Annotated in this window: 54 protein-coding genes (2 of these 54 cut by a window edge); 26 read left to right on the top strand and 28 right to left on the bottom strand. The window is 57.5% G+C overall.

Going from position 1 to position 57,671, the window contains the following annotated elements; all coding sequences use genetic code 11:
* Positions 1-15, bottom strand: partial view of a cytochrome c oxidase subunit II gene (gene coxB, locus ACR0JE_RS09275; protein ID WP_353013711.1) — the 5' portion only. Its footprint begins 897 nt before the window's first position; only the first 15 of its 912 coding nucleotides appear in the window; the start codon lies at positions 13-15; its stop codon lies beyond the left edge, outside the window.
* A 176-nt stretch (positions 16-191) separates the two neighbouring features.
* On the opposite strand from coxB, the gene tldD reads away from it, so the two are divergent.
* The 5 genes from tldD (at position 192) to ACR0JE_RS09250 (ending at position 7,176) form a co-directional block, all read left to right on the top strand.
* Complete coding sequence (gene tldD / locus ACR0JE_RS09270) at positions 192-1,613, top strand: metalloprotease TldD (protein ID WP_480863965.1); 1,422 nt, start codon at positions 192-194, stop codon at positions 1,611-1,613.
* Between the two features lie 236 nt (positions 1,614-1,849).
* The gene (gene dprA, locus ACR0JE_RS09265) at positions 1,850-2,983 is read left to right on the top strand and encodes a DNA-processing protein DprA (protein WP_480863964.1); all 1,134 of its coding nucleotides are present in this window, start codon (positions 1,850-1,852) and stop codon (positions 2,981-2,983) included.
* A 152-nt stretch (positions 2,984-3,135) separates the two neighbouring features.
* Positions 3,136-5,754, top strand: coding sequence for a type I DNA topoisomerase (gene topA, locus ACR0JE_RS09260; protein WP_480863963.1), 2,619 nt, complete (start codon positions 3,136-3,138; stop codon positions 5,752-5,754).
* A 91-nt stretch (positions 5,755-5,845) separates the two neighbouring features.
* Positions 5,846-6,550, top strand: coding sequence for a CoA transferase subunit A (locus ACR0JE_RS09255; protein ID WP_353013719.1), 705 nt, complete (start codon positions 5,846-5,848; stop codon positions 6,548-6,550).
* Positions 6,550-7,176 carry a 3-oxoacid CoA-transferase subunit B gene (locus ACR0JE_RS09250; protein WP_480542051.1) on the top strand — a complete coding sequence of 209 codons (627 nt, stop codon included), beginning with the start codon at positions 6,550-6,552 and terminating at the stop codon, positions 7,174-7,176. The genes ACR0JE_RS09255 and ACR0JE_RS09250 overlap by 1 nt, the downstream gene beginning before the upstream one ends.
* 44 nt (positions 7,177-7,220) lie before the next feature.
* On the opposite strand, the gene ACR0JE_RS09245 is transcribed toward ACR0JE_RS09250, so the two are convergent.
* Complete coding sequence (locus ACR0JE_RS09245; RefSeq protein WP_480863962.1) at positions 7,221-8,087, bottom strand: lytic transglycosylase domain-containing protein; 867 nt, start codon at positions 8,085-8,087, stop codon at positions 7,221-7,223.
* A gap of 353 nt (positions 8,088-8,440) precedes the next feature.
* Here ACR0JE_RS09245 and ACR0JE_RS09240 point away from each other — a divergent pair, with 353 nt between their 5' ends.
* The 15 genes from ACR0JE_RS09240 (at position 8,441) to pdeM (ending at position 24,153) form a co-directional block, all read left to right on the top strand.
* A complete protein-coding gene (locus tag ACR0JE_RS09240) occupies positions 8,441-8,674 on the top strand; it encodes a hypothetical protein (RefSeq protein ID WP_170530996.1) in 234 nt (77 codons plus the stop codon).
* 319 nt (positions 8,675-8,993) lie between these two features.
* On the top strand, positions 8,994-9,341 hold the full coding sequence (locus ACR0JE_RS09235; protein WP_480863961.1) for a Flp family type IVb pilin: 348 nt from the start codon (positions 8,994-8,996) through the stop codon (positions 9,339-9,341).
* Between the two features lie 250 nt (positions 9,342-9,591).
* On the top strand, positions 9,592-10,470 hold the full coding sequence (gene cpaB, locus ACR0JE_RS09230; protein WP_170530998.1) for a Flp pilus assembly protein CpaB: 879 nt from the start codon (positions 9,592-9,594) through the stop codon (positions 10,468-10,470).
* 193 nt (positions 10,471-10,663) lie between these two features.
* Positions 10,664-12,043, top strand: coding sequence for a type II and III secretion system protein family protein (locus tag ACR0JE_RS09225; RefSeq protein ID WP_480863960.1), 1,380 nt, complete (start codon positions 10,664-10,666; stop codon positions 12,041-12,043).
* A 16-nt stretch (positions 12,044-12,059) separates the two neighbouring features.
* Complete coding sequence (locus ACR0JE_RS09220; protein WP_480863959.1) at positions 12,060-12,683, top strand: OmpA family protein; 624 nt, start codon at positions 12,060-12,062, stop codon at positions 12,681-12,683.
* Between the two features lie 202 nt (positions 12,684-12,885).
* Positions 12,886-14,121 carry an AAA family ATPase gene (locus tag ACR0JE_RS09215; RefSeq protein ID WP_170531003.1) on the top strand — a complete coding sequence of 412 codons (1,236 nt, stop codon included), beginning with the start codon at positions 12,886-12,888 and terminating at the stop codon, positions 14,119-14,121.
* Between the two features lie 24 nt (positions 14,122-14,145).
* Entirely contained in the window at positions 14,146-15,582 is a 1,437-nt protein-coding gene (locus tag ACR0JE_RS09210; protein ID WP_480542037.1) for a TadA family conjugal transfer-associated ATPase, read from the top strand.
* An 11-nt stretch (positions 15,583-15,593) separates the two neighbouring features.
* Positions 15,594-16,562: a type II secretion system F family protein gene (locus tag ACR0JE_RS09205; RefSeq protein ID WP_170531007.1), complete on the top strand. Its 969-nt coding sequence runs from the start codon at positions 15,594-15,596 to the stop codon at positions 16,560-16,562.
* A gap of 10 nt (positions 16,563-16,572) precedes the next feature.
* Positions 16,573-17,550: a type II secretion system F family protein gene (locus tag ACR0JE_RS09200; protein WP_480546445.1), complete on the top strand. Its 978-nt coding sequence runs from the start codon at positions 16,573-16,575 to the stop codon at positions 17,548-17,550.
* Between the two features lie 7 nt (positions 17,551-17,557).
* The gene (locus ACR0JE_RS09195) at positions 17,558-18,139 is read left to right on the top strand and encodes a tetratricopeptide repeat protein (protein WP_480864022.1); all 582 of its coding nucleotides are present in this window, start codon (positions 17,558-17,560) and stop codon (positions 18,137-18,139) included.
* A 29-nt stretch (positions 18,140-18,168) separates the two neighbouring features.
* Positions 18,169-19,023 (top strand): tetratricopeptide repeat protein, encoded by an 855-nt coding sequence (locus ACR0JE_RS09190; RefSeq protein ID WP_170531013.1) that lies wholly within the window; start codon positions 18,169-18,171, stop codon positions 19,021-19,023.
* A complete protein-coding gene (locus tag ACR0JE_RS09185; RefSeq protein ID WP_480542033.1) occupies positions 19,024-19,569 on the top strand; it encodes a prepilin peptidase in 546 nt (181 codons plus the stop codon).
* 116 nt (positions 19,570-19,685) lie between these two features.
* Positions 19,686-20,993 (top strand): ATPase, encoded by a 1,308-nt coding sequence (locus tag ACR0JE_RS09180; RefSeq protein WP_170531017.1) that lies wholly within the window; start codon positions 19,686-19,688, stop codon positions 20,991-20,993.
* A 40-nt stretch (positions 20,994-21,033) separates the two neighbouring features.
* A complete protein-coding gene (locus tag ACR0JE_RS09175; protein WP_480863958.1) occupies positions 21,034-23,445 on the top strand; it encodes a ligase-associated DNA damage response DEXH box helicase in 2,412 nt (803 codons plus the stop codon).
* 39 nt (positions 23,446-23,484) lie between these two features.
* The gene (gene pdeM, locus ACR0JE_RS09170) at positions 23,485-24,153 is read left to right on the top strand and encodes a ligase-associated DNA damage response endonuclease PdeM (RefSeq protein WP_480863957.1); all 669 of its coding nucleotides are present in this window, start codon (positions 23,485-23,487) and stop codon (positions 24,151-24,153) included.
* Here the strand turns inward: pdeM and ACR0JE_RS09165 are convergent.
* The 18 genes from ACR0JE_RS09165 to ruvC form a co-directional block, all read right to left on the bottom strand.
* Positions 24,150-24,896, bottom strand: a complete 747-nt coding sequence (locus tag ACR0JE_RS09165; RefSeq protein ID WP_480863956.1) for a LytTR family DNA-binding domain-containing protein — start codon at positions 24,894-24,896, stop codon at positions 24,150-24,152. The genes pdeM and ACR0JE_RS09165 overlap by 4 nt on opposite strands.
* A gap of 206 nt (positions 24,897-25,102) precedes the next feature.
* A complete protein-coding gene (gene folD, locus ACR0JE_RS09160; RefSeq protein ID WP_480863955.1) occupies positions 25,103-25,993 on the bottom strand; it encodes a bifunctional methylenetetrahydrofolate dehydrogenase/methenyltetrahydrofolate cyclohydrolase FolD in 891 nt (296 codons plus the stop codon).
* 51 nt (positions 25,994-26,044) lie between these two features.
* Positions 26,045-26,350, bottom strand: a complete 306-nt coding sequence (locus tag ACR0JE_RS09155; RefSeq protein ID WP_480863954.1) for a chorismate mutase — start codon at positions 26,348-26,350, stop codon at positions 26,045-26,047.
* Between the two features lie 58 nt (positions 26,351-26,408).
* Positions 26,409-28,085, bottom strand: coding sequence for a formate--tetrahydrofolate ligase (locus ACR0JE_RS09150; RefSeq protein WP_170531029.1), 1,677 nt, complete (start codon positions 28,083-28,085; stop codon positions 26,409-26,411).
* A 165-nt stretch (positions 28,086-28,250) separates the two neighbouring features.
* Positions 28,251-28,826, bottom strand: coding sequence for an MOSC domain-containing protein (locus ACR0JE_RS09145; protein ID WP_480863953.1), 576 nt, complete (start codon positions 28,824-28,826; stop codon positions 28,251-28,253).
* Positions 28,827-28,918: 92 nt separating this feature from the next.
* Positions 28,919-30,835 carry an ATP-dependent zinc metalloprotease FtsH gene (gene ftsH, locus ACR0JE_RS09140; protein WP_353012480.1) on the bottom strand — a complete coding sequence of 639 codons (1,917 nt, stop codon included), beginning with the start codon at positions 30,833-30,835 and terminating at the stop codon, positions 28,919-28,921.
* Positions 30,836-30,911: 76 nt separating this feature from the next.
* Entirely contained in the window at positions 30,912-32,165 is a 1,254-nt protein-coding gene (tilS, locus tag ACR0JE_RS09135) for a tRNA lysidine(34) synthetase TilS (RefSeq protein WP_480863952.1), read from the bottom strand.
* Positions 32,162-32,986 (bottom strand): tol-pal system protein YbgF, encoded by an 825-nt coding sequence (ybgF, locus tag ACR0JE_RS09130; protein ID WP_480863951.1) that lies wholly within the window; start codon positions 32,984-32,986, stop codon positions 32,162-32,164. The genes tilS and ybgF overlap by 4 nt, the downstream gene beginning before the upstream one ends.
* 4 nt (positions 32,987-32,990) lie before the next feature.
* Entirely contained in the window at positions 32,991-33,497 is a 507-nt protein-coding gene (pal, locus tag ACR0JE_RS09125) for a peptidoglycan-associated lipoprotein Pal (RefSeq protein ID WP_170531039.1), read from the bottom strand.
* Positions 33,498-33,581: 84 nt separating this feature from the next.
* Positions 33,582-34,901: a Tol-Pal system beta propeller repeat protein TolB gene (gene tolB, locus ACR0JE_RS09120; RefSeq protein WP_480863950.1), complete on the bottom strand. Its 1,320-nt coding sequence runs from the start codon at positions 34,899-34,901 to the stop codon at positions 33,582-33,584.
* Positions 34,898-35,995, bottom strand: coding sequence for an energy transducer TonB (locus tag ACR0JE_RS09115; RefSeq protein ID WP_480863949.1), 1,098 nt, complete (start codon positions 35,993-35,995; stop codon positions 34,898-34,900). The genes tolB and ACR0JE_RS09115 overlap by 4 nt, the downstream gene beginning before the upstream one ends.
* Before the next feature lie 15 nt (positions 35,996-36,010).
* Positions 36,011-36,481, bottom strand: a complete 471-nt coding sequence (gene tolR / locus ACR0JE_RS09110) for a protein TolR (RefSeq protein ID WP_170531045.1) — start codon at positions 36,479-36,481, stop codon at positions 36,011-36,013.
* A 3-nt stretch (positions 36,482-36,484) separates the two neighbouring features.
* The gene (gene tolQ / locus ACR0JE_RS09105) at positions 36,485-37,180 is read right to left on the bottom strand and encodes a protein TolQ (RefSeq protein WP_353012465.1); all 696 of its coding nucleotides are present in this window, start codon (positions 37,178-37,180) and stop codon (positions 36,485-36,487) included.
* Between the two features lie 111 nt (positions 37,181-37,291).
* Positions 37,292-37,675: a tol-pal system-associated acyl-CoA thioesterase gene (gene ybgC / locus ACR0JE_RS09100; protein ID WP_170531048.1), complete on the bottom strand. Its 384-nt coding sequence runs from the start codon at positions 37,673-37,675 to the stop codon at positions 37,292-37,294.
* Positions 37,672-38,295: a hypothetical protein gene (locus ACR0JE_RS09095; RefSeq protein ID WP_480542010.1), complete on the bottom strand. Its 624-nt coding sequence runs from the start codon at positions 38,293-38,295 to the stop codon at positions 37,672-37,674. Before ACR0JE_RS09095 ends, ybgC begins: the two co-directional genes overlap by 4 nt.
* Before the next feature lie 65 nt (positions 38,296-38,360).
* Positions 38,361-39,380 carry a Holliday junction branch migration DNA helicase RuvB gene (ruvB, locus tag ACR0JE_RS09090; RefSeq protein ID WP_480542008.1) on the bottom strand — a complete coding sequence of 340 codons (1,020 nt, stop codon included), beginning with the start codon at positions 39,378-39,380 and terminating at the stop codon, positions 38,361-38,363.
* Positions 39,381-39,384: 4 nt separating this feature from the next.
* Positions 39,385-40,062, bottom strand: coding sequence for a Holliday junction branch migration protein RuvA (gene ruvA / locus ACR0JE_RS09085; RefSeq protein ID WP_480863948.1), 678 nt, complete (start codon positions 40,060-40,062; stop codon positions 39,385-39,387).
* Positions 40,059-40,556, bottom strand: a complete 498-nt coding sequence (gene ruvC / locus ACR0JE_RS09080) for a crossover junction endodeoxyribonuclease RuvC (protein ID WP_353012451.1) — start codon at positions 40,554-40,556, stop codon at positions 40,059-40,061. Before ruvC ends, ruvA begins: the two co-directional genes overlap by 4 nt.
* A gap of 343 nt (positions 40,557-40,899) precedes the next feature.
* On the opposite strand from ruvC, the gene ACR0JE_RS09075 reads away from it, so the two are divergent.
* A complete protein-coding gene (locus ACR0JE_RS09075) occupies positions 40,900-41,115 on the top strand; it encodes a DUF1127 domain-containing protein (RefSeq protein ID WP_480542002.1) in 216 nt (71 codons plus the stop codon).
* 111 nt (positions 41,116-41,226) lie between these two features.
* Here ACR0JE_RS09075 and ACR0JE_RS09070 read toward each other — a convergent pair whose 3' ends face one another.
* The 4 genes from ACR0JE_RS09070 to ACR0JE_RS09055 all read right to left on the bottom strand — a co-directional run bounded on the left by ACR0JE_RS09070 (position 41,227) and on the right by ACR0JE_RS09055 (position 46,127).
* Entirely contained in the window at positions 41,227-41,571 is a 345-nt protein-coding gene (locus ACR0JE_RS09070) for a hypothetical protein (protein ID WP_170531059.1), read from the bottom strand.
* Between the two features lie 102 nt (positions 41,572-41,673).
* Positions 41,674-42,552 (bottom strand): 50S ribosomal protein L11 methyltransferase, encoded by an 879-nt coding sequence (locus tag ACR0JE_RS09065; RefSeq protein ID WP_480863947.1) that lies wholly within the window; start codon positions 42,550-42,552, stop codon positions 41,674-41,676.
* A 66-nt stretch (positions 42,553-42,618) separates the two neighbouring features.
* Positions 42,619-43,851 carry an MFS transporter gene (locus tag ACR0JE_RS09060; RefSeq protein WP_480863946.1) on the bottom strand — a complete coding sequence of 411 codons (1,233 nt, stop codon included), beginning with the start codon at positions 43,849-43,851 and terminating at the stop codon, positions 42,619-42,621.
* Positions 43,852-43,931: 80 nt separating this feature from the next.
* Positions 43,932-46,127: a primosomal protein N' gene (locus ACR0JE_RS09055; RefSeq protein WP_480863945.1), complete on the bottom strand. Its 2,196-nt coding sequence runs from the start codon at positions 46,125-46,127 to the stop codon at positions 43,932-43,934.
* 88 nt (positions 46,128-46,215) lie between these two features.
* Between ACR0JE_RS09055 and fsa the strand changes: the two genes are divergently transcribed.
* From fsa to ACR0JE_RS09035, 4 genes are all read left to right on the top strand, one after another.
* A complete protein-coding gene (gene fsa, locus ACR0JE_RS09050; protein ID WP_353012436.1) occupies positions 46,216-46,869 on the top strand; it encodes a fructose-6-phosphate aldolase in 654 nt (217 codons plus the stop codon).
* A gap of 199 nt (positions 46,870-47,068) precedes the next feature.
* Entirely contained in the window at positions 47,069-47,776 is a 708-nt protein-coding gene (locus tag ACR0JE_RS09045; RefSeq protein WP_480546408.1) for a DUF484 family protein, read from the top strand.
* Complete coding sequence (locus ACR0JE_RS09040) at positions 47,773-48,693, top strand: tyrosine recombinase XerC (protein WP_480863944.1); 921 nt, start codon at positions 47,773-47,775, stop codon at positions 48,691-48,693. Before ACR0JE_RS09045 ends, ACR0JE_RS09040 begins: the two co-directional genes overlap by 4 nt.
* A gap of 87 nt (positions 48,694-48,780) precedes the next feature.
* The gene (locus tag ACR0JE_RS09035; RefSeq protein WP_170531073.1) at positions 48,781-49,479 is read left to right on the top strand and encodes a CDP-alcohol phosphatidyltransferase family protein; all 699 of its coding nucleotides are present in this window, start codon (positions 48,781-48,783) and stop codon (positions 49,477-49,479) included.
* Here ACR0JE_RS09035 and ACR0JE_RS09030 read toward each other — a convergent pair.
* Together ACR0JE_RS09030 and ACR0JE_RS09025 are read right to left on the bottom strand one after the other, a co-directional pair.
* Positions 49,472-49,936, bottom strand: a complete 465-nt coding sequence (locus ACR0JE_RS09030; RefSeq protein WP_480863943.1) for a hypothetical protein — start codon at positions 49,934-49,936, stop codon at positions 49,472-49,474. The two genes, ACR0JE_RS09035 and ACR0JE_RS09030, sit on opposite strands and share 8 nt — an antisense overlap.
* Positions 49,937-50,011: 75 nt before the next feature.
* Positions 50,012-50,467 carry a methylated-DNA--[protein]-cysteine S-methyltransferase gene (locus ACR0JE_RS09025; protein ID WP_480546400.1) on the bottom strand — a complete coding sequence of 152 codons (456 nt, stop codon included), beginning with the start codon at positions 50,465-50,467 and terminating at the stop codon, positions 50,012-50,014.
* Between the two features lie 118 nt (positions 50,468-50,585).
* Between ACR0JE_RS09025 and ACR0JE_RS09020 the strand changes: the two genes are divergently transcribed.
* A complete protein-coding gene (locus tag ACR0JE_RS09020; RefSeq protein ID WP_480863942.1) occupies positions 50,586-52,580 on the top strand; it encodes an alpha/beta hydrolase family protein in 1,995 nt (664 codons plus the stop codon).
* 40 nt (positions 52,581-52,620) lie between these two features.
* Here the strand turns inward: ACR0JE_RS09020 and ileS are convergent, their stop codons facing one another.
* Complete coding sequence (gene ileS, locus ACR0JE_RS09015) at positions 52,621-55,581, bottom strand: isoleucine--tRNA ligase (protein WP_480863941.1); 2,961 nt, start codon at positions 55,579-55,581, stop codon at positions 52,621-52,623.
* 164 nt (positions 55,582-55,745) lie between these two features.
* On the bottom strand, positions 55,746-57,671 hold the 3' portion of the coding sequence (locus ACR0JE_RS09010; protein WP_480863940.1) for a DUF2339 domain-containing protein. The gene runs 765 nt beyond the window's last position; only the last 1,926 of its 2,691 coding nucleotides appear in the window; the start codon falls outside the window, past its right edge; its stop codon occupies positions 55,746-55,748.

Raw genomic sequence — 57,671 nt, 5'->3', positions numbered from 1 at the left:
CAAAGCATTCTTCATGTTCTGTCCTGATCGTTTGATCTTTGCGTCTCTCGCGAAAAGGTGTGAATCGGTCGCACCTCTCCCGTTGTCTTTGGCCGCGTTAAAAACCATATTCCGTCGGGTAGATAAAGCAAAATGCTTGCGTCAAACAGACGCTATTTTTGATCTGGATCAAACCCGAAAGGTTCCAACCCATGACTCAGGCCCCGTTTCGCCCCTTTGAAAGCGCACTTCCGCAGGACGAAGCGCTGGCAGTTTTGCAATCGGCAACCGCTGGGGCCGAGGACGGAGAGCTGTTTGTTGAACGCAGAAAATCGGAATCGCTTGTTTTTGATGACGGGCGGTTGCGCACCGCATCTTATGATGCATCCGAGGGGTTTGGTTTGCGCGCGGTCCAAGGCGAAGTGGCCGGCTACGCGCATTCCACGGATGTTTCGATCCCTGCTCTGAAGCGTGCAGCCGAAACCGCGCGCCTTGCGGTGGGCGATGGTGGCGGGGCGCTGGCCGAGGCCCCGCGCGCCACAAATACTCGGCTTTACACAGACGAGGATCCGATCGAATCCGCCTCCTTTCCCGTGAAGATCGACACGTTGCGCGAGATTGATGCCTTTGCCCGGGGGTTGGACCCGCGCGTTGTGCAAGTTAGCGCCACAATCGCGGCAACCGTGCAAGAGGTCGAAATTCTGCGCCCCGACGGCATACAGGTGCGCGATGTGCGTCCGATGACTCGGGTGAACATCTCGGTCATCGTCGAGCAAAACGGTCGCCGCGAAAGCGGCTCAGCTGGCGGCGGCGGACGCGTTGGCCTAAGCGGGCTGATCGATCCCGCCGACTGGCAGAACAAAGCCCGCGAGGCTTTGCGCATTGCGCTGGTCAACCTTGAGGCTATCCACGCCCCCGCTGGTGTCATGGAGGTCGCTCTCGGACCCGGCTGGCCGGGTATCTTGCTGCACGAAGCCATTGGTCATGGGCTCGAAGGTGATTTTAATCGCAAGGGCAGCTCGGCTTTTGCGGGGCTGATGGGACAGCAGATTGCGTCAAAGGGTGTGACTGTTGTGGACGATGGCACTATCGCAGATCGACGCGGCTCAATCAGCGTGGATGATGAAGGCACACCAAGTTCACGCACGTTGCTGATCGAAGACGGTATCCTTACGGGTTACATGCAGGATCGCCAGAACGCACGCCTGATGGGGGTCGCGCCAACCGGCAATGGACGTCGCCAAAGCTATGCCCATAAACCGATGCCACGAATGACAAACACCATCATGCTCGGGGGCCAGGACGATCCGGCTGCTTTGGTCGCGGATATCAAAGATGGTATATGGGCCGTCGGCTTTGGCGGTGGTCAGGTGGACATAACCAATGGCAAATTCGTTTTTTCGTGCACCGAGGCCTACCGCGTCGAAAACGGCAAAATCGGCGCTCCGGTAAAAGGCGCCACCCTGATCGGAGACGGCCCCTCGGCCCTGAAACGTATCCGAGGATTGGGCAATGACATGGCGCTGGATCCGGGCATGGGCACCTGTGGCAAAGATGGTCAATGGGTTCCTGTGGGGGTCGGACAGCCGACCGTTTTGATGGATGGGCTGACCATTGGCGGCTCTGCCACCTGAGTCGGAATCGTCATTTCCGGCTATTCGAGGTTAATGCAGCCTTCCCGCGTGGCTGCGTATTTTGGGTGGTCAGCTAAATGCGCACTGAATACTCGCATGAATTTGTGGTTTATTATCAAATGAGTAGCGGCGAATTGCGCTAGTAGTTGCGATCGAAACGCAGCAAATTTTCATCGATTTACAGGCTGTTAACCCGTCCTGACGTAAACCAGTTTTGCAATCAGGCGGAGCATCGGATGACCGAAGAGCAGCTTTCTTCCAATCACCCCCCACTCCCACCCACCACGGAAGAGGACCGGTTTTCCTGGCTTCGTCTGTTGCGCTCACGCAAGGTTGGCCCCGCAACATTTCGTCGGCTGCTGCGTGAACATGGCTCGGCGCAGAATGCGCTGGCCGCGCTGCCGGAAATGGCACGCGCTGCCGGAATAGACGGGTATGAAATCTGCCCCCCCGGCGTGATTGAGGCGGAGCTCAAGGCCGCAAAGGCCGCCAAAGCGCGGCTTTTGTGCCTTGGGGCCGCTGATTTTCCAGAGGCATTGAACGATCTGAACGATGCCCCGCCGGTGCTATGGGCAATTGGCGATGTTTCACTTTTGCATAAACCCGCAATTGCGATGGTTGGGGCCCGCAACTGTTCATCACTTGGCGCGCGGATGGCGCGCGGATTGGCGAAAGAGCTTGGGCAAAAAGACCATATTATCGTGTCGGGCTTGGCGCGCGGCATCGATACCGCAGCGCATATGGCATCGCTTGAAACAGGGACAATCGCCGTCACGGCGGGTGGTGTCGATGTCATCTACCCGGCCGAGAATACAGAACTTGCCCACAGTATTGCGACCAAGGGCTTAAGGCTGTCTGAGCAACCCGTCGGCGTCACACCACAGGCGCGGCATTTCCCGCGCCGCAACCGGATCATATCAGGGCTGGCTCAGGCTGTTGTTGTTGTCGAAGCTGCTGCAAAATCCGGCAGCCTGATCACGGCCCGGGACGCATTGGACCAAGGGCGGGAGGTTCTTGCAGTGCCCGGGCACCCGTTCGATGCACGTGCCGCCGGATGCAATCTGCTGATCCGAGACGGGGCGACGCTGGTCAGATCCGCCGAAGATGTGATCGACGCGCTGCCGCCACAGCAGCCCAAACTGTTCCCCCAAGACGAAGCATGGGGCGAAACGGTCCCCACATCCCCCGCCAACTCAGCGGCTCTGCATGATGAGGTGTTGCTGCGCTTGGGCCCGTCTCCCATAGCCGAGGACCAGCTGATCCGCGACATCGCCGCAAGCGCGGGCGAGATTGGCCCGGTCCTTGTTGATCTGGAGCTGGAAGGGCGGATTCAACGCCAGCCGGGCGGGCTGTTGTCATTGGCCAGTTAACAGACAAACCTGCTGGCTCAGACCGTGTGGGGCGATGAGAATCCGCGCATCAGCCTAGACGCCAAAGGAACGCATTGACAATTCGATATTGTCGCACACATCTTGCACGGCCATAAAACGCGCAAAGTCTGTCGAGCAAGGATTCATCTTAAATGCCCGTAGTTGTTGTAGAATCTCCGGCCAAAGCCAAAACGATCAATAAGTATCTTGGTCCGGACTACACGGTTTTGGCCTCGTACGGGCACGTTCGCGACCTGCCACCAAAGGATGGATCGGTCGATCCGGACCATGAATTTTCTATGACATGGGAAGTCGGCAATGACAGCCGCAAACATGTCAAAGCCATCGCCGACGCCTTGAAAGAAGATAATGCGCTGATCCTTGCCACTGACCCGGATCGTGAGGGCGAGGCGATCAGCTGGCACCTGCAAGAAGCACTGACCAAGCGCCGCTCGATCAAGAAAGACACGCCTGTCAGCCGGGTAACCTTCAACGCCATCACCAAAGAGGCCGTGACCGAGGCAATGCAGAACCCACGCCAGGTCGACATGCCGCTGGTCGAGGCCTATCTGGCGCGCCGCGCGCTGGACTATCTTGTGGGGTTCAACCTATCTCCGGTTCTGTGGCGCAAACTGCCGGGTGCCCGGTCGGCAGGCCGCGTGCAATCTGTCTGTCTGCGCCTGATCGTCGAACGCGAGATGGAGATCGAAGCGTTCAAGCCAGTCGAATACTGGTCGGTCCGGGCGCTGTTCGAAACCCCACGGGGCCAGACCTACGAGGCGCGTCTGGTCACCTTAGCGGGTAAAAAGCTCGACAAACACGATCTGGCCAATGCCACGCAGGCGGAACTGGCGGTTCAGGCGATCACCAGCCGTGCACTCAGTGTGACCTCGGTCGAGGCGAAACCGGCAGCCCGCAACCCCAGCGCGCCCTTCATGACCTCAACCCTGCAACAAGAGGCCAGCCGCAAATTCGGCATGGGTGCGCGTCACGCGATGCAAGTGGCGCAGCGGCTGTATGAGGCGGGCTACATTACCTATATGCGGACCGACGGCATCGATATGGCCCCCGAAGCCGTGGCTGCCACGCGCGACACCATAGCCGAAAGGTATGGCAGCGAATACGTGCCGGACAGCCCACGTATGTATAAAAACAAGGCCAAAAACGCACAGGAAGCGCATGAATGTATCCGACCAACGGATATGACGCGCGATGCCAAGGCTCTGAAAGTCACCGACGAGGATCAGCGCAAACTGTATGATCTGATCTGGAAACGCACGATCGCCTGCCAAATGGCGGCGGCACGCCTTGAACGAACCACGGTTGAGATCGGCAGCGACGATGGACAGGTGGGCCTGCGCGCCACCGGTCAGGTTGTTCTGTTTGACGGCTTCATGCGCGTTTATGAGGAAGGTCGCGACGACGTTGCCGATGATGACGAAAAGCGCCTGCCACAGATCATGCAGGGCGATCCGGCGCCATTTGCCAAAACCTCGCTGAAAGGTCAGGCTTCAAAGGCAGAAGACAAGGCTGCCATCCTGTCCGATAACGAATCCGTTCTGGCGCTGCAGCACCACACCCAACCTCCGCCACGTTATACCGAGGCCACATTGGTCAAGCGCATGGAAGAGTTGGGGATCGGGCGACCCTCGACTTATGCCTCGATCGTGACCACGATTCAGGACCGCGAATATGTGCGCAAAGACAAGAACCGGCTGATCCCCGAAGAAAAGGGCCGGATCGTCACAATCTTCCTGCTGAACTTCTTCCGCCAATATGTGGGTTATGAGTTCACGGCCAATCTGGAAGAGGAACTGGACGACGTCAGCGCAGGAGACCGCGACTACAAGGACCTTCTGGGCAAGTTCTGGCGTGATTTCTCGGCTGCGATTGGCGAGACGTCAGAGTTGCGGATTTCCGAAGTGCTGGACAAGCTGGACGAAGCGCTTGCGCCTCAGCTGTATCCACCGCGCGAAGACGGGTCAGATCCGCGTATCTGCCCAAAATGCGGGACTGGGCAATTGCATCTGAAAACCTCACGAACTGGTGGGTTCGTTGGATGTGGAAACTATCCCGAATGCACCTATACCCGCCCCATCGCTGGTGAAGGCGCAGAAGGTGATGAACGTTTACTGGGTGAAGACGCAGGTGATGAGATCTGGCTGAAATCCGGACGGTTCGGCCCTTATGTTCAACGCGGCGAACCGACGCCTGAGAATAAGAAGCCCCCGCGCGCCTCTCTGCCGCGTGGATGGAGCAAGGATGACATGGACCTTGAGAAGGCCCTGACCCTGTTGTCCCTTCCCCGCCAGATTGGTGAGCACCCCGAGGGTGGCGTGATCAGTTCAAACTTCGGTCGCTTCGGACCATATCTGATGCATCAGTTGGCGGATGAGGCCAAACCTGTCTATGCCAACCTCAAAGATCCCAATGATGTGTTCGAAATAGGCATGAACCGCGCCGTCGAACTGCTGGCCGAAAAGCGCGCCAATCCGGGTCGCGGGCGCCGCGCCGCTGCAAAACCGCTGAAAGAGCTGGGCGAGCACCCCGATGGCGGTGTGATGCAGGTGCTGGACGGGCGCTATGGTCCATATGTGAAGTGGGAAAAGGTCAATGCGACAATCCCCAAAGACATCAAGCCCGAAGATGTGACGCAAGAAATGGCCGTTGAACTGGTCAACGAGCGCGCAGCCAAGAAAGGCACCAAGAAAAAGGCGGCACCCAAAAAGAAGGCCGCCACCAAGAAGACCACCAAAAAGGCGGCCGGGTAGGTAGAAATACCACCACCCCCTTGGTTTCATTGACTTCCCAATGACGTGGCGGCACAACCTGCCCATCACCATGTCATTGGGGGAGTTTTCCATGAAGAAAGTCTATGCCAATGCCTCTGAGGCGCTCGACGGAGTGCTGTCGGATGGCATGCTGATTGCGGCGGGCGGATTCGGCCTGTGCGGCATTCCAGAGTTGTTGCTTGAGGCGATCAAAGATTCGGGTGTCAAAGACCTGAGCTTTGCTTCGAATAATGCCGGTGTGGATGATTTCGGAATCGGCATCCTGCTGCAGACCAAGCAGGTCAAAAAAATGATCAGCTCGTATGTCGGCGAGAACGCCGAATTCATGCGCCAATATCTAAGCGGAGAGCTGGAGTTGGAGTTCAACCCCCAAGGCACGCTAGCCGAAAGAATGCGCGCGGGTGGTGCTGGCATCCCCGGTTTCTACACTAAAACCGGCGTGGGCACCGTGATCGCCGACGGGAAAGAGCACAAGGACTTCAACGGTGAGACATATATCCTTGAAGAAGGCATCTTTGCCGATCTGGCCATTGTGAAGGCCTGGAAGGCGGATGACACTGGCAATCTGGTGTTCCGCAAGACCGCTCGCAACTTTAATGTTCCCGCCGCAACCTGCGGCAAGATTTGTGTGGCTGAGGTCGAAGAGATCGTTCCACGCGGTTCGTTGGACCCCGACAGCATCCATCTGCCCGGCATCTATGTGCATCGCATCATTCAGGGCAGCCACGAAAAGCGCATTGAACAGCGCACCACCCGCAAGAAGGAGGACGCATAATGCCCTGGGACCGCAATCAGATGGCCGCGCGCGCAGCGGAAGAGCTGGAAGACGGCATGTATGTGAACCTCGGCATCGGCATTCCGACGCTGGTGGCGAACTATGTGGGGGATAAGGACATCACCCTGCAATCCGAAAACGGCATGCTGGGCATGGGGCCCTTCCCATTTGAGGGTGAAGAAGACCCAGACCTGATCAACGCAGGCAAGCAGACGATCACCGAACTGTCCCGCACATCCTACTTCGACAGCGCCACATCCTTTGCCATGATCCGAGGCGGAAAAATTGCCGCGGCGATCCTGGGCGCGATGGAGGTGGACGAGAAAGGCGATCTGGCCAACTGGATGATCCCTGGCAAGCTGGTCAAGGGCATGGGCGGCGCGATGGACCTCGTGGCCGGTGTTGGACGTGTCATCGTTGTGATGGATCACACCAACAAACACGGTGACTCGAAAGTTCTGAAAGAATGCACCCTTCCGCTGACCGGGAAAGGCGTGGTTGATCTCATCATCACCAACCTGGGCGTTCTGGACGTTGTCGAGGATGGTTTGAAGATCGTCGAACTCGCGGATGGTGTGAGCGAAGACGACATGCGCGCTGCGACTCAGGCTAAGATCGTCGATTAAACAATCGTGTTTAGCCAAGGGCCCGCTCGGAGTGGCGGGCCTTTTTAGTTGGTGGTCTGAAACACGCAACCGTCAGAGATCAGATCAGGTGGTGTCGAACAAAGCGCACGCGCGATCTGAAACGCTGCCAGAACTTTAGGCACATAGTCCCGTGTTTCAGCATAGGGCGGCACACCGCTGTGTTTTCTAACGGCACCCTCGCCCGCATTGTATCCAGCAAGAACCAGAATCGGATCATTGCCGAACTCTTCCATCAGCCAATTCAGATACTTCACACCACCAGAGATGTTTTGATCCGGCTGGAAACTGTCATTCACGCCGAAACGCGCTGCAGTTGCGGGCATCAGCTGCATCAATCCCTGCGCCCCAGCGGAACTGACAGCATCCGCACGACCCGCTGATTCAACTGCAATCACAGCTAGCACCAAGGCTGGCGAGACATTTGTGCCAACTGTCGAGCGCAGGATATCCACGCCCTGTTGTTGTGCAATGTTCTGCAAAGTCTGAAGCCTGGGGGATTTGATACTCGTTGCTGACAGGGCCTGGATAGCGTCCTCCAATCGGCCAGCCCGAGCCTGCGCCAATTCCGGCGATATCCGATCCCAGAATGCTTTGTATGAACCTTTGGGGTTACTTTTGACACCTGCATCCGGCGTGATCGCTGGCGGAACTTTGGCTTTCTTGATGATTTCGGGCACGATCAGTTCGGCCCCTGTACTTGGCGCGGATGGTCTGGCGGCATGCTCTTGTGGAGATATCTGAACGGTCACGCGCGGGCGTTCACCGGGTTTCGGCGCTTTGATCCGTTTATATACACCGCGTGGTTCGCGTTCAGTTGCCCCTAAAGGCGCAACACTAACGGTTAGGAACACCAACACACCGGCGCATTTAAGTGCGTCCCGGAGATTCATTTGCCTGCCTCATGCTCTCTTTTTTCTGAAGTTGAACCGCAAAACGTCTCGCAAGGCCAGAAAAACAAAGCGAATTGGGGCAATTTCGCCTCATTTGGCGCTTTTTTGCACCGCCCGGCACGGTGAAAAGGGTGCCAACAAATATTTTTTCTTTTTGTTATCTGATAGTTAAGCAATTCGTATCAAAAAAGTTAAATCAAACAGAAAAAAATATCGGTTTGGCCCAATTCCTGCCATGCGTACCCGTCAAACATAAGCCCATACCGAGACGGACTGGAGCGGACTGAGAGAGAAAGCTCTGAAAGACGCCAAGGTTCAACAGACTTTATTAGATCCTTTAGGAGGGACGTAACATGATCAAGTTCATCAAGAACTTCCGCAAAGACGAAGACGGCGCAGTAACAGTTGACTGGGTTGTTCTGACCGCAGCAGTCATCGGCCTGGCAGCCGTTGCATACCAGCAGATTTCGGCTGGCGCGACCGGCCTGGCGACCGACGTCAACACCGCTCTGAACGGTGCGACCATCTCGACCGGCAGCAACACAGCTGCAGGTGGTGTAACCGGCGCAGGTACCGCGACCAACTAAGCAATCGCTTAGAGTATGATTTGAAACCGCGCCAAACTCGGCGCGGTTTTTCTGTTTATGGAGCCCTCTCATTGGCTAGCCTGCGCCATGAGTAACAGATTTCCGGCTGTTGGCCGATTGCCCAGCAACGAGGATGGATCGCATCTTCTTATCGCCAAAGCTGTACAATTTAAGGCAATTATTCGCAAACTGTGGCGCCAAACACAATATTTGGCCCTATTTCCGCCATGCATGTCACGCAAAAATAATCTTCGAACTACGGAACAGACGGCCCGTTTTATTGCCTGGGTCGAAACGGACTATGGCTCGGAGGGGCAAGATGTATAAGTTCATCAAACGGTTTTCGCATGACGAAGACGGCGCTGTCACGGTTGATTGGGTAGTGTTGACGGCCTTGATTATTGGCATCGGGTCAGCCCTGTATCTGGCAATCGCCTCTGCAACCAACAGCTACGGCGGGAACGTAAACACCGCGCTTACATCCGCAACCGTCAGTACGGGCGACAACGACAATGCTGGCGGCTTCACAGTTGCGGGTACGGCGGGTGGCTCTTCTTCGGGCGGCGGGTCATCCTCCGGCGGAAGTTCAAGCGGCGGTTCGTCTTCGGGCGGCAGTTCAGGTGGTGGAGACGGCGGATCCAGCGGTGGAAGCTCGGGCGGCGGTTAAAACTGATAAACGACACTCAGTTACAAAAAAGCAAACGCCGCAACAGTCTGTGCGCGGCGTTTTTGTTGCGAAACCGGTGTGAGACGCGCCGTTAGATACCCGCAAACAGATTCCGCAACAATATTAAGAATCCCGGGCGATTGACCAATTTGTCCCAGATTTCGACACAATTGCTCTGTAGGAATTATGCTGTTCAAAATTGTTGATACTGTCGCTAACCAGTCGACCGGCGAAAAAGTGAGGTACAAATATGCGAGCGGTATTCGGACTTGTTCTGATTGTCGGGGTGGCTCTGGCGGGGGGCGCTGTCTATATGGCGCGCAACTATATATCTGAGTACCAGAACGAACTGGCCCGTCAGAAGCAGGCGGCAGCCGAGGCGCTGGCCAATGCTCAGGTGGATGTCATCCCTACTGTAACTGTTTACGTGTCGAATCGGCCGCTGAAGTACGGCGAAGCTCTGACACCAGAAGACGTTCGCGCCGTCGATTGGCCCGAAAACGCGATTCCCGAAGGCACCTTCACCGAGATGGCAGTCCTGTTTCCGGAAATTGGGCCGCAGGAGCGTTTTGTTCTTCGCACCATGGAAAAAGACGAAGCGATTTTGGCGGTCAAGGTCACAGAGCCAGGTGAAAAGGCTGGCCTGACCTCACGTTTGGAAAAAGGCATGCGCGCCTTTGCGATCAGTGTTGACGTGGCATCCGGCGTGTCAGGTTTTCTGCGTCCAGGCGACAATGTAGATATCTATTGGACGGGTTCAAGCGGCACCGCCGAAGGATCAGCGGGTGGCATCACACGTTTGATTCAGTCAAACATCCAACTGATTGCTGTCGACCAGACCGCGGGCTCAGACGTGTCACAAACGACAATCGCACGAACTGTGACGGTTGCTGCAACACCCGAGCAAGTTGCAGCGCTCGCCCAGGCCCAGAACACTGGTCGTTTGTCTTTGGCACTTGTTGGTGTGCAGGATGAATCGGTCGCATCTGCAATCGAAGTTGACCAAAGAAAGCTATTGGGCATCGAAGAAATCGCGCCTGCGCCTGAAAAGGCGAAAGAACAGGTCTGCACCACACGCATCCGAAAAGGCGGCGACACGTTCGAAACCCAAATACCCTGCACAAATTAACGTCAATTCAGAACGTTATCGGTTCAGGCCGCGCAGAACGCGCGGCCTATTTTTTTGCCATTGTTGCCTATTGTCCACATAAACAAAATTCCGGAAACCATTGATTATTGCAATAAATTCGGTTTTCGCGCACTGTCTTTCCTATAGGGCATCAGACCCAAAAAAACGAGGCGTGATCGGAGAGGCAGGTCACATGACAATACGTTCCTGGATCAGCGCAACCCTGCTGGGGTTGTCGCTTGTTATGGGCCCGGTCGGCGATGCCGCCTGGGCTGAAACCCTTCGCGTGGTAAAAAAGGGCACAGTGGAAACACTGGATGTTCCTATGAATCGCGCAATCGTTGTGGAAAGCGAACAACCGTTCGCCGAACTCAGCATTGCCAATGCGGGCATAGCGGATATCTCGTCGCTTTCAGACCGGACTATCTATGTTCTGGGTAAGACACCCGGCATGACCACCCTGACGCTGTTTGACGGCGCCGGCATGCTGTTGGCGAATGTGCGCGTTCGCGTTGCGCCCGATGTGACGGAATTTAAAGAGCGTCTGCGTCAGATTCTGCCATCCGAGCCAATTGAGGTCCGCACCGCCAATGACGGCATTGTATTGTCGGGCACAGTTTCAAGCTCAGCCAAACTGGCACGCGCGCTTGAATTGGCAGAACGCTATGCACCTGAACGCGTATCGAACCTAATGTCGGTCGGTGGAGTTCAGCAGGTCATGCTGAAAGTCCGTTTTGCCGAGATGAACCGTTCGGTCGCCAAGCAGCTTTCTTCTTCGCTTTCCTTTGCAAGCGGGAGTGGCAACGTCGTCGGTGGTTTTAACCCTCAAAACCTTGTCCCACCAGTCACAGTACAAGATGGTACATTGTTGTTTGGCTTTGGTGTCGGTTCAGCGCAGGTCAATGTGTTGCTCCAGGCACTGGAAACCAAAGGTTTGGTACGAAATCTAGCCGAGCCAAACCTTTCTGCCCTTTCTGGTCAGGAAGCAACCTTCCTAGCGGGTGGTGAGGTGCCGATCCCCGTTCCCCAGGATGATGGCGTTGTCGCGATTGAATTCAAACAATTCGGCGTCGAAATGAGTTTCACCCCACGCGTTGTGGATGGTGATCTGATCAACCTGGAAATGGGCACAGCCGTTTCGGCCATCGATACCAGCTCGAACTTCACGATCAACGGTGACATCGTACCAAGCTTTATCACCCGTCAGGCGAAGACAACGATTGAGCTGCGGGATGGGGAAAGCTTTGCAATCGCGGGCCTGCTTCAGGACAACTTTACCGATCAAAACAACCAGATTCCGTGGTTGGGTGATGTACCGATCCTGGGTGCTCTTTTCCGCAGTGCCGACTATCAGCGCGAACAGAGCGAGCTTGTCATCATCGTAACAGCGCATTTGGTTAGCCCAACACGAGGCGAAGCCCTTGCCCTGCCAACTGATCGTGTCAAACCGCCCAGCGATTTTGACCTGTTCCTCACGGGCCGCGTCGCCCGTACAGAGCGTCAAGGTGCTGGTGCTGCATCAGAGGTTGCAAAGCAGGACTTTGGCAGCTCGTACGGCTACGTCCTGGATTGATGAGGAGGATAGACCAATGAACAAGTGGATCATCACCCTGGGTCTTACGGTCGCGATCTCGGCCTGTACACGTGAGGCGGGATATGAGCTCGACCAGGGCGCATATGGGAACGCGACGCTCAACAATATTCAGGTCATGAATGGCGAGTTGACCTTTGCACAGATCCTGAGCCGCCGATTCGCCTCGGACGTTCCGGTTCAGATCAACTTTGCCTTCAATAGTGCACAACTGGACGCTTCGGCACAGAGTGTTCTGCGGCGTCAGGCTGATTGGATCAAACAGTTCCCTGAGGCGCGTTTCCGCGTTTATGGCCACACCGACGCCGTGGGATCGACCAGCTATAACCAAAGCCTTGGCCTGCGCCGCGCGCAAGCTGCTGTTAACTATCTGGTGCAACAGGGAATTTCACGCTCACGGCTCGAAGCTGTGGTATCGTTTGGTAAAACGCGCCCCCTGATTGACACGCCCAATCGTGATCGGCGAAACCGCCGGACGGTAACCGAGGTATCTGGCTTTGCAGATGGCAGATCGCAACTTCTAGACGGCAAGTACGCCGACGTAATCTATCGTGAGTATATCGATAGCGCGACACGGCCAAGCTACATTGAAACAACGACCGGCACCTCAGCCGACGGTTGATAATACACCCGAAATAGGCGACATCGTCGCCTATTTCCCTACAATTGGTTCTTTTGCGCCAAATTCTTGCCCAACTTCACAGCGACATTGTCAACAATTGGGTGACCTGCGGCCTGTATTGACCGCTTAGGGGCGACAGCAAATCATTCGGCGTGATCTCGTCCGCAAGAGATGCTGGCCTCTCTCAACGAGGGTAGTTTGTATGACCAGCGCGACGCCGCAAGACGACAACACCGGTATCCTGGCCTGCACGATCAGCCGGGACGTCCAAAACTTCGATCTGCTGATCGAAGATATGGAAGCCGCTTTGGGTGAGCGTTGGGGCGATCTTGGTTTTGCCGAAGCTTTGGCGTTTTTTGGTCAGCCCGAAGCAGATTCCATGCAATTCGTGGCGCTGGCCATCGACGGCGAAGACGAAGATAACCTTTCGCTGATGGGTGAAATCATCACCCAGGCGAAGGAGAAGAAGATCAAAGTGGTGCTGATTGCCGAGGATGTGACACCCGCATCGCTCCATCAGCTTTTGCGCAAGGGCGCGGATGAGTTTGTGCCCTACCCTCTGCCCGAGGGTGAATTGCAAGAAGCAATTGAGCGTATGAACCAGCCAGATCCGGTTGCTGCTGCGCAAGCAGCGGCAGTTCCATTGGCGGGGGGTGACGCCAAAGAAGGCGCGATGTTCGTTGTCCATGGTCTGGCCGGGGGTGTCGGCTCAACAACCATGGCCGTGAATCTCGCCTGGGAGCTTGCCAACGTATCTGACAAGGACGCACCGACGGTTTGCCTGATCGATCTGGATCTGCAATTCGGCACAGTTTCAACTTATCTCGACCTGCCGCGCCGTGAAACTGTGTTCGAGATGCTGTCCGATACAGCCGCTATGGATGATGAAGTCTTCTCGCAAGCACTTCAAACATATGAAGAAAAACTGCAGGTTCTGACAGCACCAGCAGACATGGTTCCACTGGATTTGATCACACCGGAAGACATTCAGCGCGTCATCGACATGGCGCGCAAGCATTTCGACTATGTCATCGTGGACATGCCGAAAACCTTGGTTCACTGGTCGGAAACTGTATTGCAGGCGTCCCATGTCTATTTTGCCATGATCGAGTTGGACATGCGGTCCGCTCAGAACGCGCTGCGCCTGAAACGGGCCTTGCAAGCCGAAGAACTGCCATTCAACAAGCTGCGATTTGCATTGAACCGGGCCCCGAAATTCACCGATCTGAATGGTAAAGGTCGCGTAAAACGCATGGGCGAAAGCCTTGGAATTTCCATCGATTTGCAACTGCCGGATGGCGGGAAACCCGTGATGCAAAGTGGCGACCACGGTCTGCCACTTGCCAACGCTGCGGCCAAGAACCCGTTGCGCCGCGAAATCGCGAAGCTGGCAAAATCACTCCACAGCCTGGGCAGCAGCGACGCTGAGGCCGCATAAATCATCCCAAAGGGGGGATCAGCCGTGTTTTCAAGATACAAGAAATCGTCCGAAGCGCAGCCGGTGCAGACACCGGCTAAGGCGCCCGCACCGGCAGCACCTGTAGATACCCCCGCACAAAATGCCATCGCAAGAAAACCGGTTCAGAAAAAAGCGGCAGAGGCGAACGGTGTTGATCGCGATCGCAAGCGCAAGGAACGCCTGGGCGAAATCAAGATCGAGCTGCACCGTGAATTGCTTGAGAACCTGAACCTTGCTGCACTGGAAAACGCTGATGAATCTGAACTGCGCTCAGAGATCAGCGCGATTGCCAGCGAAGTTCTTGAAGCGCGTAGTATTGTTCTGAACCGCGAAGACCGGACCCAACTGAACAAAGAACTTTATGACGAAGTCACAGGCCTTGGCCCATTAGAAACGCTGCTTCAGGACGACACTGTCAACGATATTCTGGTGAACGGCCCGCAACAGATATTTGTGGAACGCGCCGGCAAGCTGGAAATCAGCGACATTACCTTCAAGGACGAAAAGCACCTGATGCGGATCATCGACAAGATCGTATCCGCCGTGGGTCGTCGAGTTGATGAATCCAACCCCTATGTTGACGCCCGTCTGGCCGATGGATCGCGCTTCAATGCTATGGTGCCACCAATTGCGGTGGACGGTTCTCTGGTTTCCATCCGTAAGTTCAAAAAGGACAAGCTGGGCATTGACGATCTGGTCAATTTCGGCGCGTTTACCGAAGAGATGGCCGCCTATTTGCAGGCCGCAGTGTCGACCCGACTGAATGTGATCGTATCGGGCGGTACGGGTTCTGGTAAAACGACCACTCTGAACGCGCTATCCAGCTTTATCGACGATGCCGAACGCATCCTTACCATCGAGGATACGGCGGAACTTCAGCTGCAGCAGACCCATGTGGGCCGGATGGAAAGCCGCCCACCCAACGTGGAAGGTAAGGGTGAGGTCAGCCCGCGCGACTGTCTAAAAAACGCCCTGCGTATGCGCCCTGACCGCATCATCGTTGGCGAGACGCGTGGCGCCGAGGTGATCGACATGCTGCAGGCCATGAACACCGGTCACGATGGGTCAATGACGACGATCCACGCCAACTCAGCTCGGGACGGCATCTCGCGTCTAGAAAACATGATTGCGATGGCTGGCATCGAGATGCCGATCAAAGCGGTCCGCAGCCAGATCTCATCCGCTGTGAATCTGATTGTTCAGGCCAGCCGTCTACAGGACGGCTCGCGCCGTATGACATCAATCACTGAGATCACCGGTATGGAAGGTGATGTTATTTCGATGCAGGAAATCTTTAGATTTCAACGCGTTGGATTGACACCTGACAACAAGATTATCGGTCACTTCACTGCAACGGGTGTACGCAGCCACTATTCGGAACGGTTCCGTTTGTGGGGCTTTGACCTGCCTGCGTCCATCTACGACCCAACCACAGTGTAGGAGAGCTTAGTATGAATGTGCCTATGGAGGCGATCATCTATGTCGCCATATTTGTGGGGGTCCTTGCCCTAGTTGAAGGCATCTATCTTGTCGCGTTCGGCAAATCCATCAGCCTGAACAGCCGGGTAAATCGCCGTCTGGATATGCTGGAAAAAGGCGCCGGGCGCGAACAGGTACTTGAACAGCTGCGCAAGGAAATGCAGCAGCATATGAAATCGCAGAGCATCCCTCTGTATTCATTGCTTGCAGACAAAGCGCAAAAGGCGGCGATTGCGTTCTCGCCACGGCAGTTGATCATGATCATGTGCTTGGTCTCTGTTGTCGCGTTTATGGGGCTGAGCATTGGTACCGCTACAGAGATCACCCTGCGCATCGCGATTTCAATCGCGATCGGTATTGGCGGTGTCTACGCTTGGGTGAACCACAAAGCCAAGAAGCGGATGAGCCTGATCGAAGAGCAATTGCCCGATGCAGTGGAACTGATGGTCCGGTCCCTGCGTGTGGGCAACCCGTTTGTTTCGACAATTCAGGTGGTTTCTAACGAAGTACAGGACCCGCTGGGAACTGAATTCGGTGTAATCGCCGATGAATGCGCCTATGGCCGCGATGTTGGCGAGGCGCTGAAAGACATGGCAGAACGATTGGATATGCAGGATTTGCGCTTCCTTGCTGTTGCTGTCGGCATTCAGCAGCAATCCGGTGGTAACCTCGCAGAAATTCTGGCCGGTCTCGCACAGGTTATCCGCGCGCGTTTCCGTCTGTTCCGCCGGGTCAAAGCCATCACGGCCGAGGCGCAATGGTCTGGTAAGTTCCTGTCTGGTTTCCCAATCGCCTGTCTGGTGTTTATCCTGGTGAAAGACCCCGGCTATTACGACGAGGTTCTGGATCACCCCTGGTTCATTCCGGCCTGTTTCGTCGTTGGCATCCTGCTGACGCTGAATCTGATCGTCATGAAGATCATCACCAACATTAAGGTCTGAGGGCGGTATCATGGAATTTCTGACCAGTATCAACGATATGCTCACCGCGAACCTTGGTGAGTTTGGCCCACTGATCGTTGTGGGCATTCTGGGCCTTGTGCTGATCGGCGTCGCCGTTTCGCTGATGATGAGCCAGCCCGAAGACCCGTTGAAAAAGCTTCAGCGCTCGACCGCTGCCCCCAAGGCAGCGAAGAAGGGTAAAAAAGACAAGCTGCGGCATGGCAGCCAGAACGAACAACTTGAAAAGTTTGCCACCTTTCTGGAACCCAAGGACCAGGAAGAATACTCCGCGGTCCAGCTGAAACTGCGGCAAGCGGGCTATCAATCAAAAGATGCTGTTCGCTTCTTTCACTTTGCGCAGTTCGCACTTGGAATCACTGGTATCGTTCTGGGCGTCCTGCTGATCACGGTGTTGGCAGGGGATCAGGAATACACCAGCCAACAACAGATCATCCGCGTACTTTTGCCTGGTGGCATTGGCTACATGATCCCAAAGTACTGGATCACGCGACGGGTCGCCGAACGGCAAGAGGCGATAACATCGGGTTTCCCGGACACGCTTGACCTCATGCTGGTCTGCGTCGAGGCAGGGCAATCACTGGATCAGGCGATTGTGCGTGTCGCAGCTGAGATGAAATCCTCTTACCCGGACATTGCGCAAGAATTCGAAGTTGTTGCGTATGAGATGAAAGCCGGTAAGGACAAGGATACGGTCCTGCGCGATTTTGGTACGCGCTGCGGAGTTCAGGATGTCAGCTCTTTTGTTACGGTAATGATCCAATCGGCAACATTCGGTACTTCAATCGCCGAAGCCCTGCGGGTTTATGCCGGTGAGATGCGCGACAAACGGGTCATGCGCGCTGAAGAGGCCGCAAACAAGTTGCCTACGAAAATGACTCTGGTCACAATGATGTTGACGGTGCCACCACTGCTGATCATTCTGGTTGGCCCCTCTGCAAATGTCATTTCGAGCTTTGGCCGCGGATAAAGCGCTAATGAATACAAAACTCAGGTGCGTCCGATCTGGACTTCGCCGACTGCTTCAAGCCACGGTGGTGATAGCCACCGTGGCTTCTTGTGATCAACTTGGTCAGCCCAACGGGTTGGACGCGCCGGGCATCGACCCCGATGGTCAAACAAGCGACAACATCGCGACGGGCAACAGGTTGATGGCCGCAGGGGAATATGAACTTGCCCTGCAAAGTTTCAGCCGCGCCGCGCTTGAACAGGGGATGACGCCACAAGTCCTGACATCGATGGGAACCGCCAATCTTGGATTGCGGCGTTTGGGTCAGGCAGAACCTTTGCTACGACGCGCGGTTGAAGATGATACTGAGTGGCCCGTGGCCTGGAATAATCTGGGCGTATTGTTGATGGAGCAGCAGAAATACCCCGAAGCCGCTCAGGTCTTCCAACGTGCCTTCGCCCTGGACAATGGCGAAAGTGACGCAATTCGGGACAATCTGCGCTTAGCACTCGCAAAAATGGAAAATCCTGTTAATACTACTCCTCAAGAACAAGAATATACGCTGGAACAGCGCGGCGACGGGCAATTTACGCTGCGCAAAATCCAGTAAACGAGGCAAGAGCAGTAAAGGACGCAAAAATGCGCCAACAATTCTTGATTCCGTCACTCATTCTGAGCGGGCTTATTCTATCCGCATGCGAAAAAGAATCTGCCGAAGAGCGGGTTGAACGCACGTTTCAGGAAGTGAACGTCATTGACGAAACCAACCTGAACGACGTTCTTCTGAACGCCTCAGATCCCAACGAAGCGGTGACCTATTTTCAGGGTGCCGCCGCCAAGAACCCCAACCGGATCGATCTGCAGCGTGGACTGGCCGTTTCACTGGGTCGGGCAAAACGTACCACCGAAGCAAGCGCTGCCTGGAAACGGGTAACGACCATGAAGGGAACCAACAGCTCAGACAAAGTCGAATATGCGGACGCTTTGGTTCGAAATGGCGATTGGGCGCAGGCCAAATCTGTGTTGGATTCAGTTCCCCCGACCTATGAAACCTTCAAGCGCTATCGTCTTGAGGCTGTTGTGGCCGATTCCAGAAAAGAATGGAAACGCGCTGATCATTTCTATGAAACAGCCATGGGTCTGACGACTCGTCCTGGCAGCGTCATGAACAACTGGGGCTATTCTAAACTGACCCGCGGCCAGTATGCGGAAGCAGAGCGCCTGTTTTCCGATGCCGTTCGGCAGGATAGTTCGTTGTTTACAGCAAAGAATAATCTGGTTCTTGCCCGCTCGGCACAGGGGAACTACAGCCTGCCTGTTGTGCCCATGTCGCAGATCGAACGCGCACAATTGTTGAACACGATGGGCATTTCAGCTGTCAAACAGGGCGACATCAATACCGCGAAGAACCTGTTCCGCGAGGCGATCTCGACTCATCCACAGCATTTTGACGAAGCGGTCAGATCTCTGCGCGCGCTTGAGAGTTCCACCTAAATGGAAATTCCTGTTCGCGCGGCGATCTGGTTCTTGCCGTTCATCCTACCGATCTGCCTGTATGTCGCCTTTACCGACATGCGCGATATGAAAATCAAGAACCATGCGGTTGTGGCTCTGGCTTTTGTCTATGTGGTTGTTGGGTTGATTGCCCTGCCCCCTTGGTCTACCGGCACAATCAGTGGCTCGCTAGGCCCCTTCCCGGTCGCCCTCTCTCCATATATCTGGCAGTTGCTGCATCTGCCCATTGTGCTGGTTGCGGGCATTCTTTTGAATGCCATCGGTGCCTTCGGCGCGGGTGATGCTAAGTTTCTGGCCGCGGCAGCACCCTTCGTCTGGATACAAGACCTGGGCGTTCTGATCGCGATTTTGCTGGCAACAGTGCTGGGCGCCGTTGCCACTCACCGGTTGGCCCGCCACACCAGACTGCGCACCATCGCCCCTCATTGGGAAAGCTGGGATCGCGGTAAGAAGTTCCCGATGGGCCTCGCTCTGGCAGGGGCTTTGGTCATGTATCTGATTTTGGGCACTGTTTACGGTTCGTAAACTATCATCTGTGCGCCATGTCGCTGCCTTGGTCCCGCCACAAAGCTGAGCCAGATTTCCCACAAGTGGCCCCTTTGGGGGCATGTGTGTGATTTCAGGATAGACGAGCGCCGCGCATGAATATGCAAACCTCCGCCGTGATGGCCCCTCCTGCGCCTAAGGGATTGGGCGAAATGCAGCTTCCGCTGGTGATGATGCGGGACATCCTGCTGAAAACAGTCTTTCGCAAGAATGCCAGCACCGTGTCGGAAGTAGCCGAGGCAATCTGCCTGCCCGGCGCTGTCACACAGGAACTAATCGACATCGCGCGCGAGCAGAAACTGCTGGAAGCCACGGGCACCCTGAACGCGAACAGCGGCAACGAGATGGGGTACCAGCTGACCGACGCAGGAAAGGCCCGTGCGCTGGATGCGCTGAGTCAGTCGGAGTATTTCGGCGCGATGCCCGTGCCGCTTGATGTGTACCGCGAGCAGGTCAAACGCCAGTCGATCCGCAACATTCAGGTCACGCGTGAGCAATTGGTCGGTGCAATGGGCCATCTGGTCCTGCCTGACAGCCTGTTGGACCATCTTGGCCCTGCGGTCAGCGCAGGCCGCTCGATCCTGATGTATGGCCCTCCGGGCAATGGTAAATCCTCGATCTCGAACGGTATCCGCGATGCATTGGGCGACAATGTCTATGTGCCCTATGCCATCGAATATGCTGGTCAGGTAATCACCGTCTATGACCCGATCGTGCACACCGCGATCGAGCAGGAAGCCGACGACCCCAACAGTCTGCGCCGCCGCAAGCGGTTCGACTCGCGCTATGTGCAATGCGAACGCCCTACTGTTGTAACGGGTGGTGAATTATCGCTCAGCATGCTGGATTTGGTCTACAACCCCACAGCGCGGACCTATCAGGCCCCGCTGCAGTTGAAATCGACCGGTGGCATCTTCATCGTGGACGACCTTGGCCGTCAGGCAGAACCGCCACAGGCGCTGGTCAACCGCTGGATTGTTCCGCTGGAAGAAAACAAGGATATCCTTGGCCTGCAATCGGGTGAGAAATTCGAGGTTCCGTTTGACACGCTGGTCATCTTCTCGACCAACTTCCACCCGAACGAGATTTTCGACCAAGCGGCCCTGCGCCGGATCTTCTTCAAGATCAAAATTGATGGCCCGAACCAAGAGAACTTCCTGAAAATCTTCGCCATGGTGGCCCGCAAACGCGGCATGCCACTGGATGAGGCCGCTCTGGTTCACCTGTTGAAGGTCAAATACCCGACCATCGACAATATCTATGCGAACTATCAGCCGATCTTCCTGATCGATCAGATGATTTCGATCTGCGAATTCGAGGGCATCCCCTATCAGATGAGCCCCGACCTGATTGACCGCGCCTGGGCCAACATGTTCGTCAAGGACGAGAAAATCGTCAAATAACGCCGTGCCATTCCGGCACGAGGGCGGTTAATCTGCACCTATGACGCAGATTCCCGCCCGGATCACCGATTGGTTTTCGGCCAAAGGCTGGTCCATCCACCCCCATCAGCAAGACATGTTCGACCGGGCACGTGATCCGGCAACGCTGCTGATCGCCCCTACCGGGGGCGGCAAGACAATGGCCGGGTTTTTGCCGTCTCTGGCTGAGCTGGCCGTAGGCGCACATAGCGGGTTGCACACGATCTATGTCTCACCGCTGAAAGCCTTGGCGGCGGACATAAAACGCAACCTGCGTTCCCCGGTCGACGAGATCGGCCTGCCTATCCGTATCGAAGATCGCACCGGCGACACCTCGGCCACGCAGAAGAAACGCCAGCGTGCGGACCCACCGCATATTCTGCTAACGACGCCGGAAAGCCTAGCCTTGCTAACCTCATATGAGGATGCGCCGCGCATGTTTGATGGGGTGCAACGTGTGATCGTCGATGAAATCCACGCCCTCGCCGAAAGCAAGCGCGGAGATCAGTTGATGCTGGCACTGGCGCGGTTGCAGAGCCTTTGCCCGGAACTACGTCGCGTCGGCCTGTCGGCGACGGTCGAAGACCCGGAAGGGATCGCCCGCTTTCTGGCGCGACACCCGGACCCGTGCCGGATCATTCAAGCCGATCCCGGCCCTGACCCCGACATCGCGATGCTGGAAATAGACGAAATGCCCCCCTGGTCCGGCGGTGGGGCGGCCTATGCGATCCCGGCTGTTCTGGATCAAATCCGCCAACACAAAACAACACTGATCTTTCACAATACCCGCGCGCAGGCGGAAATTTTCTTTCACAATCTCTGGCTTGCCAACGCAGACAGCCTGCCCATCGGCATCCATCACGGTAGTCTGGACCGCCAACAGCGCGAACGTGTTGAGGCCGCCATGGTCCGGGGCGACCTGCGCGCCATTGTCTGCACCGGCTCTCTGGATTTGGGAATCGATTGGGGCGATGTTGATCTGGTGATCCAGATCGGTGCGCCCAAAAACGTCAAGCGGCTGGTGCAGCGGATCGGGCGGGCAAACCATCGCTACAACGCGCCGTCCAAGGCGCTTCTGGTACCCGCAAACCGGTTCGAAGTGGTGGAATGCGTCGCCGCGCTGGAAGCTGCGAAAGCGCATGAACTGGACGGCGACCCGCGCGGCGCAGGGCCCCGCGATGTGCTGTGCCAACACATCCTGATTGCGGCCGCCGCAGGGCCATTCGATGCGGATACGCTGTTCACGGAAATGACGTCCGCCGGGCCGTTTTCCGATCTGAGCCGCCCGGAATTCGACGCCTGTCTGGATTTCTGTGCAACTGGAGGCTACGCCCTACGCGCCTATGACCGCTGGCAGAGACTACAACAGCGCTCTGATGGGCGGTGGCAGTTGCGCGACCCCCGCGCCGCTGCACGTATCCGCATGAACCTTGGCACCATTCAGGATACCGATACGCTCAAGGTTCGGCTGAGGCGTAACAGGGGCGGCAAACCTCTGGGCGAGGTTGAAGAGGCGTTCGCAGCTTCTCTCACCCCCGGCGATACTTTTCTGATTGGCGGTCAGATCGTGCGTTATGAGGGGCTGCGTGAGATGGTGGTCGAGGTCAGCCGTCGTGCTGACAAGAAACCCAAAATCGCCACCTTCGCAGGGACGAAATTTGCCACCTCCACCCAGCTAAGCGACCGTATCCTACACATGTTCGCACAACCCGATTGGCCTCAGTTGCCTCGTCACACTGCGGACTGGTTGGCCTTGCAGAGGGACATATCCCGGCTGCCCCAACGTGATCGCCTTCTGATTGAGAGCTTTCCAAGCGACGGACGAGAGCACCTATGCGTGTACGGCTTCGCCGGACGCAATGCTCAGCAAACTTTGGGCTTGCTGATCACCAAGCGCATGGAAGAAACCGGGTTCGCGCCCTTGGGTTTTGTTGCAACGGATTACGCGACTTTGATCTGGGGCTTGGATGCGGTGACCGATCCCAGCCCTCTTTTCCAACTCGACGCTTTGCGACAGGGATTGGACACATGGTTGGCTGGCAATGCCGTTATGAAACGCAACTTTCGTGCCTCGGCCACAATCGCCGGCCTGATCGAACGCAACACCGGCGGGCAACGCAAAAGCGGACGGCAGGCCACGTTTTCGTCAGATATCCTCTACAACACGCTATTGAAATACGACCCCGACCATTTGCTGATGCAGATCACCCGAGAGGAGGCTATGCGCGGGCTGGTTGATTTTGGACGTATCGAGGCAATGGTCGCACGGATCGGAGATCGGATTGATCTGCTGCGGCTTGACCGTATCACACCGTTGGCTGCGCCCCTGTTTCTAGAGGTTGGAAAGATCCCGGTCAAAGGCGCGGCCGAGGAACGGTTGCTTGCAGAAGAAAGCGCACGGCTGCTGGAAGCTGCCGGGCTGAACCAGCTGTAAGCCCTTGCGCATGGAACAGAAACAGGCAAAGAACGTATCATGAACGGCTTGGATTTTCTGTTTTGCGGTCAGACGCTGCGTGCCCTTCCCTCTGGGGCACTTTGGTGGGCTAATCGGCGGATGCTGTGTGTCTCGGACCTGCATCTGGGCAAGTCCGAACGGTTGGCACGGCGCAGCGGATTGACGCTGCCACCCTATGACGGCCGCGAAACGCTGGATCGGCTGTCGGCAGATCTGGATGCGTCAGGTGCTGAAACCGTTTTGTGCCTGGGCGACAGTTTCGACGATCTGGATGCCTCAACCGCCCTGGCCGCATCCGAGAAACTGCAGATCACCAGGCTGCAGGCCGGTCGGGAATGGATCTGGATCGAAGGCAACCACGATCCCGGCCCTATCGAACTGGGCGGCACACATCTGGCGGAGTGGGCCAAAGGTCCTCTGATTTTTCGCCATATCGCCGAGGCAAATGCCAAGGGCGAAGTCTCGGGTCATTTCCACCCAAAGGCACGCCTGTCGATCCGAGGTAGATCAATCTCTCGCCCGGCGTTCTTGGTGGATCAAGATCGGCTTGTCCTGCCAGCCTATGGTACCTACACAGGCGGATTACGCAGTTCCGAGCACGTTCTGTCAGACCTGATGCAGAGCGACGCTATGGCCATATTGACCGGGCCAAACCCGCAGATGATCCCGATGCCGCGCACGGCCTAGATCAGCCCGTCTTCTTCCAGCATCGGCTTATATTTGCGGCTGACCGGTACCAGATCACCATTGACCAAGCGTAGGAAGGTTTTGCTGCCGGTCTTTTCAACGCCCGCAATGGATGCATCTGTGACCCAATGTGAGCGGTGAGAGCAGTGGCCCGGAACAGGCTCCATCTCGGCAATAGCGTCCGTAAAACGTGATCTGATCGAAAACATGCCTTCTGAGGTAACAACATCCACGTTGTGATCCCGGACTGTCAGCCGGTAGATCTGACCCTCAAACCCTTCAGGCAAGCGTTTTGACAAGCGCGGCAATTCCGGCGGCTTAGGCCCCACGCTATCAGCATGAAGATCACCGCGACGCACAAGCACAAGGCCTGTGGCAAACAGCACGCCATACGCTGCTACCGATTTAACCTCGGGCACCATCTTTCCGGTATACGTAAACAGACCCCAAGCCAGCAGCCACAACAGCGGTGTTAGAAACACCAGGATCACCGCCGCGAAAGCCAAATCGCGCAGCGGCAGTTTCAGTAGTATCAGCTTGTCTCGCAAAAGCATCCGGGTTGCCCAGATCGCGCCCAACGCGATCGTCATAACTCCGACCCAAAACAACAGGCGCAATCCATAGGGAACATCAGCATCCATGAAGGGGGGGAAGGCATATGACAGCAACGGAAGAAAAATGAACGCGGCGCACATGCGCTGAGGGGTAAGGGCCGTTTTGAGTTCACTTACTTCGGTATTCATACTTATCTTCAGATGCACCGCGCCAAATCAACATCAGACATATTGGCAAAGATGCAGACTAACTTAGTAACCATCTGGAAAATAATATTTATCACGATTTACTTCACAAGGAAAGCTTTTCAAAAAAATACCGCGCCCGTGGTCATGCGGGCGCGGTAAATCGTATCTTAAGCTAGCTGATTCTGGTTCAGTTCCAGAACGCAGAATTATGCGGTCAGACCTTCTGGTTCTGCCAATTTGTTCGCGCGGCATGCGGCTGTGAGGGTGTTTGCCAGCAGGCAAGCGATGGTCATGGGGCCGACCCCACCGGGAACCGGGGTGATCGCACCGGCACGCTCGGCTGCGCTGTCATAATCCACGTCGCCCACAAGCTTGTTCTTGCCATCGCGTTCGATCCTGTTGATGCCCACGTCGATCACGGTGGCACCTTCCTTGATCCAGTCGCCCGGCACCATTTCAGGGCGGCCAACGGCGGCCACAACGATGTCGGCGCGTCGCACGACATCGGGTAGATCCTTGGTGCGGCTGTGCGCGATGGTCACGGTACAGCTGTCGCCCAGCAGCAGCTGTGCCATCGGCTTGCCAACGATGTTCGACCGCCCGATCACAACCGCATCCATACCGGACAGCGAGCCATGGTGGTCGCGCAGCATCATCAGGCATCCCAGCGGGGTGCACGGCACCATCGACTTCTGGCCGGTGCCCAGCAGACCCACATTCGAGATATGGAACCCATCCACATCCTTGGCCGGATCAATCGAATTGATCACGAGGTCTTCGTTCAGATGCTTGGGCAGCGGCAACTGCACCAGAATGCCATGCACAGCCGGATCGTTGTTCAGCTTGTCGATCAGCGCCAGCAGGTCGTCTTCGGATGTGTCGGCGTCCAGCTTGTGCTCGTACGAGTTCATGCCGACCTCGACGGTCATTTTGCCTTTCGAACGCACATAGACCTGGCTCGCCGGGTCTTCGCCCACCAACACCACGGCCAGACCGGGTGTGATGCCATTTTCTTCCTTCAGCTTGGCAACTTGATCAGCCACCTGCGCGCGCACTTTTGCGGCAAAGGCTTTACCGTCGATAACCTGGGCTACCATTGTTCAATCCCCTCTTCCAAAACGGGTCAGGCGCACGAGGCGCCTGTTTGGTCAGTCAGCGCCGAGCACACGCTCTTCGCGCGCAATCGACCAATCAATCAAAATGCGCCAGAGCTTTTCAGCAAGATCAGGGTCCATGCCCAATTCATCCGAGCTCTTGCGCACACGCTGCACCACCTCTTCGACCCGATCCGGGATACGGGCGGGCAGCCCCTCGCCGGGTTTCAGCTGAGACGCACGGTCAATATAGCCTGCGCGCGTTACCAACAATTCGATCAATTGGCGGTCCAGCTTGTCGATCTGAGGCCGCAATTCCTGCATCGAGCGACAGTCTTGCGGCGGTATCAGAGTGGGCATGTTTCTCTCCTCATGGCCCGGGGGTATCCCCAGACCACGAGATGTATCATTCAGGCGCTTAGAACAAGCCCTCGATCTCACCTGCGTCGTTAAGGCAGATGGTCTCGGCCGCAGGTTTGCGCGGCAGGCCAGGCATGGTCATGATCTCGCCGCAGACTACCACAATGAAACCTGCACCAGCCGACAGACGAACCTCGCGCACCGGAACCGAATGGCCGGTGGGCGCGCCGCGCAGGGTTGGGTCGGTCGAGAAGGAATACTGAGTCTTGGCCATGCAGACCGGCAGGTTGCCATAACCTGCGGCTTCCCATTCCTTCAGCTGGTTGCGGATCTTGTTGTCAGCCAGCACCTCGTCTGCGCGATAGATGCGCTTGGCGATGGTTTCGACTTTCTCGAACAGAGGCATATCGTCGGGGTAGATCGGCGCGAAATTCGCGCTGCCACCTTCAACGATTTCGACAACTTTCTCAGCCAGAGGCGCCGAGCCTTCCGAGCCCAGTTCCCAGTGACGCGACAGAACCGCCTCAACGCCATGCTCGGCGCAGTAGCTCTTGACCGCTTCAACTTCGGCGTCGGTGTCGGTGACAAAATGGTTGATGGCGACAACAACCGGTACGCCAAAGGACTTCACGTTCTCGATGTGACGGCCGAGGTTGGCACAGCCAGACTGAACCGCATCCACGTTCTCGGCGCCCAGATCGGCTTTGGCAACGCCGCCGTTCATCTTCATCGCGCGCACGGTGGCAACCAGAACCACAGCCGACGGAGCGATGCCCGCCTTGCGGCACTTGATGTTCATGAACTTTTCGGCACCCAGATCGGCACCAAAGCCCGCTTCGGTCACGACATAGTCAGCAACTTTCAGAGCAGTTTTGGTCGCGATGACCGAGTTACAGCCGTGTGCAATGTTTGCAAACGGGCCGCCATGCACAAAGGCCGGGTTGTTTTCCAGCGTCTGCACCAGGTTCGGCTGCATTGCGTCTTTCAGCAGAACGGTCATTGCGCCTTCGGCCTTGATGTCGCGGCAGTAGACCGGGGTTTTATCGCGGCGGTAAGCCACGATGATGTCGCCCAGACGCTTTTCCAGGTCTTTCAGGTCGTTCGCCAGGCAAAGGATCGCCATAACTTCGGACGCAACGGTGATGTCAAAGCCTGCTTCACGCGGGAAGCCGTTCGACACGCCACCCAGCGAAGCAGTGATCTGACGCAGCGCACGGTCGTTCATGTCGACCACGCGACGCCATGCAACGCGACGGATGTCGATATCGCACTCGTTGCCCCAATAGATATGGTTGTCAATCATCGCCGACAGCAGCGAATGGGCCGAGGTGATGGCGTGGAAGTCACCCGTAAAGTGCAGGTTCATCTCTTCCATCGGAACGACCTGAGCGTAGCCGCCACCTGCAGCGCCGCCCTTCATCCCAAAGTTCGGGCCAAGCGAGGCTTCGCGGATACAGATCATCGCGTTCTTGCCAATGCGGTTCAGACCGTCACCCAGACCGACCGTGGTGGTGGTCTTGCCCTCACCCGCCGGGGTCGGGTTGATCGCAGTGACCAGGATCAGCTTGCCGTCTTCACGGCCCTGCACCGAGTTGATGAAGTCTTGGCTGACTTTGGCTTTGTCGTGGCCGTAAGGCAGAAGATCCGCAGAGTCGATGCCTATCTTGGCACCGATTTCCTGGATCGGCTTCTTGTTCGCTTCGCGCGCGATTTCGATGTCGGATTTGTAGCTCATTGGGCAGGGTCCCTGATTGAATGCCGTGCAAATACGGCGCGGCGCGCCGATGCTGAGCAACCCATACCGTTGTGTACAAATCCAGTGGCTATGGATTCCGACATATTCATGCCGCGAAACGGCGTTAGATTGACTTCACCGTTTCTAATCGGAAACCCTGGCCACCTATGGCGCCCAAATCGGTTGATCGGGAACAAACAGTTTCATCCTGTCGCCAATGCGTAACTCACCGGGCCGCTCGTCCCAGGCAGTCACCCCGCGACGCCCTTTCGCAGCAGGCTTGAACTCTGCCCCGTGGCCGGCGTGCTCCGCTTCAATCTCACGCCCCGGCAAGATGCAGGGGGCGTTCTCCATATCGACTGTGAGCGTTACATCACCGTCGCCCTTTAGTCGGGACGAAGGTGGAATATGCGAAAAGTCAGGGATTCCCTTGAGGACAATCGAAGCGCCCAGATAAGACGGATCCAACTGATCAAGCCTCATCTCGGCGGCGATCTCGTCCAGTTCTTCAACAGACAAAATCGACAGCTGACGCACATTTCGGATTTTAGTCCCCTTTGGATAAAGGTTTCCAACCCGAACACAGGATGCGCGATTGAGCCCTTCATGGCGCTCACCCTGGACACCCACAAATTCAAGCCACAGCGCTTCGACCGCCTGTGCACGCAATGATGCCCCTGCAGGGACATACCCTAACCAGAGCACCTCGGCTGAATACTCTGTTTCGCGCAAAAACGGCATGGGCTATCCTTCTCTATCGTGCCACGCGCGCATAATGCGCATGCGTGCAGCGATGGAAAGAAAAACCCGGAGGCGGGCTCCGGGTTTTCTGATTATGCGGTTGGTTCAGGCTCCATACCACCTTCGGGTGGGGATTTCTTGGCCTTGGTCTTGGGGATCGCCGTGACACTTGGGGCGCTGCCCTCATCCGGCTTATCGCCCTCGTCGTCACTTTCGCTGGGCGGCTCGCCATTCATGACGCGCTTGATCTCGTCCCCGGTTAGGGTTTCGTATTCCAGCAGACCCTGGGCCAGACGCTCCCACGCCTCGTTCTTGTCGGTCAGGATTTTGTAAGCGTGCTCATATCCCTGCTGGATCAGACGCTTCACTTCTTCCTCGATCAGCTCTTTGGTATGCGCGGACACCGAGAATCCGGCTGTATTGCCCGAGTACCCTTCATGCGCTTCGGCATAGTCAATGTTGCCGACCTTGTCCGACATACCCCAGCGCATCACCATCGCGCGTGCCAGCTGGCTGGCCTGCATGATGTCACCGGCGGGACCGTTCGACACATGATCCTCACCATATTTGATAACCTCGGCCGCCTTGCCCGCCATGGTCATGGCCAGCTTTTGTTCGCACTCATCGCGGTGGTAGTTCAGGCGATCCATTTCTGGCAACGAGACAACCATACCCAACGCACCACCGCGTGGAATGATCGTTGCCTTGTAAACCGGATCGCACAAAGGCAGTTCCAGACCGACGACGGCGTGACCGGCCTCGTGATACGCGGTCTTTTCCTTTTGGTCCTGAGTCAGCACCATCGAGCGACGCTCGGCCCCCATCATCACCTTGTCTTTGGCGTTCTCGAAATCTTCCATCGTGACAAAGCGACGACCCACGCGAGCGGCCATCAAAGCGGCCTCGTTCACAAGGTTCGCCAGATCTGCACCTGAGAAGCCCGGAGTACCCCGAGCGATGATGCGCAGATCGACATCGGGGCCCAAAGGTGTCTTACGTGCATGCACGCCCAAGATCTTCTCGCGGCCTTTAATGTCGGGGTTGCCAACAGTCACGTTCCGGTCGAAACGGCCCGGACGCAGCAGCGCGGGGTCCAGCACGTCCTTACGGTTAGTCGCGGCCAGAATGATCACGCCTTCATTGGCCTCGAACCCATCCATCTCGACCAGCAATTGGTTGAGCGTCTGTTCGCGTTCGTCGTTACCACCGCCATAACCGGCGCCACGATGGCGACCCACGGCGTCGATCTCGTCGATGAACACAATACAGGGTGCGTTCTTCTTGGCCTGTTCGAACATGTCTCGGACACGAGATGCACCGACACCCACGAACATTTCAACAAAGTCAGAGCCCGAGATGGTGAAGAACGGCACGCCCGCCTCACCTGCAATCGCACGCGCCAGCAACGTTTTACCAGTACCCGGAGGGCCAACCAGAAGAGCGCCCTTCGGGATCTTACCGCCGAGACGGCTGAATTTCTGCGGATTGCGCAGGAATTCCACGATCTCTTCCAACTCTTCCTTGGCCTCATCGATGCCCGCTACGTCATCAAAGGTCACACGGCCATGCTTTTCGGTCAGCATCTTAGCCTTGGACTTGCCAAAGCCCATCGCACCGCCTTTGCCGCCGCCTTGCATTCGGTTCATGAAATAGACCCAGACACCGATCAGCAGAAGGAAGGGCAGCAGCGTGATCAGGAACGATTGAAAGCCCGACTGCTGTTGTTTCTCAGCGCGCACCGGGATGTTCTCGTCGATCAGCAGCTTGGTGACCTCGGCATCGCCGGGTTTGATCGTCACGTAGGTTCCGCCGGTTTCGGTGGTGTAGCGGATCTGCTCACCATCCAGCGTCACGTTCTTGACTTCACCGTTCTGTACGGCGCTGACAAAGTCGGAATAGGTGCGTTCATTGCTCTGAAGTGTTCCGCCCGGTCCGCTGAACAAATTGAACAGTGCAAGGATCAGCAAGAACAGAACGACCCAGAAGGCGATATTGCGAGCGTTGCCCAAGGAAATTCTCCCAAAAGATTTCGGCAAACGGGTATTTGCCGGGTTGCTTCTTAAAATAGAGAGGATTGGCGCAGGTTCAATGCGATAAAAACGACGCGTAAAACTCGGGCCATTCCGGTGCGAGTTCTGCGGCCCAGCCATTGGGAAAGCCTGCCAAAGGCGCCGCCTGCAATTCATCACCGTGCCAGATCGCTGGTGAGGATTGTAGTGCAAGGCGCGGACGCCCCGCTGCACGCCAATCGGGAACCGAGGCAAGCCCTGCCTCACCCAGCGCGCGGATTTCAAAACCGTCGGTCCCCGGCCCGGACAAAATCCAACGTGCATCCCAGCGCGCGGCGGGGCGCGCTTTCAGGTTGGCAACGGCCTGAAACTCTCTGCAAATCCAAGTGTTCGCAGCTTGAGGCACCAGCAGACACCCGCTTAGAGATCCCGCTTGACCATTGGCCAGCGCTTCTATGGCTTGGTCCACAGCGGACTGACGCGGGGGATATCCTGGCCCTGAAATCCAGACGAGGATACCGACAAGCAGTCGACGCTTGATCTCGGCTGGCAAGGTTTGGAACGCGGCCCGATCCACACAAACATCCCCGTCGAATACACCCGTGACCTTCCGGGCGGATTCCTGCGTAAACAGGTCCAGCGCCTCACGCGCTTGGGCAAGGTTGCTGGCGACGCGCGACAAGGTTTCGGGCGTGATCCCCAGCGGAGACAGGTCAGCAAGTGCCTTTCGGGCTTTGATCCGATCAAACCTATTGTCCTGATTCGATGGGTCCTCGATCCAGTTCAGCCCTTTATCCGATAGATAGTCGCGCAAGCTATGGCGGGAGATCCCAAGCATCGGGCGCAGAATGGTGATACCCGCCCAGGCATGCGAATTTGGCATCGCTGCAAGGCCTGTCACCCCTGCGGAACGGGCCAGCCGCATCAGCACCGTTTCTGCCTGATCATCCGCAGTATGACCCAACGCAATCGCAGGGATACTATTTGCATGCGCCCATTGAGTCAGCAATGCATACCGCGCCTGCCGCGCTTGATCCTGCAGATTGCCTGAGCCGTCCCAACCTTGCCACTTCAGGATGTCGTGTTTCAGCCCCAGTCCAGCCGCCTGCCGCGCTACAATTTGGGCCTCTTCGGCAGCTTCTGGTCGCAAGCCATGGTCAACCGTGGCTGCACATAGCTCAGTCCCTTCATCTGCGGCGATTTCAGCGAGAAGGTACATCAATGCCACCGAGTCGCCGCCGCCTGAAACAGCAACACCCAGACGTTGCGGCAGCCGTTCAGGCAGCCGGGCGCGAATATCGGATGTCAGGCTGTTCGGGGTCCGGCTCAAGAACACCCCAGTGAGGCCATTTCCTGTGTGGCATTTGACGCAGGGCCAGAAGATGGGAACCGAACACCGACTTCACCGAGGGTGATACAGGCCTGATCGGTTTGACCCAGACGGCCCAGCGCCGCGCCGAGCTCATACAACGCCTCGGGCGCAACCGCCCCTTCGGAATCGCCGGTGAAGCTGGCAAGAAAGGCGCGTGCCGCTTCGCGCGTGTCACCCAAACCTTCTAGCGCTTGCCCGCGTTTCAAATGCGCCTCGGGCGCCAAAGGGCTGCCGGGATAGGATGTATCGAACTGCGCAAACTTGGTCGCGGCGGTCTGGAAATCACCATCGGCCAGCGCTTGCGACGCATCGTTGAAATCCGCCTGCTCGCCAACGGCGAGTTCTGCCTGCTCGGTCGCAGGAGGAGTGGCAGGTGTTATCACCGCCGTGCCCGAACCGGTGTCTTCGCCACCCAGTGTACTAGTTGGTTCGCCAGAGATTTCACAATTGGCCTCCAACTCACAAAGGCGGAATTCAAGATCCCCGATCCGGTTGGTGCCATCGGTCACAATGTTTTGCACCCGCTGGTTCAATTGCTCAGTCTGACGCGTCAGGCGTTGTAGCTCGGCCTCAATCGCGTCGACGCGTTCAAGGACAGAACTGCCGGAAAGGTTCGGCGCCGGAGAGCCGGTGGTGGAAAACTCGCGCTTCAAGCGCTGTATCTCCACATGCAGCACAGTCAGCTCCTGCCGGATATCCGCCAGCGTCTGCTGATCCTGCGCTTGCGCCACGCCCGCTGTTGCGACAACTGCGGCCAAAACCCATCCTGCAAGTCTCATCGTCTTACCCCAAGGTTGAACCGGTCAGCACTGTTACCGCACGGCGGTTCTTGGAATAGCATTCCTCGGTGCTACAAATTTCAATCGGGCGCTCTTTGCCATAGCTGACAGTGGTCAGTCGGTTGCCCGCCACCCCACGCGAAATCAGGAACTCACGCGCTGCATTGGCGCGGCGTGCACCCAGTGCGAGGTTATATTCGCGCGTGCCCTGCTCATCCGCATGGCCTTCGATCGTGGCCACATAGTCAGGGTTCGCCATCAACCACTCGGCCTGCCCTTGTAGAACCGTCTGAGCCTGCGGCGATAGGGTCGACTGATCCACTGCAAACAAGACGCGATCGCCAACCGTTTGCTGGAAATACGCAGGCGAGCGCGGATCACTGGGTGACCCCGCAACAATCGAACCGCTGCCACCGGGACCGCCACCGCCCAAAGCCGAAGGATCATTGTTTGCGCAAGCTGCAACCACGCTCAGCGCGCCCAGCGCCAGGATTTTGCCCAATATGTTCATCTCAAGTGCCTCGTTGTTTTGTTCGTTGCCGCCTGTCTACCACAGGGGCGGTTTCTTGTGAACGTTCCCGCACATCTGCAGCGATCAATTCTGTAAAGGACCCCATGACGGGTCGCTGCCACCGTCCGGTGTTCGCACTGGACGCAGGTTCCGCCCCGAAATATCCACTGAGTAGAGCGTCGCCCGACCGCTTGCACCCTGTGTCTCCCGGGTGAACATGATAACCCTCCCGTTCGGGGACCATGTTGGCCCTTCGTCCAGGAAGGACGATGTGAGCAGGCGTTCTTCGTCCCCGTTGGTGCGCATCACACCGATATGGAACCGGCCTTTGTTTTGCTTGGTGAACGCGATCAAATCTCCGCGCGGCGACCAGACGGGCGTGCCATAGCGGCCCTGACCAAAGCTGATCCGCGTTGCCTCGCCTCCGTTAGCGGGCATGACATACAGCTGTGGCGTACCCGAACGGTCGCTTTCAAACACGATCTGGCTTCCGTCTGGCGAATAGCTGGGCGCTGTTTCAATCGCGGGCGTATTAGTCAGGCGCGTACTTTGTCCCGAGGCCAGATCCATCTTCCAAAGGTCGGTGTTACCGCCCTGGATCAGCGAATATACAATTGACCTTCCATCCGGTGAGAAGCGGGGCGAGAAACTCATGGTGCCACCCTGGGTATTCAACTCCTGACGCCTTACGTTTCCCACATCCAGCACGTAGATACGCGGGCTGCCTGTTTCATAGCTGGTGTAAAGCAACCGATCCCCGGTGGGCGAAAAGCGCGGGGCCAAAACGATCGCGGAACTGTCGGTCAGGTACTGAACATTTGCCCCATCATAATCCATGATCGCCAGACGTTTCAGACGCTGGTTTTTAGGGCCGCTTTCCGAGACAAACGCCACGCGACTGTCGAAATATCCACCTTCGCCCGTAATCCGGCTATAGACCTGATCCGCAACCTTATGCGCCATGCGCCGCCACCCATCGGTGGTTCCGGCCAGCTGCAGCCCGTTGCCCAGTTCTTGACCTGAGAACACATCCCAGACCCGGAACCGTACCGTCAGCCGCTTACCCGAGACATTGACCGCCCCGGTTATCAGTGCCTGCGCATTGATCGCTTTCCAATCGGCAAACTGCACCGGTGCATCAAAGCTGCTGACGCGGCTGATGAATGCGTCCGAGGAGATTTCGCGGAACAGCCCCGTTCCAGTCAGGTCCGCCGCGACGACGCGGGAAAGATCGGCGGCGTATTGCGTCGCGGATGGCCCATCAGGCACAAAATTCGGAACCGCAAAGGGCATCGGCTCGATGATCCCTTCGTCGATCTCCAGACGCAGGGGGCCGCTCTGTGCGTAAACCGGGGCCGACATCACGGTCAGACCAAGGACGAGGCTGGTCAGAAGTTTCATCATTTGATCCGCATCCTCTCGGGATTGAAGGTAATCTCAATATCCTGCCACTGATCGTATTTGTCAGCAGGCAGATCGTATCCACGCGCACCACAGCGCAAAATTGCCCGCCTTGCGGCCTGATAAGCCTGATTTTCAGCCCCCGCCGACCCGCCAGAGCTGTCCAGCAAGCGAACACTTCCGCCTACAACCGTTCCATCACGATTGAGTGAAAACCCAACCACAACAACGACGTTCAACGCATCCGTCGACAACGAGCCGACATTCCAGCATTGCGATACCGCCACACGCATCGCATCCTTTTCACCGCTGGTCAGCGGCGGGCCGGATGGTGCGGCGGGTTCTGACAAAGCCTCGGCCAGCGCGTCGTTGATGGCATCATCATTGTTCTGCGCTGGCGCCTCAGGGGTCGGTTCCGGAGTTTCCGCCACCTCTGGTTCAGGCGCAGGGGCTGGACGATTGGGTCGTACACGTGGACGTGGCGACGTCAGAGGCGCTTGCTCATCGCTCTCCTCAGCCTCAGTCACAATCTCAGGCGCAGCCTCTTCCGGGGCGGTTTGATTCTGTTGTTCCTGCTGGGTTTCGGCACCTTCGTCCAAAGAAACGGGGGGCGTTTCCACCTCATCCGGCTTCGCCTCGGGCGGTGGTGGCGCGACGGGTTCGGGTGCGATCCGCTCAGACGGGCTGGGCTGCGCCTCGGGGCCCGGAGGCGCAACCAAGGCGGTCGTTTCCGGTTCCTTCAGTGTCGGGGGCTCTTCTGGCAGTTCCGGTTCTGGCGGAACTTCAACCGTTTCTGGTTGAACCTCGGGCTCGGGCTCAGATGGCGTTACGGGCTCGGGGCGCGGTTGTTCTTCCGGTGTCGCCTCGGGCGCGTTGGCTTCGGTCTCGGGCTCTGGCGGCTGCTCCAATATACCCGGTGAGGTCGGCACTTCGGGCGCGTTGGTCTGCGCGGTCATCGCTACAAAGTCCTCAGCCGAAATCACGGACACATCCTGCACAGCCATCGGCAAAGGTTCGGACCGGAAGGTGCCGCCGAACAGCGCCAAGCTGATTAGCCCGACATGCGCAATCGCCGAGATTTTGGTGCCGGTATCCACCGCGCGACCCCACCTTTACCCATCGTCCAGCGTCGGCCCGCCGGTATCCGTCACAAGACCCACATTCGAAAACCCGCCCGCATTCAACGCGCCCATGACCTGCATCACCTGTGCATAGGGGATTGCTCCGTCAGCGCGCAGAAAGACCCGATCGCTGCTGCGCTCGGCTGCAATGGCACGTAGCCTTCCGATCAATTCCTCGCGCTGAATATCGGTGGTCTGAATTTGAATACGGCCATCAGCAGTCAGCGTGACGGTCAGCGGTTCTTCACTATCGCCGGGCAAAGCACTTGCGGCAGTCTTGGGCAGATCGACAGGCACCCCGACGGTCAGCAGAGGCGCTGCCACCATGAAGATGATCAGCAGCACCAGCATGACATCGACAAAAGGCGTCACGTTGATCTCGGCCATTGGTTGCGCGCGACCACGCCGCCGTCCGCGTCTGCGCCCATTGCTGCCAGAGTTCTGCTGAACCGCCGCGCCCATCGCTCAGCCGTCCAACTGACGCGACAGGATAGTGGCGAATTCATCTGCAAAGGCCTCGTAACCGCCAACGATCCGATCGCTATCGGCACTGAGCTTGTTGTAAAAAATCACCGCCGGGATCGCGGCCAACAGGCCTAGACCGGTCGCCAACAACGCCTCGGCAATGCCGGGAGCGACAACGGCAAGGTTGGTGTTCTGCTGCTCGGCAATCTCGATAAAGGCGTTCATGATGCCCCAGACCGTACCGAACAGACCTATGAACGGCGCGGTCGAGCCGACGGTCGCCAGAATAGGCAGCCCTTTCTGCAAGGTCTCCGCCTCCTTTGCGATGGCGACATCCATCGATCGATCAATCCGGGCCGTTGCGCCTGCGATCAACCCGCCATCGGTGCGATGCGATCTGCGCCATTCGATCATTCCGGCGGCGAATATCTTCTCGGAACTGCCGTCAGGCTGCGAGCCGATCTGCTCGAACAGCTCATCCAACGGGTTGCCAGACCAGAAATGTTCATCAAACACCTGCGCTTCGCGCCGAGCCGCGCGATAGTTGATGAGTTTTTGGATGATAATGCCCCAGGACCAGATCGATGCCGCGATCAGCATCAACATCACCAGTTTGACGATAAAGGTCGCGCGGGCATACAGCCCCCACATGGAGAAATCGATCTCCTGCGCCAGCGCCAGCGTTTCAGCTTCCATGAACCTGCTCTTTGTTTTTGCCTGAATGGCCGTTGATTTGGCCTTGTTTTGCCAAACGCTATCGCAGTTGGGGCTGAAAAGCCAACAGAACCACCCCAGGTCCACAAATTGTTACATCAATGCGCGAATCTCTGCCGGAAGGCGCACGGGCTTGCCCTGCGCATTCATGCACACCGCGGTAACCTCAGCCCGGAAAATCTCGGTCTCACCCCGTTTCACCAGCTGCGACATGGTCAGCCGTGCGCCAGAGAGCGAAACCATCTCGGTTTCCACAACCAGCTCATCCTCGAACCGCGCTGCGGCCAGATAGTCCGCCTCGACGCGCCGTACGACCCAAACAATGCCCTGTTCCCGCATCGCATTCTGGTCATTGCCCAGTTTTCGCACCCAATCGGAGCGGGCGCGCTCGATATATCGCAGGTAATTTGCGTGATAGACGACGCCGCCCATATCGGTGTCTTCATAATACACGCGAACCGGGTAGGTGTGTTTCATTGCAATGTCTCCAACCGGGCAAACAGACGTAAAGCATGCGAGGCATCCTGCGCCGACCCCGGCAAAATCGGATCATACGCGGCGCGGATCAGTGCAGCAATATCCGGCCGCAGGATCGTGGCCCCTGCCGTAATTGCCAGCGGCGATTGCGCCCGAAACGCGGTATCCGACCACAACAGGATCGTCTGCACCACCTGACTAAGCGCAAGGGTTTCCGCAGGCACCTTGGACAATTCCTTATCCATGCGAAGGAAAACAAACGCGGCGCGGATCGCGCCATCCTCTTCGAACCGGAATATCCGGTATTGATTGGCCTCAGCGGCCAACAACCGGTCGACCAATGGCCCGAGGCCGGGGATCAGACGATCCAGATCCGGCACCTCAAGCAGTTCCTGCCAGTCGCGGAAAAAGAATACCATGCAATTGGCACCCAGTTCTGGGTCAGTTTCAGCCATCTTGTGACCGGCCAATGTCACAACCGCCTCAAACGCGCCTTTGACGGTGGACAGGGTTTCATCCTCAACCCCAAACACGATGGGCACGATGGGTCGCCCCCAACGCGCAAACAGAAACTCGCCGCTTTCACGGGTAAACAGCGCTTCGATCTCGTCCGGAGTCACGCTCAGCCCTTTTGTCTTTCTGAAAATACTCTCACTGAGAGGCATAAAATCTTAAGTGCGTCGCTTCAACAAAACAGATCGCTCTGGCCGCGAGGCGGGGCAATTCCCAGATGTGTCCACGCTTTTTGCGCCAACATCCGCCCACGCGGGGTGCGTTGGATCAAACCTTGCTGCAACAGATAGGGCTCGATCACCTCTTCGAGCGAATCCCGGCTCTCTGACAGCGCAGCCGAGAGCGTTTCGATACCGACCGGACCACCCGCATAGTTCTCGGCGATTAGCTTCAGATACCGCCGGTCGGCCCCATCCAGCCCCAGATTATCGACCCCCAAACGCGTCAACGCTCCATCGGCCAATTCCCGCGTGATCCGGCCATCGCCTTCGACGATGGCAAAATCGACCACCCGGCGCAGTAACCGCCCAGCGATCCGGGGTGTCCCGCGTGACCGGCGTGCAATCTCACGTGCGCCGTCCTCATCCGCCGGAGCGCCCAGTTTGCGGGCGTTGCGGGTGACGATCTCGTGCAATTCATCCACCGTATAAAACTGCAAGCGTGTCGGAATGCCGAACCGGTCCCTAAGCGGTGTCGTCAGCAAACCCATCCGTGTAGTCGCCCCGACAAGCGTGAACGGCTGCAACTCGATCCGAACCGTCCGCGCAGCGGGGCCTTCGCCAATGACCAGATCCAGCTCAAAATCCTCCATCGCGGGATAGAGCACTTCTTCAACCGCCGGGTTCAGACGGTGTATCTCGTCGATGAACAGCACATCGCGCGATTCCAGATTGGTCAGGATCGCCGCCAGGTCACCTGCTTTGGCCAGAACCGGGCCGGATGTCATGCGAAAGTTTACGCCCAACTCACGCGCCATGATCTGAGCCAGCGTGGTTTTCCCTAAGCCCGGAGGGCCATGGAACAACGTATGATCCATCGCCTCACCCCGCTGCTTGGCCGATTGGATGAAGATGCGCAGGTTAGCGCGTGCCTCGGCTTGCCCGATGAACTCGTCCAAACCCTGCGGGCGCAATGCGCGGTCATTATCCTCGGGCAGAGGGTCGGGGCGCAGGGTGGGATCAGCGTCTACCATTCACTCAGCCCTTTGGTGCCAGCAATTTCAGTGCTGCGCGGATCAATTCAGCCTCACTCGGCTCCGGCAGGCTCGCCGCCGCTTCGGCCACGGCCGAGGCGGACTCGGACGGGCCATAGCCCAGATTTGACAGCGCAGACAGCGCGCCCGCAGATGCCGCTGCTGACCCCGAGGCCGGTTTCGCCACGCGTTTCGGCGCAGGGGCGGGTTCAGTCAGTTCAACCACCTCAAGCGCGGGGCCATCCATCGCCTCGGTTACCGTGCCGCCCATGGCCATGACGCCCGGGGCCTTGTCTTTGAGATCTAATACAATTCGCTGCGCAGTCTTCGGTCCAACGCCCTTGGCTGCTTTCACTGCCGCCCAATCGCCCAGGGCAATCGCGCGGCTGACCCCATCGGGACCAAGCGCCGACAGAATAGCCAAGGATACCTTCGCCCCAACGCCCTGAACCGAGCAGAGCAACCGGTGCCACTCCTTTTCGACCAGAGATAGGAACCCATAGAGCTGCATCAGGTCCTCGCGCACGACCATATCGGTGTAGATCGAGACCGCCTCACCCACCCCCGGTAGGGCTGCCATGGTCCGGTCGGAGCAATAGACAATGTAACCGACCCCACGCACATCGATCAGGACATGATCCGCTGCGCGATAGTCCAAACGCCCTGTCAGCTTACCGATCATGCCCCGACCTCTTTCAACCGCGATTGCTGCGTCTTGCCGTAATACGCATGACAAATCGCAATCGCCAGCGCATCCGCCGCATCTGCGCCTTTTGGTGAACAGCCGGGCAGTTGCAGTTTGACCATGTGCAGAACCTGCTCCTTCTCGGCATGGCCAACACCAACCACGGTCTTCTTGACCCGGTTGGGCGCGTATTCCCCCACCGGCAAACCCGCCTGAGCCAACGTCAACAGCGCCACACCCCGCGCTTGGCCCAGCTTAAGGGTCCCTGCCCCGTCCTTGTTCACAAAAGTCTGTTCGATGGCAGCCTGATCCGGCTGATGCTCGGCAATCACTTCGACAATCTGGTTATGCAACGACAGCAGCCGCTCACCCAGATCGTCGCCATCTGATTTGCATAACCCGTTCGCAACATGGCTCAGGCGGCTGCCATGCGATTCGATGACGCCCCATCCCAAGGTTCTCAACCCCGGATCAATGCCCAAAATTCGCATGTTGTGCCTCGGCCTGCTCGGGTTATGTGATCTTTTTTCAACGCCTAGCACGAAGCGTGAACATTTTCCAAGCGAATTGGTCCATGGACAAAAACCGACAGCTTTGTCCTGCCAACGACACCACGCGTCGATTGCGACTTCGAATAATCTGTTTTCGACCAGTTTATGAACGCGAATTAACCAATAATTTAAGCGAATTACGGCTTAAACATGTTGAAGATGAGGCTTGCAATTATTGCATAGGAAATATGCAAAAAATGATCTTGTGCAGGCGATTTGGCAGCACTAAATGCCCGGCAGATCGCAAGATCGATATGAAACACAAACCAGAAGGAAACAGGATATGGCTGCACTGGACACCACCCGCATCGCCACCACTGGCTCGTTCGGCCTCGTTGGCCGTATCGGCGCGCTTTTTGCATCGGCATTCAATGTCGTTGCTGAATGGAACGACGCCCGCGCAACACGCAAAGCGCTGACTGGCCTGACGGACCGCGAGCTGGAAGATATCGGCCTGTGCCGTGGCGACATCGATATGATCGCCGAAGGCCGCCGTTAAGACGACGACAACATAACTGCCCCTTCTCCTCCCTATGGGGCAAAAAGAAAACACCGCGTGCTGATCAGCGCGCGGTGTTTTTCTATTCTGGACGTCTAAAGCAGGGCTGTATCAGTAGAGAACCTTGTTCAACTGAACCGCCAGCGCTTCGGACAAGGGATCGATCTGCATGACCCAGGCACCAGCCTGTTCAACCGATGTGCCCTGATTCAGGCTATCGATCCGAAACTGATAGCCTGTCGGCCCGAGGCTGGAGAGCAGGAACGCTTTGAATCCGAAAAAGCCAAGCAAGCAAAAGACTAACACTTTAGCCGGAACAGCTGATCGAACACGCTGTGGTTTCATAACAACCAAGCCATCCTTGCGCATCGTCGCGCGATAGCCTCGGCTCATCTTGTGATGCTTCTTGTTCAGGCGATGTACGCGCTGACTAAATTCCAGTTGTTTTGTCGTCATGGCAGCCTCCACAAAACCGCCCCCCATCGAGTTGATCAAAAAACGGTAAGTAGAGAATGCGACAAAACCGTGGCAAAAATCCACAAAACTCCTGCAAATGGTCTAAATTGGGCCCTGTTTGCTTAAGATTAGCGTCGTCCATTCACCAATCTCACTTCTGTCAGCCAGATTAAATCCATTCTGGGAATAAACGGACACGACATCATCAGCCTGTTCATTGAGGATTCCCGACAGAATTGCGTACCCCCCCGTACAGAGATTCGCGGCAATTTCCGGTGATAAGGCCACCAGCGGGCCCTTGAGGATATTTGCAAATATCAGGTCATACGGCGCGGCAGATTTGAGCTCAGGATGGTCGAACCCCGCCGCTTCGACACAGCGCACGGCTCCGGCCATACCATTGGCCTTCAGATTGGCCTCGGCCACGTCAACCGCCACCTGATCAATGTCGCTGGCCAGAATCTCGCCATCCCACACACGTGCTGCGGCCATGGCCAGAACGGCGGTGCCACATCCGATATCGGCAACTTTCATCGCGCTGAACCTGTCATCCAGCAAACGATCCAGCGCCTTCAAACACCCAAGCGTGGTGCCGTGATGGCCTGTGCCAAACGCCATTGCGGCCTCGATAAGCAAGGGAATCCGATCCTCGGGCAGTTTGTCGGCATCGTGGCTGCCGTAGACAAAGAAGCGGCCCGCTTCAACCGGGGCCAACTCACGGCGCACATGGGCGACCCAATCGGTTTCGGGAAGCTCCGAGACAACAAAGGGCTTGGCCTCAAAGGCAGCCGCCAGCACCGCCAAGGCGGTTTCATCGGGTGCTTCGGTAAAATAGCCCCCGACTTCCCATAGGCCCGAACCGTCTTCGACCTCAAACACACCAACACCGGTGGGTTCCGGGTCCAAACGCTCCATCGCCTCACCCAGACCTTCGGCGGCAGTTTTGCCTGTCAGCGTCGTTAACGCGGTGAATGTGGGCATGGGGACCTCCTGTCTTGGTTGAGACAGCGCCTATGGCTTAGGCCCGCCAAGGTCAAGCATAGGCGCTCATTCAGCAGGGGCCGCGGCGTATTTGGACAGGATGGTTTCGTTCCCTGGCTCAGGATGGCGCGGGATGAGCAGCGATAGCAGCAGCGAGATCATCGCCATCGCAGCCGCCAGACCAAAGACGGCACCGGGCGACACGACCCAAAGCAGGCCCAGCAGCGCAGGCAGGAACACCGCCGCAATATGGTTGATGGTGAAGGCCACTGCAGCTGTTGGAGCGATATCCGCCGGGTCCGCAATCTTTTGGAAATAGGTTTTCAAAGCCAGCGCCAAAGCAAACAGAACATGGTCGATCACGTACAGGATCGCCGCCAGCAAAACGCCCCAGCCAAACCAATAGATGCCGCCATAGGCTGCAAAGACAATCGCGAGACCGGCATACTCGAAGATCAACGTGCGGCGCTCGCCAAACGTGGCCACCGCCTTGCCCAGCATCGGTGCGGCGGCCATGTTGATGACGAGATTGATCAGGTAGAGGCTAGTCAGTTCGTGCACCTCAAACCCGAACTTCTCGACCATCATGAAGCCCGCAAAGACGACAAAGATCTGACGTCGAGCCCCAGCCATGAATTGCAGCGCATAATACAACCAGTACCGTTTGCGCAGAATAAGCTTTTTGGTCTGAGGAGTCGGCGCGTCGAACTGCGGATACGCAAGCAAGCAGAACAGGGCCAACAATGCGGTTACACCCCCGGCGGCCCAAAACACGGTGTTGTAGGACAGATCGAACCGATCCCATGTCAACACGATCAGCCCATAGACCACCGCCGTCGCAGCCGACCCCATGGCCACAAGCCAGCCCAGAACCTGCGGGGCCCTATCCTTGGGCAACCATTGCAGCTGAAGCGACTGGTTTACAGTTTCGTAGTAATGAAAGCCGATTGAGCTAAACAAAGTCACGAATAGCAACCCGCCTAGGCTGGGGAACCATGCCGTCACCGCCGTCGCCACACCCAGCATCATCAGCGAGATCATGGCCAGCACTTGCTCGCGGACGAAAATGATCACCGCAATCACGCCAACCGCCAGAAAGCCCGGGATTTCGCGTACCGTGTGCAATAGACCGATATCTGCGCCATCAAAATTGGCCACTTCGATGACGAAATTGTTCAGCAAGGCACTCCAGCCATTGAACGCGATCGGCATCGTCATCGCCATCACAAACAAAAGCGTGATGGGGCGACGCCAGAATGGCAGGCTTTGCGCCTCGGCAAGGGGCATGGGTTTCAGCATGAGAGTCCCTCTACGCCCATTTATCAGGTTTGGCGAGAGGAAAGCACTGAGCGCACAATGGGTCTGCGCAGGTGCAGAGATCAGTAGAAACTTTGCGGGTCGATATCGACCGTCAGGCGAATATCACCTTTCAGCCTCAGCGGCGCGATCCAGCGCACGATACCGTCTTGTATCGGAGCGCCTTTCGGGGCCTTAACCAACAGACGCACTCGGTGACGTCCGCGAATACGCGCTATTGGAGCCGGAGCCGGGCCATAGACCTGCGCCCCGATCTCGCGTAGTGGCCCATCATTGCGGGCCATGGCATTGCCGATATCGAACACCGGACCAACCTCGGGTCCGGACAAGACGATACCCGCCATGCGCCCATAGGGCGGTACACCTGCGGCTTGGCGCGCGGCGGCTTCGGTTTTCCAGAACCCTTCCTCGTCCCCCGACAAGATCGCCCGGATCACCGGATGTTCGGGTTGAAAGGTTTGCAACAAGGCTTGACCCGGTTTATCCGCACGCCCTGCTCGGCCCGCCACCTGTCGCATCAATTGAAAGGTGCGCTCGGCGGCGCGCAGGTCGGCCCCATGCAGGCTAAGGTCTGCATCAATGACACCGACCAATGTCAGCTTGGGGAAGTTATGCCCCTTGGCCACCAGTTGGGTGCCGATGATGATATCCGCCTCCCCTGCGGCAATCTCCTCGATCTTTGCCTTCAACGCCCGGGCCGATCCGAAAAGATCCGAACTCAGCATGGTGATGTTGGCGTCAGGAAAGGTGGCTTCGGCCTCCTCCGCCAGCCGTTCGATCCCCGGCCCCACCGGCGCCAGTTTGCCCTCGACCCCGCACCATGGACAAACGTCGGGCATCGGTTTGGTCTCACCACACTGATGGCACATGAGGCGTTTGAGAAAACGATGTTCCACCATCCGTGCATCGCAATGATCGCATGCAATTTGGCTGCCGCAAGCTCGGCACAAGGTGACCGGCGCATAGCCGCGGCGGTTTATGAACAGCAGGGACTGTTCACCATTCTCGATCCGTTGTTGCACGGCCTGCCGCAAGGACGGTGAGATCCAGCTGTTGGGTTGCAGCGGTTCGGCCCGCATATCAATTGACCTCATTTCGGGCAGCATCGCCGCGCCAAAGCGGGACGTCAGGTCCAACCTTTCATACTTGCCCGCCTCGGCATTTGCCCAGCTTTCTAGCGAGGGCGTCGCGCTGGCCAAAACCACGCGCGCGCCGCAAATGGCGGACCGCAAAACCGCCATATCGCGGGCGCTATAGTGCACCCCGTCTTCCTGTTTATAGGATGTGTCGTGCTCTTCATCGACCACAACAAGCCCCAGATCGCGGAAGGGCAGAAACAAAGCTGATCGCGCGCCCACGACCAGTTGCGCATCACCCTGACCAACCATGCGCCAGACCCGGCGTCGTTCAGTCATGGTTGCACCCGAATGCCATTCGGCAGGGTGGGCGCCGAACCGGGCCTCGACGCGGGTAAGGAATTCGGCGGTCAGCGCAATCTCAGGCAGCAGCACCAGAGCCTGCCGCCCCATGCGCAATGTTTCTGCGACGGCCTCCAGATACACCTCCGTCTTGCCCGAACCCGTCACGCCTTTCAGCAAAGTAGTGCCGTAATCACCTGTGCGCTGACCATCTTTCAACGAGGCGACCGCCGCGGCTTGGTCGTCCGTAAGCTGTTTGCTCGGCAAATCCGGGTTCAGATGCGGATAGGGCAGGTCACGCGGGCTGTCCTCTTCTCGAACAGAGCCCAGTTTGACCAACCCTTTGACGACAGAGGTCGTTACCCCGGCCTGCTCGGCCAGTTCTTTCAACGTGAAGGCCAGCCCGCCGTATTCTTTCAACACCTCAAGCACCCGGCCCCGAGCGTCGGTCATCCGATCCGGCTCGGCAACACCCAGGCGATAGACCTTCCGCATCGACGGCGTATCACCCAGCCCCGGTGCGCGAGTCGCCAAGCGTAACATCGCAGGCATCGGTGTCAGAGTGTAGTCCGCCACTTTCCCTAGAAACACCCGCATCTCTTCGCGCATGGGTGCAACCTCTAACACCCGGATCACGGACCGCGCCTTGGCCAGATCGAACCCGCCCTGCCCCGGTCCCCAAACTACGCCCAGCACTATTCGTGGACCCAGAGGCACCTCAACAAAGGCACCCAGAAAGCAGCCACCTTCGGGTGCCTTGTAATCCAATGTCCGGTCCAGAGGCTGCGTGGTCAGCACCGCAACCAGCTCTCCTTCGTCGAAAAATCCGTTAGCGCTCACAGCATATCCTACGCAGGGGGTTCCAGCAGGGGTCTCTTTGAGGTAAAGCCATCCGCGACCAAGGCCAACCCATCAAAGGACTGCCCGCATGAAATTCTTCGTAGACACCGCCGAGATCGACGCCATTGCCGAACTGAACGACCTGGGCATGGTGGACGGCGTAACCACCAACCCTTCGCTTATCCTGAAATCGGGCCGCGACATTCTGGAAGTCACCAAAGAGATCTGTGATCTGGTCGACGGCCCCGTGTCCGCCGAAGTTGTTGCAACCGAAGCCGACGACATGATCGCCGAAGGTCGCAAGCTGGCCAAGATCGCGCCGAACATCGCGGTCAAAGTACCGCTGACATGGGCCGGCCTGAAAACCTGTAAAACCCTCAGCGACGAAGGCCAGATGGTCAACGTGACCCTGTGTTTCTCGACCAATCAAGCAATTCTGGCAGCCAAAGCAGGCGCAACCTTCATCTCGCCCTTCATCGGTCGTCTGGACGATATCAACCTCGACGGAATGGACCTGATCGCCGACATTCGTCAGGTCTATGACAACTATGGGTTCGAGACCGAAATCCTCGCGGCGTCGATCCGCACCGTGAACCACGTGACCGACAGCGCGCGTATCGGGGCCGATGTGATCACTGCACCGCCAGCCGTGATCAAGAAACTGGCCGATCATCCTCTGACAGACAAAGGTCTTGAAACCTTCCTCGCCGATTGGGCCAAAACCGGTCAGCAAATCCTCTGATCCTTTTGCACAACCGCGTGGTGCCGACAGGCACCGCGCCCGGCCCAACTGTGCGGGGCTGATCTCTGATCAGCTCCAAACAGGCGGGAGCGCTCGCCACACGGGCCAATTATTCCACCAAAAGGTGTATTTTTCCCAAGTCAAAACCGGTTCATCATGTTATAAGCCGCCAAAACAAAAAATACCGACCGGACGGGACATGAGCAGCAACCCAAAACTTGAAGACAGCCTTCGCGCTGCGATTCTGGCCAAACCAGACGCCTTGCTGGATGACAAAGACCTGATGCAGGCATTGGTCAGCGCCAATGAACAAGCGCGCGGTGAAAACGTGATCGACTTGCGTGGCATTGCCATGCAGCGGCTCGAAGCGCGGTTGGACCGGCTGGAAGACACGCATCGTTCCGTAATTGCGGCGGCCTATGAAAACCTGGCTGGCACCAATCAGATCCATCGCGCCATTCTGCGGCTTCTCGAACCCGTTGAGTTCGAGGATTTTCTGCGCATCCTGGGCAATGAAGTTCCCGAAATTCTGCGGGTCGATCAGATCACCCTGGTTTTGGAAACCGCCATCCTGCAAGACGACCCCGCGATCGACACGCTGGGCGGTGTTCTGACGGTCGTTGAACCCGGTTACGTCAACAGATACCTCTCGCAGGATCGCGGAAGCACAGTGCGCGATGTCACCTTGCGCGAAATCCGTCAACCCAACCCACGCATCTTTGGTAGCGACGCCGACCATCTGCGGTCCGAGGCATGCCTCAAGCTGGATCTGGGTGCAGGCCGCCTGCCAGGCATGATCGTGATAGGCGCCACCGATCCGCGCCATTTCACGCCACAGCTTGGCACTGATCTTTTGGCCTTCTTCGCAGGCGTATTCGAACGCTCGATGCGCCACTGGCTGTCGTGAGCCTGATTTCACCGGCGTGCAGGGATGCCTTGCAGCATTGGCTGGAAAGCCTTGGCGCGCTGGCTGGGCGATCAGACAACACCCAGTCCGCCTATCGCGGCGATGTCACTGATTTTCTGTCCTTCATGACACTCCATCAAGGGGATCGTCAGGGGCTTGCCGCACTTGAGCGCATCTCGATCTCGGATATGCGAGCCTGGATGGCACAACTGCGCGCGGATGGGGTTGGTGCGCGGTCGCTTGCGCGCAAACTCTCGGCTGTCAAAAGTTTCTACCGATGGCTAGCTGAACGGGAAGGGTTTGAACCCACGGCCGTCCTGACCACCCGCGCGCCCAAGTTCACCAAGAAGCTGCCGCGTCCCTTGGCCGAAGACGCAGCCCGGGCCATGATCGACACGGTCGAATTGCAAGCAACATCGGATTGGGTCTCTGCGCGGGATGTGGCCGTCGTCACCCTGCTTTACGGCTGTGGGCTGCGAATATCCGAAGCCCTTACTCTGACCGGGTCAGATGCCCCATTGCCGCAAACCTTACGCATCATCGGTAAGGGTGGCAAAGAACGCATCGTCCCCGTAATCCCTGCGGCGCGTGAGGCTGTTGACCGGTATCTCCGCCTCTGCCCGCATCCTCAATCGTCGAAGGCACCGCTGTTCCGCGGTGTCCGCGGTGGCGCGTTGAACCCGCGCGCGATTCAGGGGGTGATGGCCAAAGCCCGGATGCAATTGGGTCTGCCGTCAACGGCAACACCTCATGCCATGCGGCATAGCTTCGCCACGCATCTGCTGTCTGCCGGCGGCGATCTTCGGGCCATTCAGGAACTCTTGGGGCACGCATCGCTTTCGACAACCCAAGCCTATACAGCCGTTGATACCGCGCGCTTGATGGAGGTCTACAATCGCGCTCATCCCAAGGCCTAACACTGACGAAACAGGTTTCTTGGGCAGTAGGTCACGCAACTGGGCTTTTGGTTTGCATCTTGGACACGCATCGTACATGACACTCGCATGACACTCAGATTCAAAGCCTTAGCCGTCCATCTTTTCACTGCGACGGGCGCCGTTTTTGCCATGTTGGCCATGCTAGCCGCCGTCGAAGGTGAATGGAGCCTGATGTACCTTTGGCTGGTGGTTTCGTTCATTGTCGATGGGATCGACGGCCCGCTGGCGCGGCACTACCATGTTAAAAAGAACGCGCCAGAGTTTGATGGCGTGCTGCTGGATCTGATCATCGACTATCTGACCTATGTGTTCATCCCGGCTTATGCCTTGTTTAAGTCGGGCCTGATGGACGGATGGACAGGCTGGTTTGCGATCATCGTGATCACCTTTGCCAGCGCGATGTATTTTGCCGATACGCGAATGAAGACAAAAGACAATTCGTTCTCGGGTTTTCCGGGATGCTGGAACATGGTGGTGATCGTGATCTTCGCGCTTGAACCCAACTTCTGGGTCAGCCTGGTCCTTGTCACACTGCTGTCGATCGCGATGTTCCTACCGCTCAAATTCGTTCACCCTGTACGGACCGAGCGTTGGCGCAGCCTGACCCTGCCCATGGCTTTTGCCTGGACCTTCTTTGCTGGCTGGGCGGCCTGGGTTGATTTCCACCCCGAAAGCTGGGCGCATTGGGGCCTGGTGATAACCAGCCTCTATCTGGTTTTTGCCGGGATCGGACAGCAGATCATACCACAGCGCAGGGCTACATGACGTCCTGCACCTCGAACTCAGCTCCGTTATGCGTGAAGACATCACCCGCTTGAAGCCCTAGCATGGCGAGGTAAATGGGGCTTTGCGTTGAAATACCCATATAAGTCTTTCCATCCACATCGAAACGGGTTGTTGAGACGCAAACAACGAAACGGCGATTGTTGAACTTGATGACAGCCCCCGGCTGAACCGTATCGGTCAAACCAAAATCAGTGTTTTCGATCACATCGATCTTGGCGTGATGGGCATGGACAGGTGCGTCAAAAGCGGCGGCCAAATCCGCATTCTCGCGCGAGGACGCGATATCATCTTTGTCATGCGCTTCGCGGTCGTCCAGCTGAGCATCTTTCAGAAAGGCGTCATAGTGCGCCTGTGCCGTGGCAAGCTCCTGTGCTTCCAGCGACATCAGCTTATCAACAATTGATTTCTTGCGAGCGGCGCGGTCGGCCTCGGTCATCATAAAATCCCTTCAACTGCGGTATCTTGTATAAGTTGTGCACCTGATCACAGGATTGCAACTGAAATCCGGTTGTCAGATCAGCAGACCTGCCGCCTTTTCGTGGCGCAAGAGGGCGACCTTTGTTTCGACCCCACCATCGCCCGAGAACCCGCCCAGACCCGTTGCCGATAGAACCCGGTGGCACGGGATAATCACCGGGATCGGGTTGGCGCCACAGGCTTGTCCGACCGGTTGGGCCGGGTGTCCAAGCTGTTTTGCGATCTCGCCATAGGTCATGGTTTCACCCATTGGTATCGCGTACATCAGATCGCAGACCTGCCGCTGAAACTCTGACCCTTCGATGCGATAGGGCAAATCAAAGCGTGTCAACTCACCGGCATCATAGGCGCGCAGCTGGGCTGCCGCTTCGCGCAGCAAGGATGTAGCTTCGCCCTCATCCTGCCCATGCCAGACCAGCCGCGTGATCGCCCCGTCCGCCTCAACAACGCCTAACCTTCCGAACTGTGTTTCAACTGCAATCATGGCCATGACCCAAGGCTTTCAGATCAGAGCACCCAACGCAAGAGAGCCAAGCAGGACCTGTTTTGGGATTTGGGCAATTTCATGCTAAGCTTGCCCCATTGTTAAAGGAATTGGAGTTATTGGTATGGGACGGCATTTGGTCCTGACGGTCCATGGTATCGGCGAACAGAAACCCGGTGAAACCGTGGATCAGGTGGTTGGTGCGGCGACCACATGGTTGGACGGGAAATCCCAACCCCCCATCGAAGTCGAGCGTGAGATGATCGAGTTGGCCGAAAGAAATTTCGATGACTCACACCGCAACGCCAAGCTGTTCAAGGTCAATCTGCGCAAAGTGTCCAAACCCAATGACACAAGGGATCAGGCCTTGTTTGCCGAGGTGTTCTGGGCAGATCGCTCGCCTGCCCCCAAGGGAGCCATCAAAACGGCAATCGACCTGATCTGGGTGGTTCTGGCACTGGGCTACCTGGCGATGGACAATGTGGAACAAACCCATAGGCGCAAAGGAGTAAACCCGGGTGAAGAGCATGGCCGGAACACCTATGCGGCCAAAATCGTTCACCTGTTCACTTGGGTTTTCTTCGGCGCGGTTGCGACATTGAATTCATATCTGCTGATCGGCGCTGGCGCGGTGATGATCCGATCGCTGAAAACAGAGCTGGCCCAAGGCTGGGGTGTGTTGTTCACGCTGTTGCTCCTGATCTATTTGGGCGGAACGCTGGCCGGGTATCTACGGTTCAAGACCGCCCCGACCTACCTGCGACGCGTGTTCTGGTGCGGCATCGGTTGGGTCGGCCTTATACTAGCAGTTGCCCTGATCTCGGGGCCTTATGGCCTGGAGCTTTGGGCGTTGCCCTGCGACAAAGACGGCAAGGGGCGGGGATGCGGCTCTGCGCTAGAGCAGCTTGTCGTCTTTCAACTAATGATCCTTGGCGGCATCTGGGCGTTTCTGATTCTGTTGACGGTCATCCTGTATCTGATCTCGCTGCTGAAGCTTGAGGTCTCGGATGGCTTGGACGGACATCGGCGGCTCTATCCGAGCATCTGCGCCGGAATGCTGGTTTTCTGGATGTTCTTCATATCCGGGCTTTGGCTTACGTTTGAAGAATTGCTCAAAACAGTACCCAGCCTGTCAAACCCGACGCTCAAGGGGTTATTCGCCGGGAACCTGAGAAACTCCCTCGACACGCTCAGCATCGCATTTGGCGCCATCGCCCTGTTGGTCGCACTGGGGATTGGCCTGTTTATCGGACGCAAGCTGGGCAAGACGAGACTCCACGAGAAGCATCATTTTCTGAGCCGGGCCATTCTGAACCAGTTGGCACAGTTGGTGTTCTTCATCGCGGCCATAAGCTTGGCCGTCGTGGCGGTCAGTGAGTTGTCCCTCGTGATCTTTGGACTCGACCTCCATTGCACCACCACGACCAACGCCGAGGGGGTAGCGCAATCAGGCGAAGGCAACAAAACCTGCAACGCCGTAGGCAACGGCCTGAGCAAACTCACCGTAGCGCAAGGCTGGATTGGTGTGATTGTGCTGGGCGCCACCGCCTTCCTATATCGGTTTTCGAACGTCGTCGCGGCGGGTCTGGGCGTGGCCCGCGATATCGTGACCTATGCGATCCGCGATAAATGCGCGTTGCGTTGGTCGTTAAAGGATCGAAGCAGCAACTACCCGGACCGCCACGCCATTGATGAGCGGTTCTACAGAACGCTCTACTATGCGCTGGATATCTTCCCGGCCGACCACATCACGGTGATCTCACATTCTCAGGGCACCGTGATCGCTACGCAGATGCTGGCGGATGAACGGGTGCAAAAGCGCATCAAAGGCCGCCCTGTCACTCTGATCACGATGGGTGCGCCGGTGACGCATATCTATCAGCGCTATTTCCCTGAAATGTTCACTGTCGACCCACAAAAGCTGGGGGCGACATGGTTCAATATCTTCCGCCAGGATGATTTCGTCGGCACCCGGATTGACGGAAACCTCATTCCCAATGACAGGAATATCGACGTTCCACCCGGCGGGCATACGGGATACTTCACCGACTATAAGGTCTGGACAAAACTGACCGGAGATAAGATCGGGTTCCACCTGTTCAATCCCAAAAGACATTGAATAGGCGTGCCCCCTCTGTGTCCAGAGGGGGCAAGAGGATTTATCCAAGTGCCTCGTTGCAGCGGCCGCAAACGCCGGGATGGGCATGCAGCCCAACGTCTGGCAGGATTTTCCAGCAGCGTTGGCATTTTATTCCTTCGGCTTTTTCAAAAACCACCGAGACACCTTCGATCTCGGGCACCCGGAAAGCCTCGGCCGGGGATGGGTCTCCGGTGACGGTCAACCCCGAGGTGATGCACATGTCGTCAACATCAAAGGTTGCCAGCAAGTCACGGGTTTCGCTGTCTTCCACATGCACGACCGGCGCGGCCTCAAGGCTTGAGCCGATTACTTTGTCCTGACGTTGCACCTCCAACGCGGCAGTCACGGCGCGGCGGACGCGACGAACTTTGGCCATGTTGGCTTCCAGCTCTTCATGGCGCCAGTCGGCTGGCGTTTCCGGGAAATCCACCAGATGGACCGAGCTGTCGTCGCCGGGGAACCGCTCCAACCAGACCTCTTCCATGGTGAACACCAGAACAGGGGCCAGCCATGTGGTCAGGCGGTGGAACAGGATGTCCAGAACCGTACGGGCCGAGCGGCGGCGCAGGGTATCACCGTCGCAGTAGAGCGCATCCTTACGGACGTCGAAATAGAAGGACGACAGATCGACCGTGGCAAAGGTAAACACCGCGCTGAACACGCCCTGGAAGTCGAAGGACGCATAGCCCATGCGTACCTGTTCATCCAGTTCCGCCAGTCGGCTGAGCACCCAGCGTTCCAGACGCGGCATGTCCTGCGGATCGACCCGGTCGGCTTCGGTGAAGTCGGCCAGCGAACCCAGCATGAACCGCATCGTGTTGCGCAAACGGCGGTAGCTGTCAGCGGTGCCCTTCAGGATTTCCGGCCCGATCCGCTGATCGGTTGTGTAGTCGGTCTGAGCCACCCACAGGCGCAGGATATCCGCGCCGTACTGTTTGATCACTTCCTCCGGCACGATGGTATTGCCAATGGACTTCGACATTTTCATGCCCTTTTCGTCCAGCGTCATGCCATGCGTGATCACATTGCGGTAAGGCGCGCGTCCCTTGGTGCCGCAGGCTTGCAGCATGGACGAATGGAACCAACCACGATGCTGGTCGGTGCCTTCCATATAGACGTCGGCGATACCGTCCTCGGTCCCGTCCTCACGGTCACGCAGAACGAATGCGTGGGTCGAACCCGAGTCGAACCACACGTCCAACACGTCAAACACCTGATCGTAGTCGTCCGGGTTGGCGATGCCGTCGAGGATCTTTTCTTTGAAGCCGTCCGTGTACCAGATATCCGCGCCGTCCTGCTCAAACGCCGCCTTGATGCGGGCGTTGAGTTCCTCGTTGCGCAGCAAGTAATCTGCGTCGGTGGGCAGAGCACCTTTCTTAGTGAAGCAGGTCAGCGGCACACCCCAGGCGCGCTGGCGCGACAGAACCCAATCCGGGCGCGCCTCGATCATCGAATAGAGGCGATTGCGGCCAGTTTGCGGTGTCCACTTCACCAGCTCGTCAATCGAGCGCAGGGCGCGTTCGCGGATGGTATCGCCCATCTCGCCCATGCCGTCGTCCAGCTTACGGTCGACGGATGCAAACCACTGCGGCGTATTGCGATAGATGATCGGAGCCTTCGAGCGCCACGAATGTGGATAGCTGTGCTTGATCTTGCCACGCGCCAGCAACCCGCCGACCTCGGCCAGCTTGTCGATGACAGCTTTGTTCGCGTCACCTTCGCCGCCCTTGCGGGACAGGATGAATTTGCCACCAAAGAACGGCAGATCAGCGCGGAACGAGCCGTCGTCCATCACGTTGTAGGTGATGACCTGCTCGAGCATGCCCAGATCGCGATAGAGTTCGAATTCCTCCATCCCGTGGGACGGCGCGCAGTGGACAAAGCCGGTGCCCTCGGTATCGGTCACGAACTCAGCGGCGCGGAAGTCGCGGATGTCGTCCCATTCGCCATTGCCGCCCTCAGCCCCAGCCAGTGGGTGCTTAAGGCTGAGCGTTGCAAGCTCATCAGCGGTGACGTCGCGGACACGGGTCCACTGATCGTCGTTCAGACGCGCGCGGCCCAGCACATCGGCGGCAAGATTGTCGGCCAGCAGGAATTTGTCACCAACCGCGGCCCAGCACTCATCAGGTGCACCGGTGACTTCATAGAGGCCATACGAGATGTCCGATCCATAAACCACGGCTTTGTTGGACGGCATGGTCCACGGGGTCGTCGTCCAGATCACAACGTAAGATCCGTCAAGATCGCCAAGTGGTTGCACCTGCCCCACTTCGCCGGTGACCGGAGGCGTGGTTTCATTGATCAAGACCTTGAATTTCACCCAGATGGTGAAGCTTTCCTTGTCGTGATACTCGACCTCGGCTTCGGCCAGCGCGGTTTTCTCAACCGGCGACCACATAACCGGCTTGGACCCCTGATAGAGCGTGCCGTTCATCAGGAATTTCATGAACTCATCGGCGATCACGGCCTCGGCGTGATAGTCCATGGTGATGTAGGGATCGGGCCAGTTGCCGGTGATGCCCAGACGCTTGAATTCTTCGCGCTGGATGTCGATCCAGCCTTCGGCGAACTTGCGGCATTCCTGACGGAAGTCGACGATGTTCACCTCGTCCTTGTTCTTGCCCTTCTTGCGATACTGCTCTTCGATCTTCCATTCGATCGGCAGGCCGTGGCAGTCCCAGCCGGGCACATAGCGCGAGTCAAAGCCCATCATCTGATGGGACCGTACGATCATGTCCTTGATGGTCTTGTTCAGCGCGTGGCCGATATGCAAATGGCCGTTTGCATAGGGCGGGCCATCATGCAGGGTAAAGGGCTTGCGGCCCTGTTTCTCGCGCAGGCGGTCATAGACGCCGATCTTCTCCCAGCGCTCCAGCCATGCGGGCTCGCGCTTGGGCAGGCCAGCGCGCATGGGAAAGTCAGTTTTGGGCAGGTTCAACGTGTCTTTGTAGTCAGGTGTTTGGGTCGTGTCGGCGCACATTTGGGGCGTCCTCAGGATGGTCTGGTCGTGTGTAGATCGAAGCGGTCAGTGCGATAACTCAAGCACCTTTGCCCGGCGTCTCGCGATATCAGAGCGCCGGGGATATAATTCGAATAATGATGGCCAAACGGTCAAACATGGCCGCGCTTATAGGACGCCTGCGCCTAATGGTCCAGAGGGTCCTGCCCCTGCATCCCGTGGCGCAGTTTTGCCCAGCGGTTGAGCCATGCCAGACCCGCCAGCGCCAGCCCCAATGCAAGCAGCGAGAACACCCGGATCAACCCACCCAGACCCGCGATATCGATCAGGAAGACCTTGGCCACCGCCAGCCCGATCACCGCCAGCCCCGCCTTGCGCATCAGCTCGGATCGACTCGCCAGAGACTGATAGAACAGCGCAGCACCTATCAACAACAGCGCCATGGTATAGGTATAAAGCTCCGGCTGGGTAACCCCGTTGCTCTCATACATGCCGTCGGCACCCTGCCAGATATGGCGGATCATCAGGCCCAGCCAAACCGCGGCCAATGCGGTACTCAGGCCATAGCAGGCGCGTCGCAGCCATAGAGGTATCGCCGGAATGCGCCATGCCGAGAACCCTATCGCCAGCGCAGGCAACAGATAGGCAACGGCCAGCGTATTCAGCACGGGCGGGCCGAAAACCGGCTCGGCAAAAGGGTTCAGTAGCGGGTTGCCGATCTCCAACGCTTCGAACAACCGCATCAGACCATGCCCGGCAAAAAACACCGCCAGCGCATAGCGCAGATAGGTCAGCTTGCCGCCCAGTTCGAACCGTTGCACCTGCGCAAAAGCCAGCAGCAACCAGATGACCGACAGCAGACCTAGCCCCCAATGGCTGTTCTGCGCGCCGCCTTCGCCAAAGGTCTCCAGCCAGCGCAGCAAAAGCAGTGACAGCAGGATACCCCCGGTCGCCCAGGCGGCGCTTTCCAGCAGCATCTTGGCAATTGGGCGGTCCAGCGGTTTGATCAGAATCCAGCTCGCGGCGAAACCAGCCGTTGCGGCGCCATAGACCAATGTCAACTCCCACAGGGGCGCAGTGTCTGCCCAGCGCAAACCAGGGTCCAACACTAAGCGCACTGTTACCGTGAACACTCCAGCCCAAATGAACCAGCTCATCTGTGGCAGGGTGAATCGGCGATCCAGCGTGGCCGCCACAACAATCGTTGCGACCAACGCGATGGTCAAAGCTGCCGAGCTGAGGACAATGACACAGGCAAAGGCCAGGCAGGACAGCGCGGATAATGTGGCCAATGCTGGCCGCAATCGGTTATCCGCATCAACCCGCGCGAACCGTTCTGCCAGCCCAACCATCAACGCACTCAAAACGATAGCGTGCAATGCCCAAGGGTATGGGCCGATCACGGTGGCGGGTTTCCAGCCTATTTCCAACGCTATGGCCATTGCTGGAGCAAACAGCACCGCAGCCCCGGCCCAGACAGCGGCATATCGCCCAGCGCCAAAGGAGCGCCGGGCGGCAAGGATGGAAATCAACGCGGCGAGCGCCATCAAACCAGTGGCCACCATCGGGGCGTCTGCTTCAACGGTTTCGGCATAGGTGGCCGCGAAGGTCTGCGCCACAATCCCTCCGTCCAACCCGTGCATCAACACATAAGCGATCAAACCAATCGCAGGAAACACGGTCACGTCTTGCAAAGCAGGCGCATCTTTGGCCCACAGGATCAGGCCCAGCAGCAGCCCTGTTAGTAGGATGATGCCCAGCCAGAATTCCCCAGACGAATCCGCCCAATGCAGTGACAGGATTGCAGAACTGACCGCGACTGCGGCAAAGGCCACACGCGTCGGAAACTCGGGCCAAGGGTCTCCTTTTTTGCGTCTAATCAGTTCGGCCACCATCGGGCCGGAGTGATCAGGCCAAAGGCGCCGTGCGGGGACCGCAATCGCCAGCACCGCCAGCGCAGTAGCACAGGTCAGATATCCGGGTTCCGTCAACGGCGCAGACAATACCAGCAGCAAGCTGGACGCATAGGCAGCAACCAAGGTCAAAACCGTGATCCATGCCCAACGGCGCACGGTGTCGATGCCCAACCCCAGAAGGGTGAGAACGATTAA

This window comes from Ruegeria sp. H3 (assembly GCF_056533095.1).
This window is presented reverse-complemented; position numbering and strand designations above follow the sequence as displayed.

Coding starts and splice junctions, on each gene's coding strand:
- cpaB (WP_170530998.1), top strand. CDS start 9,592: ATGCGAGCGGTATTCGGACTTGTTCTGATTGTCGGGGTGGCTCTGGCG.
- ACR0JE_RS09235 (WP_480863961.1), top strand. CDS start 8,994: ATGTATAAGTTCATCAAACGGTTTTCGCATGACGAAGACGGCGCTGTC.
- ACR0JE_RS09070 (WP_170531059.1), bottom strand. CDS start 41,571: ATGACGACAAAACAACTGGAATTTAGTCAGCGCGTACATCGCCTGAAC.
- ACR0JE_RS09060 (WP_480863946.1), bottom strand. CDS start 43,851: ATGCTGAAACCCATGCCCCTTGCCGAGGCGCAAAGCCTGCCATTCTGG.
- ACR0JE_RS09165 (WP_480863956.1), bottom strand. CDS start 24,896: ATGAATACCGAAGTAAGTGAACTCAAAACGGCCCTTACCCCTCAGCGC.
- tolB (WP_480863950.1), bottom strand. CDS start 34,901: ATGATGAAACTTCTGACCAGCCTCGTCCTTGGTCTGACCGTGATGTCG.
- pdeM (WP_480863957.1), top strand. CDS start 23,485: ATGAACGGCTTGGATTTTCTGTTTTGCGGTCAGACGCTGCGTGCCCTT.
- pal (WP_170531039.1), bottom strand. CDS start 33,497: ATGAACATATTGGGCAAAATCCTGGCGCTGGGCGCGCTGAGCGTGGTT.
- ACR0JE_RS09150 (WP_170531029.1), bottom strand. CDS start 28,085: ATGAGCTACAAATCCGACATCGAAATCGCGCGCGAAGCGAACAAGAAG.
- ACR0JE_RS09075 (WP_480542002.1), top strand. CDS start 40,900: ATGGCTGCACTGGACACCACCCGCATCGCCACCACTGGCTCGTTCGGC.
- ACR0JE_RS09175 (WP_480863958.1), top strand. CDS start 21,034: ATGACGCAGATTCCCGCCCGGATCACCGATTGGTTTTCGGCCAAAGGC.
- ACR0JE_RS09215 (WP_170531003.1), top strand. CDS start 12,886: ATGACCAGCGCGACGCCGCAAGACGACAACACCGGTATCCTGGCCTGC.
- ACR0JE_RS09155 (WP_480863954.1), bottom strand. CDS start 26,350: ATGCCCACTCTGATACCGCCGCAAGACTGTCGCTCGATGCAGGAATTG.
- ACR0JE_RS09065 (WP_480863947.1), bottom strand. CDS start 42,552: ATGCCCACATTCACCGCGTTAACGACGCTGACAGGCAAAACTGCCGCC.
- ileS (WP_480863941.1), bottom strand. CDS start 55,581: ATGTGCGCCGACACGACCCAAACACCTGACTACAAAGACACGTTGAAC.
- ACR0JE_RS09240 (WP_170530996.1), top strand. CDS start 8,441: ATGATCAAGTTCATCAAGAACTTCCGCAAAGACGAAGACGGCGCAGTA.
- ACR0JE_RS09225 (WP_480863960.1), top strand. CDS start 10,664: ATGACAATACGTTCCTGGATCAGCGCAACCCTGCTGGGGTTGTCGCTT.
- ACR0JE_RS09250 (WP_480542051.1), top strand. CDS start 6,550: ATGCCCTGGGACCGCAATCAGATGGCCGCGCGCGCAGCGGAAGAGCTG.
- ACR0JE_RS09045 (WP_480546408.1), top strand. CDS start 47,069: ATGAGCAGCAACCCAAAACTTGAAGACAGCCTTCGCGCTGCGATTCTG.
- ACR0JE_RS09255 (WP_353013719.1), top strand. CDS start 5,846: ATGAAGAAAGTCTATGCCAATGCCTCTGAGGCGCTCGACGGAGTGCTG.
- ACR0JE_RS09145 (WP_480863953.1), bottom strand. CDS start 28,826: ATGCCGTTTTTGCGCGAAACAGAGTATTCAGCCGAGGTGCTCTGGTTA.
- ACR0JE_RS09025 (WP_480546400.1), bottom strand. CDS start 50,467: ATGGCCATGATTGCAGTTGAAACACAGTTCGGAAGGTTAGGCGTTGTT.
- ACR0JE_RS09245 (WP_480863962.1), bottom strand. CDS start 8,087: ATGAATCTCCGGGACGCACTTAAATGCGCCGGTGTGTTGGTGTTCCTA.
- tldD (WP_480863965.1), top strand. CDS start 192: ATGACTCAGGCCCCGTTTCGCCCCTTTGAAAGCGCACTTCCGCAGGAC.
- ruvA (WP_480863948.1), bottom strand. CDS start 40,062: ATGATCGGTAAGCTGACAGGGCGTTTGGACTATCGCGCAGCGGATCAT.
- ACR0JE_RS09200 (WP_480546445.1), top strand. CDS start 16,573: ATGGAATTTCTGACCAGTATCAACGATATGCTCACCGCGAACCTTGGT.
- ACR0JE_RS09185 (WP_480542033.1), top strand. CDS start 19,024: ATGGAAATTCCTGTTCGCGCGGCGATCTGGTTCTTGCCGTTCATCCTA.
- ybgF (WP_480863951.1), bottom strand. CDS start 32,986: ATGAGACTTGCAGGATGGGTTTTGGCCGCAGTTGTCGCAACAGCGGGC.
- ybgC (WP_170531048.1), bottom strand. CDS start 37,675: ATGAAACACACCTACCCGGTTCGCGTGTATTATGAAGACACCGATATG.
- ACR0JE_RS09190 (WP_170531013.1), top strand. CDS start 18,169: ATGCGCCAACAATTCTTGATTCCGTCACTCATTCTGAGCGGGCTTATT.
- ACR0JE_RS09180 (WP_170531017.1), top strand. CDS start 19,686: ATGAATATGCAAACCTCCGCCGTGATGGCCCCTCCTGCGCCTAAGGGA.
- dprA (WP_480863964.1), top strand. CDS start 1,850: ATGACCGAAGAGCAGCTTTCTTCCAATCACCCCCCACTCCCACCCACC.
- ACR0JE_RS09020 (WP_480863942.1), top strand. CDS start 50,586: ATGGGACGGCATTTGGTCCTGACGGTCCATGGTATCGGCGAACAGAAA.
- ACR0JE_RS09195 (WP_480864022.1), top strand. CDS start 17,558: ATGAATACAAAACTCAGGTGCGTCCGATCTGGACTTCGCCGACTGCTT.
- ruvB (WP_480542008.1), bottom strand. CDS start 39,380: ATGGTAGACGCTGATCCCACCCTGCGCCCCGACCCTCTGCCCGAGGAT.
- tolR (WP_170531045.1), bottom strand. CDS start 36,481: ATGGGCGCGGCGGTTCAGCAGAACTCTGGCAGCAATGGGCGCAGACGC.
- tolQ (WP_353012465.1), bottom strand. CDS start 37,180: ATGGAAGCTGAAACGCTGGCGCTGGCGCAGGAGATCGATTTCTCCATG.
- ACR0JE_RS09030 (WP_480863943.1), bottom strand. CDS start 49,936: ATGACCGAGGCCGACCGCGCCGCTCGCAAGAAATCAATTGTTGATAAG.
- ACR0JE_RS09220 (WP_480863959.1), top strand. CDS start 12,060: ATGAACAAGTGGATCATCACCCTGGGTCTTACGGTCGCGATCTCGGCC.
- folD (WP_480863955.1), bottom strand. CDS start 25,993: ATGGTAGCCCAGGTTATCGACGGTAAAGCCTTTGCCGCAAAAGTGCGC.
- ruvC (WP_353012451.1), bottom strand. CDS start 40,556: ATGCGAATTTTGGGCATTGATCCGGGGTTGAGAACCTTGGGATGGGGC.
- ACR0JE_RS09035 (WP_170531073.1), top strand. CDS start 48,781: ATGACACTCAGATTCAAAGCCTTAGCCGTCCATCTTTTCACTGCGACG.
- fsa (WP_353012436.1), top strand. CDS start 46,216: ATGAAATTCTTCGTAGACACCGCCGAGATCGACGCCATTGCCGAACTG.
- ACR0JE_RS09205 (WP_170531007.1), top strand. CDS start 15,594: ATGAATGTGCCTATGGAGGCGATCATCTATGTCGCCATATTTGTGGGG.
- topA (WP_480863963.1), top strand. CDS start 3,136: ATGCCCGTAGTTGTTGTAGAATCTCCGGCCAAAGCCAAAACGATCAAT.